Origin of the sequence: Pasteurella dagmatis, assembly GCF_900186835.1 — a bacterium.
In the GTDB taxonomy this organism is placed as follows: Bacteria; Pseudomonadota; Gammaproteobacteria; order Enterobacterales; family Pasteurellaceae; genus Pasteurella; species Pasteurella dagmatis.
Map to the genome: position 1 here is coordinate 1,866,542 of NZ_LT906448.1, position 57,671 is coordinate 1,924,212.

General features: G+C 38.7%; 48 protein-coding genes (2 of these 48 running past the window's edge). 21 read left to right on the top strand and 27 right to left on the bottom strand.

The features are described 5' to 3' along the window. Together tnaA and tnaC are read right to left on the bottom strand one after the other, a co-directional pair. Positions 1 to 1,028: the 5' portion of a tryptophanase gene (gene tnaA, locus CKV78_RS08480; RefSeq protein WP_005763873.1), read on the bottom strand. Its footprint begins 388 nt before the window's first position; only the first 1,028 of its 1,416 coding nucleotides appear in the window; its start codon is at positions 1,026 to 1,028; its stop codon lies off the left edge, out of view. A 109-nt stretch (positions 1,029 to 1,137) separates the two neighbouring features. Further along, positions 1,138 to 1,218, bottom strand: a complete 81-nt coding sequence (gene tnaC, locus CKV78_RS10720; protein WP_081442238.1) for a tryptophanase leader peptide — start codon at positions 1,216 to 1,218, stop codon at positions 1,138 to 1,140. A gap of 399 nt (positions 1,219 to 1,617) precedes the next feature. On the opposite strand from tnaC, the gene CKV78_RS08490 reads away from it, so the two are divergent. From CKV78_RS08490 to CKV78_RS08500, 3 genes are read left to right on the top strand one after another with little or no spacing between them, the layout of a single operon-like run. Further along, positions 1,618 to 1,869, top strand: coding sequence for an oxaloacetate decarboxylase subunit gamma (locus tag CKV78_RS08490; protein ID WP_005763874.1), 252 nt, complete (start codon positions 1,618 to 1,620; stop codon positions 1,867 to 1,869). Positions 1,870 to 1,887: 18 nt separating this feature from the next. Further along, a complete protein-coding gene (gene oadA, locus CKV78_RS08495) occupies positions 1,888 to 3,699 on the top strand; it encodes a sodium-extruding oxaloacetate decarboxylase subunit alpha (RefSeq protein WP_005763878.1) in 1,812 nt (603 codons plus the stop codon). Between the two features lie 11 nt (positions 3,700 to 3,710). Beyond that, positions 3,711 to 5,018, top strand: a complete 1,308-nt coding sequence (locus CKV78_RS08500; protein WP_005763881.1) for a sodium ion-translocating decarboxylase subunit beta — start codon at positions 3,711 to 3,713, stop codon at positions 5,016 to 5,018. Between the two features lie 401 nt (positions 5,019 to 5,419). Here CKV78_RS08500 and cysE read toward each other — a convergent pair whose 3' ends face one another. The 4 genes from cysE to CKV78_RS08520 all read right to left on the bottom strand — a co-directional run bounded on the left by cysE (position 5,420) and on the right by CKV78_RS08520 (position 8,337). After that, positions 5,420 to 6,220 carry a serine O-acetyltransferase gene (gene cysE, locus CKV78_RS08505; protein WP_005763883.1) on the bottom strand — a complete coding sequence of 267 codons (801 nt, stop codon included), beginning with the start codon at positions 6,218 to 6,220 and terminating at the stop codon, positions 5,420 to 5,422. 27 nt (positions 6,221 to 6,247) lie between these two features. Further along, positions 6,248 to 7,261, bottom strand: coding sequence for an NAD(P)H-dependent glycerol-3-phosphate dehydrogenase (gene gpsA / locus CKV78_RS08510; RefSeq protein ID WP_005763886.1), 1,014 nt, complete (start codon positions 7,259 to 7,261; stop codon positions 6,248 to 6,250). Between the two features lie 102 nt (positions 7,262 to 7,363). After that, a complete protein-coding gene (gene secB / locus CKV78_RS08515) occupies positions 7,364 to 7,879 on the bottom strand; it encodes a protein-export chaperone SecB (RefSeq protein WP_005763888.1) in 516 nt (171 codons plus the stop codon). Positions 7,880 to 7,896: 17 nt separating this feature from the next. Then, the gene (locus CKV78_RS08520) at positions 7,897 to 8,337 is read right to left on the bottom strand and encodes a rhodanese-like domain-containing protein (protein ID WP_005763891.1); all 441 of its coding nucleotides are present in this window, start codon (positions 8,335 to 8,337) and stop codon (positions 7,897 to 7,899) included. Positions 8,338 to 8,562: 225 nt separating this feature from the next. On the opposite strand from CKV78_RS08520, the gene CKV78_RS08525 reads away from it, so the two are divergent. Then, a complete protein-coding gene (locus CKV78_RS08525) occupies positions 8,563 to 9,876 on the top strand; it encodes an anaerobic C4-dicarboxylate transporter (protein WP_005763892.1) in 1,314 nt (437 codons plus the stop codon). 194 nt (positions 9,877 to 10,070) lie between these two features. On the opposite strand, the gene CKV78_RS08530 is transcribed toward CKV78_RS08525, so the two are convergent. Further along, complete coding sequence (locus CKV78_RS08530; protein ID WP_005763895.1) at positions 10,071 to 11,570, bottom strand: helicase HerA-like C-terminal domain-containing protein; 1,500 nt, start codon at positions 11,568 to 11,570, stop codon at positions 10,071 to 10,073. A 260-nt stretch (positions 11,571 to 11,830) separates the two neighbouring features. Between CKV78_RS08530 and gyrB the strand changes: the two genes are divergently transcribed. The 5 genes from gyrB (at position 11,831) to CKV78_RS08555 (ending at position 19,415) form a co-directional block, all read left to right on the top strand. Then, a complete protein-coding gene (gene gyrB / locus CKV78_RS08535; protein WP_005763899.1) occupies positions 11,831 to 14,251 on the top strand; it encodes a DNA topoisomerase (ATP-hydrolyzing) subunit B in 2,421 nt (806 codons plus the stop codon). Positions 14,252 to 14,325: 74 nt separating this feature from the next. Continuing rightward, positions 14,326 to 15,186, top strand: coding sequence for a DMT family transporter (locus CKV78_RS08540; protein WP_005763900.1), 861 nt, complete (start codon positions 14,326 to 14,328; stop codon positions 15,184 to 15,186). Between the two features lie 141 nt (positions 15,187 to 15,327). After that, the gene (locus tag CKV78_RS08545; RefSeq protein WP_005763901.1) at positions 15,328 to 17,091 is read left to right on the top strand and encodes an ABC transporter ATP-binding protein/permease; all 1,764 of its coding nucleotides are present in this window, start codon (positions 15,328 to 15,330) and stop codon (positions 17,089 to 17,091) included. Next, complete coding sequence (cydC, locus tag CKV78_RS08550; protein WP_005763903.1) at positions 17,084 to 18,742, top strand: thiol reductant ABC exporter subunit CydC; 1,659 nt, start codon at positions 17,084 to 17,086, stop codon at positions 18,740 to 18,742. Before CKV78_RS08545 ends, cydC begins: the two co-directional genes overlap by 8 nt. A 175-nt stretch (positions 18,743 to 18,917) precedes the next feature. Then, on the top strand, positions 18,918 to 19,415 hold the full coding sequence (locus CKV78_RS08555) for a YbhB/YbcL family Raf kinase inhibitor-like protein (protein WP_005763905.1): 498 nt from the start codon (positions 18,918 to 18,920) through the stop codon (positions 19,413 to 19,415). Positions 19,416 to 19,531: 116 nt separating this feature from the next. Here the strand turns inward: CKV78_RS08555 and CKV78_RS08560 are convergent, their stop codons facing one another. The 4 genes from CKV78_RS08560 to malK all read right to left on the bottom strand — a co-directional run bounded on the left by CKV78_RS08560 (position 19,532) and on the right by malK (position 24,933). Next, complete coding sequence (locus CKV78_RS08560; protein WP_050397011.1) at positions 19,532 to 21,274, bottom strand: DUF4153 domain-containing protein; 1,743 nt, start codon at positions 21,272 to 21,274, stop codon at positions 19,532 to 19,534. Positions 21,275 to 21,412: 138 nt separating this feature from the next. Further along, entirely contained in the window at positions 21,413 to 22,291 is an 879-nt protein-coding gene (gene malM / locus CKV78_RS08565) for a maltose operon protein MalM (RefSeq protein ID WP_005763909.1), read from the bottom strand. Positions 22,292 to 22,372: 81 nt separating this feature from the next. Continuing rightward, complete coding sequence (locus tag CKV78_RS08570) at positions 22,373 to 23,665, bottom strand: maltoporin (protein ID WP_005763911.1); 1,293 nt, start codon at positions 23,663 to 23,665, stop codon at positions 22,373 to 22,375. Between the two features lie 149 nt (positions 23,666 to 23,814). Continuing rightward, positions 23,815 to 24,933: a maltose/maltodextrin ABC transporter ATP-binding protein MalK gene (gene malK, locus CKV78_RS08575; protein WP_005763913.1), complete on the bottom strand. Its 1,119-nt coding sequence runs from the start codon at positions 24,931 to 24,933 to the stop codon at positions 23,815 to 23,817. A 391-nt stretch (positions 24,934 to 25,324) separates the two neighbouring features. Between malK and malE the strand changes: the two genes are divergently transcribed. From malE to CKV78_RS08595, 4 genes are all read left to right on the top strand, one after another. Continuing rightward, positions 25,325 to 26,515, top strand: coding sequence for a maltose/maltodextrin ABC transporter substrate-binding protein MalE (malE, locus tag CKV78_RS08580; protein ID WP_005763914.1), 1,191 nt, complete (start codon positions 25,325 to 25,327; stop codon positions 26,513 to 26,515). A 102-nt stretch (positions 26,516 to 26,617) separates the two neighbouring features. Beyond that, positions 26,618 to 28,159 carry a maltose ABC transporter permease MalF gene (gene malF / locus CKV78_RS08585; RefSeq protein ID WP_005763916.1) on the top strand — a complete coding sequence of 514 codons (1,542 nt, stop codon included), beginning with the start codon at positions 26,618 to 26,620 and terminating at the stop codon, positions 28,157 to 28,159. Between the two features lie 13 nt (positions 28,160 to 28,172). After that, positions 28,173 to 29,063: a maltose ABC transporter permease MalG gene (gene malG, locus CKV78_RS08590; RefSeq protein WP_005763917.1), complete on the top strand. Its 891-nt coding sequence runs from the start codon at positions 28,173 to 28,175 to the stop codon at positions 29,061 to 29,063. Positions 29,064 to 29,150: 87 nt separating this feature from the next. After that, positions 29,151 to 31,220 carry an alpha-amylase gene (locus CKV78_RS08595; RefSeq protein WP_005763918.1) on the top strand — a complete coding sequence of 690 codons (2,070 nt, stop codon included), beginning with the start codon at positions 29,151 to 29,153 and terminating at the stop codon, positions 31,218 to 31,220. Positions 31,221 to 31,325: 105 nt separating this feature from the next. Here CKV78_RS08595 and CKV78_RS08600 read toward each other — a convergent pair whose 3' ends face one another. The 5 genes from CKV78_RS08600 to CKV78_RS08620 form a co-directional block, all read right to left on the bottom strand. After that, positions 31,326 to 32,309 carry a peptide ABC transporter ATP-binding protein gene (locus tag CKV78_RS08600; RefSeq protein ID WP_005763920.1) on the bottom strand — a complete coding sequence of 328 codons (984 nt, stop codon included), beginning with the start codon at positions 32,307 to 32,309 and terminating at the stop codon, positions 31,326 to 31,328. Then, complete coding sequence (dppD, locus tag CKV78_RS08605; protein WP_005763922.1) at positions 32,309 to 33,319, bottom strand: dipeptide ABC transporter ATP-binding protein; 1,011 nt, start codon at positions 33,317 to 33,319, stop codon at positions 32,309 to 32,311. Before dppD ends, CKV78_RS08600 begins: the two co-directional genes overlap by 1 nt. Positions 33,320 to 33,328: 9 nt before the next feature. Further along, the gene (locus CKV78_RS08610; protein ID WP_005763923.1) at positions 33,329 to 34,222 is read right to left on the bottom strand and encodes an ABC transporter permease subunit; all 894 of its coding nucleotides are present in this window, start codon (positions 34,220 to 34,222) and stop codon (positions 33,329 to 33,331) included. A gap of 75 nt (positions 34,223 to 34,297) precedes the next feature. After that, complete coding sequence (locus CKV78_RS08615; protein WP_005763924.1) at positions 34,298 to 35,302, bottom strand: ABC transporter permease subunit; 1,005 nt, start codon at positions 35,300 to 35,302, stop codon at positions 34,298 to 34,300. 124 nt (positions 35,303 to 35,426) lie between these two features. Then, positions 35,427 to 37,022: an ABC transporter substrate-binding protein gene (locus CKV78_RS08620; protein ID WP_005763925.1), complete on the bottom strand. Its 1,596-nt coding sequence runs from the start codon at positions 37,020 to 37,022 to the stop codon at positions 35,427 to 35,429. 24 nt (positions 37,023 to 37,046) lie between these two features. On the opposite strand from CKV78_RS08620, the gene CKV78_RS08625 reads away from it, so the two are divergent. Next, a complete protein-coding gene (locus tag CKV78_RS08625; protein WP_005763927.1) occupies positions 37,047 to 37,262 on the top strand; it encodes a hypothetical protein in 216 nt (71 codons plus the stop codon). A 97-nt stretch (positions 37,263 to 37,359) separates the two neighbouring features. Here CKV78_RS08625 and CKV78_RS08630 read toward each other — a convergent pair whose 3' ends face one another. Genes CKV78_RS08630 through CKV78_RS08640 form a run of 3 tightly spaced genes read right to left on the bottom strand, consistent with a single transcriptional unit; the run spans position 37,360 to position 39,369 of the window. Further along, a complete protein-coding gene (locus CKV78_RS08630; protein ID WP_005763929.1) occupies positions 37,360 to 37,749 on the bottom strand; it encodes a RidA family protein in 390 nt (129 codons plus the stop codon). 60 nt (positions 37,750 to 37,809) lie between these two features. After that, positions 37,810 to 38,391 (bottom strand): aminotransferase class IV family protein, encoded by a 582-nt coding sequence (locus tag CKV78_RS08635; RefSeq protein WP_005763931.1) that lies wholly within the window; start codon positions 38,389 to 38,391, stop codon positions 37,810 to 37,812. 3 nt (positions 38,392 to 38,394) lie between these two features. Further along, the gene (locus tag CKV78_RS08640) at positions 38,395 to 39,369 is read right to left on the bottom strand and encodes an aminodeoxychorismate synthase component I (protein ID WP_005763933.1); all 975 of its coding nucleotides are present in this window, start codon (positions 39,367 to 39,369) and stop codon (positions 38,395 to 38,397) included. A 107-nt stretch (positions 39,370 to 39,476) separates the two neighbouring features. On the opposite strand from CKV78_RS08640, the gene CKV78_RS08645 reads away from it, so the two are divergent. The 3 genes from CKV78_RS08645 (at position 39,477) to CKV78_RS08655 (ending at position 43,053) form a co-directional block, all read left to right on the top strand. Further along, entirely contained in the window at positions 39,477 to 40,043 is a 567-nt protein-coding gene (locus CKV78_RS08645; RefSeq protein WP_032855510.1) for an anthranilate synthase component II, read from the top strand. 119 nt (positions 40,044 to 40,162) lie between these two features. Then, positions 40,163 to 40,702, top strand: a complete 540-nt coding sequence (locus CKV78_RS08650; protein ID WP_005763937.1) for a hypothetical protein — start codon at positions 40,163 to 40,165, stop codon at positions 40,700 to 40,702. An 89-nt stretch (positions 40,703 to 40,791) separates the two neighbouring features. Next, on the top strand, positions 40,792 to 43,053 hold the full coding sequence (locus tag CKV78_RS08655) for a calcium-binding protein (RefSeq protein ID WP_095075301.1): 2,262 nt from the start codon (positions 40,792 to 40,794) through the stop codon (positions 43,051 to 43,053). Between the two features lie 238 nt (positions 43,054 to 43,291). On the opposite strand, the gene CKV78_RS08660 is transcribed toward CKV78_RS08655, so the two are convergent. Together CKV78_RS08660 and adhE are read right to left on the bottom strand one after the other, a co-directional pair. Beyond that, positions 43,292 to 44,302 carry a YeiH family putative sulfate export transporter gene (locus tag CKV78_RS08660; RefSeq protein WP_005763943.1) on the bottom strand — a complete coding sequence of 337 codons (1,011 nt, stop codon included), beginning with the start codon at positions 44,300 to 44,302 and terminating at the stop codon, positions 43,292 to 43,294. A gap of 174 nt (positions 44,303 to 44,476) precedes the next feature. After that, the gene (adhE, locus tag CKV78_RS08665) at positions 44,477 to 47,101 is read right to left on the bottom strand and encodes a bifunctional acetaldehyde-CoA/alcohol dehydrogenase (protein WP_005763947.1); all 2,625 of its coding nucleotides are present in this window, start codon (positions 47,099 to 47,101) and stop codon (positions 44,477 to 44,479) included. A gap of 245 nt (positions 47,102 to 47,346) precedes the next feature. On the opposite strand from adhE, the gene CKV78_RS08670 reads away from it, so the two are divergent. Then, positions 47,347 to 47,913 (top strand): acetate uptake transporter, encoded by a 567-nt coding sequence (locus CKV78_RS08670; protein WP_005763949.1) that lies wholly within the window; start codon positions 47,347 to 47,349, stop codon positions 47,911 to 47,913. Between the two features lie 99 nt (positions 47,914 to 48,012). On the opposite strand, the gene greB is transcribed toward CKV78_RS08670, so the two are convergent. Continuing rightward, complete coding sequence (greB, locus tag CKV78_RS08675; RefSeq protein ID WP_032855450.1) at positions 48,013 to 48,492, bottom strand: transcription elongation factor GreB; 480 nt, start codon at positions 48,490 to 48,492, stop codon at positions 48,013 to 48,015. A gap of 150 nt (positions 48,493 to 48,642) precedes the next feature. On the opposite strand from greB, the gene CKV78_RS08680 reads away from it, so the two are divergent. From CKV78_RS08680 to yqfB, 3 genes are all read left to right on the top strand, one after another. Next, positions 48,643 to 49,203 (top strand): hypothetical protein, encoded by a 561-nt coding sequence (locus CKV78_RS08680; RefSeq protein ID WP_005763953.1) that lies wholly within the window; start codon positions 48,643 to 48,645, stop codon positions 49,201 to 49,203. Positions 49,204 to 49,268: 65 nt separating this feature from the next. After that, the gene (locus CKV78_RS08685) at positions 49,269 to 51,584 is read left to right on the top strand and encodes a Tex family protein (RefSeq protein WP_005763955.1); all 2,316 of its coding nucleotides are present in this window, start codon (positions 49,269 to 49,271) and stop codon (positions 51,582 to 51,584) included. Between the two features lie 10 nt (positions 51,585 to 51,594). After that, positions 51,595 to 51,909: a N(4)-acetylcytidine aminohydrolase gene (yqfB, locus tag CKV78_RS08690; RefSeq protein ID WP_005763957.1), complete on the top strand. Its 315-nt coding sequence runs from the start codon at positions 51,595 to 51,597 to the stop codon at positions 51,907 to 51,909. Between the two features lie 314 nt (positions 51,910 to 52,223). On the opposite strand, the gene CKV78_RS08695 is transcribed toward yqfB, so the two are convergent. The 5 genes from CKV78_RS08695 to glpK form a co-directional block, all read right to left on the bottom strand. Further along, on the bottom strand, positions 52,224 to 53,807 hold the full coding sequence (locus CKV78_RS08695) for an MFS transporter (RefSeq protein WP_005763958.1): 1,584 nt from the start codon (positions 53,805 to 53,807) through the stop codon (positions 52,224 to 52,226). An 83-nt stretch (positions 53,808 to 53,890) separates the two neighbouring features. Next, positions 53,891 to 55,786, bottom strand: a complete 1,896-nt coding sequence (locus CKV78_RS08700) for an amidohydrolase (RefSeq protein ID WP_005763960.1) — start codon at positions 55,784 to 55,786, stop codon at positions 53,891 to 53,893. Next, a complete protein-coding gene (locus CKV78_RS08705; RefSeq protein ID WP_032855451.1) occupies positions 55,767 to 56,048 on the bottom strand; it encodes a DUF1427 family protein in 282 nt (93 codons plus the stop codon). Before CKV78_RS08705 ends, CKV78_RS08700 begins: the two co-directional genes overlap by 20 nt. An 88-nt stretch (positions 56,049 to 56,136) precedes the next feature. Continuing rightward, positions 56,137 to 56,823, bottom strand: a complete 687-nt coding sequence (locus CKV78_RS08710; RefSeq protein WP_032855452.1) for a hydrolase — start codon at positions 56,821 to 56,823, stop codon at positions 56,137 to 56,139. Between the two features lie 332 nt (positions 56,824 to 57,155). Continuing rightward, positions 57,156 to 57,671: the 3' end of a glycerol kinase GlpK gene (gene glpK / locus CKV78_RS08715; protein WP_005763966.1), read on the bottom strand. It continues 993 nt past the right edge of the window; the window shows 516 of its 1,509 coding nt (coding positions 994-1,509); the start codon falls outside the window, past its right edge; its stop codon occupies positions 57,156 to 57,158.

The window sequence follows — 57,671 nt, forward strand, 5'->3', positions numbered from 1 at the left end:
TTAACAAGATATTCAATTTGGTTAATACGATAAGCTAACCAATCTTGACGCATACCATCACGTAAACCAACCGATAAACGTTCCATTGCGCCACCCTCTAAGCCACCGTATGTTGGGAAGCCTTCTTGTACAACACAAAGTGTACGACATTCGTTATAGACATCTTCCATGCGTTTATCTTTGAAGCACAATAAACCACCCATTGGAACCATTGCATCTTTTTTCGCAGACATTGCTAATGCATCTGCGTATTTATAGCTTTCATACGTGATTTGTTCTATTGTCCAGCTCTTATAAGCTGCTTCACGTTGTTGAATGAAATACGCATTTTCTGCAAAACGCGCAGAGTCCATTACCACAGGAATATCATATTTCTGTGCAATTTGGTACATTGCACGCATATTTGCAAGTGATACTGGCTGACCACCTGCTGAGTTACAAGTTATTGTACAAACGATATAAGGTACGTTATTCGGACCAACTTCAAGAATACCTTGCTCTAATTTTTCAATGTCAAAGTTACCTTTAAAATCTGCATTAACACCTGTATCAAATGCTTCTTTGGTGTAAACATTACGTACAGTTGCACCGTTGATTTGGCTGTGGCCTTGTGTTGTATCAAAGAAGTAGTTTGAGAATACAACCATTTTGCTACGATCTAACCCCTTCTCTTGCTCACGTTTTTTGATTAATACCGGGATATAGATTTGTTCAGCCCCACGACCTTGGTGAGTCGGAATGGTATATTCATAACCAAAAATGTCTTTCACTGCATTTGCTAATGCATAATAACTACGACTGCCACTGTACGCCTCATCGCCACGTAACATCGCAGCTTGCATTTCTTGTGTCACAGCACCTGTTCCACTATCAGTTAACAAATCAATAAATACATCTTCACTATCTAATAAAAATGGATTCATACCAGCTTTTAAAATCGCTTGATCACGATACTCTCTGGTTGTTCTTTTTACAGGCTCAATGACACGAATACGGAATGGCTCTGGTAAATGTTTGAAGTTTTCCATAATAAAATCCTTAATTTTAAATAGATTATTTGGACAGAATAAGTATTGGATTACTCTGATAAATAAATGATGAAAAGTAGATGTTTCTTAATAAAAACAGTGAAAGGGATTAACGAATTATGGGAAAAAAGAAAGTCAATTTTGGATCAACGATAATCCAAACTTGATTAGGTGATAAAATCGACATCATAAAATTATCCTTTTTCAAATTAAAAGATAACAACTTATATCGAGTAAGAATTCACTCTCATAAAAAGGTATCGTTCATTGTTCAATTTGTCACCATTATTTTTTCAGAGTTGTGAGTAGAATCACAAAAATCAGTAAGAAAACATCGAAAATATTTAACCGCACTCTAAAAGCTGATTAGAATCAGAAAATTAACTATTATCATAGGATATAAGGGGTTATACTTCTTATTCCATCTTATAGCAAACCTGCTATGTATGGTATGCAAACTAATATAATTGAAAAACGCACAAATAATTGCTTGAAAAATGAACTCTCTAATTTTGTGATTTAAGTCAATTTATTTATAGCGAGAAACAAGTATTATTTCACAACATCATTCTAAAAAAGGAGTGCGATAATGACAAACGCAGAACTTCTGCAAGAAGGTATTAACTTGATGTTTGCTGGCGTAGGATTTGTGATGATTTTCTTACTTATCCTGATTTACGCTATTGAACTGATGTCCGTCGTCATCAATAGATTCTTCCCTGAACCTGTTGTCATTCCACCGACAAAAACTACTCAACCTGAACAAAATGATTTAGATCGTTTACGACCTGTGATTGTTGCGGCAATTGCTCATCATCGTCGCCAACAAGGAATCAAATAATTCAAAAGGAAATACACAATGACTACTCAAACTAAAAAAATTGCTATTACTGATGTCGTTTTACGTGATGCTCATCAATCTTTATTTGCAACACGTTTGCGTCTTGATGATATGTTGCCAATTGCAAATGAACTTGATCAAATTGGGTATTGGTCCTTAGAGGCTTGGGGAGGGGCAACTTTCGATGCTTGCATTCGTTTCTTAGGTGAAGATCCTTGGGTACGTTTACGAGAATTAAAACAAGCAATACCAAACACACCATTGCAAATGTTATTACGTGGTCAGAATTTATTAGGCTATCGTCATTATGCAGATGATGTGGTTGACCGTTTCGTTGAGCGCTCAGTGAAAAATGGGATGTCAGTATTCCGTGTATTTGATGCAATGAACGACCCACGCAATATGAAACAAGCACTTCAAGCAGTTAAACGCAATGGTGGTCACGCACAAGGTACATTAAGTTACACCACCAGCCCAGCACACAACCTACAAACTTGGTTAGATACAACTGAACAGCTTCTTGAAATTGGCGTAGATTCTGTGGTGATTAAAGATATGTCCGGTATCTTAACCCCAGCTGAAGCTTATAAATTAGTAAGTGAAATCAAAAAACGCTATGACGTGCAATTACACTTACACTGCCACGCAACAACAGGTATGGCAGAAATGGCATTGTTAAAAGCAGTGGAAGCTGGCGTTGATGGTATCGATACTTCTATTTCTTCAATGAGTGGTACTTATGGCCACCCTGCAACTGAAGCTTTAGTTGCAACGTTACAAGGTACTCAATTCGACACAGGCTTAGATATTAATAAATTAGAACGTATCTCTGCTTACTTCCGTAACGTACGTAAAAAATATGCGAAATTTGAAGGTCAATTACGTGGTTCAGACAGCCGTATTCTTGTAGCACAAGTGCCAGGCGGTATGTTGACTAACCTTGAAAGCCAATTAAAACAACAAAATGCATCAGACAAATTAGATGAAGTATTAAAAGAAATTCCTCGTGTACGTGAAGACTTAGGTTTCATTCCATTAGTAACACCAACTTCACAAATCGTAGGTACTCAAGCAGTAATTAACGTATTAATGGGCGAACGTTATAAAACGATTGCAAAAGAAACTGCAGGTATTTTAAAAGGGGAATATGGTCGTACACCAGCACCAGTAAATGCTGAGTTACAGGCAAAAGTGTTAGATGGAGGGCAACCAATTACTGACCGCCCAGCTGATCACATTGCACCAGAGATGGACAAATTAGCAGCTGAAATTAAACAACAAGCGAAAGAAAAAGGCGTAAAACTTGCCGAAAATGAAATTGACGATGTGTTAATCGTGGCACTCTTCCCGCAAATTGGTTGGAAATTCCTTGAAAACCGTGGCAATCCAGATGCTTTCGAACCTGCGCCAACATTAGAACCGGCGAAAACTACAGAAAAACCGACCGCACCTGTAGCGAAAGCACCAGTATCAGGTCCTTCTGTTTATACTGTTGAGCTTGAAGGTAAAGCATTCGTAGTGAAAGTTAGCGAAGGTGGTGAAATTAGTGATATCGCACCAACGTCAGCACCGCAAGCAGCGCCTCAACCACAAGCTGTGCCAAAACCAGCAGCGGCAGGTACACCAGTGAGTGCACCAATGTCAGGTAACATTTGGAAAGTTGTTGCAACTGAAGGTCAAAAAGTGGCTGAAGGTGATGTATTGCTAATTCTTGAAGCAATGAAAATGGAAACTGAAATCCGTGCAAACCAAGCAGGTACGGTACAAGGTATTTGTGTGAAAGCAGGTGATACTGTTTCTGTTGGCGATACCTTAATGACATTGGCATAAGAGGTCATTCTATGGAAAGTATTTACGCATTATTGCGCGGAATGGGGATTATGCACCTCGAGTGGGGGCAAGCAATAATGATAGGCATTAGCCTATTGTTATTATGGCTCGCCATTGCACGCAAATTCGAACCGTTGCTGCTCTTGCCAATCGGCTTTGGTGGATTGTTATCCAACATTCCAGAAGCTGGCTTAGCAATGACAGCATTAGATAACCTTCTGCACCACGGTACTGCTGAGCAACTCGCAATTGTCGGTGCAAAATTAAATACTATTGCTGATCCAAATGCAATTAAAGCGGCTTTAAGTTCTACCTTACCTTCTGTTCAAAATGAATTAGAAGTGATGGCTGGTGATATGGGCTACACTGCCGGCGTGCTGGCATTATTCTATAAAGTGGCGATTGGCTACGGCGTTGCACCATTAGTTATCTTTATGGGAGTAGGTGCAATGACTGACTTTGGTCCATTGTTAGCTAACCCTCGTACTTTATTATTAGGTGCAGCAGCACAGTTTGGTATTTTCGCAACAATTATCGGTGCATTATTATTGAACTGGACAGGCATTATCAACTTTACCCTGCCACAAGCGGCAGCGATTGGAATCATTGGTGGTGCTGATGGTCCAACAGCGATTTATCTCGCAAGTAAACTTGCGCCTGAATTATTAGGTGCAATTGCAGTAGCTGCTTACTCTTATATGGCATTAGTGCCACTGATTCAACCACCAATTATGAAAGCACTCACTACAAAAGAAGAACGCAAAATTCGTATGGTGCAATTACGCAATGTTAGTAACCGTGAGAAAATTCTTTTCCCAATCGTATTAGTGACTTTAGTTGCGCTATTGCTTCCAGATGCGGCACCATTACTTGGTATGTTCTGCTTTGGTAACTTATTACGCGTGAGTGGCGTTGTAGAACGTTTAAATGATACTGCACAAAACGCCTTAATTAATATTGTCACTATTTTCCTTGGTTTGTCCGTCGGTTCCAAACTAGTGGCAGATAAATTCTTACACCCACAAACTTTAGGTATTCTTTTATTAGGTGTAGTTGCCTTTGGTATTGGTACTGCAAGTGGAGTATTAATGGCAAAATTAATGAACAAATTAAGCCGCCATAATAAAGTTAATCCACTTATTGGTGCCGCTGGTGTTTCTGCTGTACCAATGGCAGCACGTGTTGCGAATAAAGTTGGCTTGGAAGAAGATCATCAAAACTTCTTACTAATGCACGCAATGGGGCCAAACGTTGCAGGTGTAATTGGTTCAGCCATTGCTGCTGGTGTAATGTTAAAGTATGTTTCAGCGATGATGTAATCTAATCACATTAATAAAAGCGAGTACTGTTTGTGTGCTCGCTTTTTTATTTCAATGATATATGCCTTTTACTTAGGGTTAAATATGCCATCTCTACTATTATTACTAGTGTACATTAAAGGAAATGCCACAAAAGGCTATATGATCTAATAAATGTAGACATAGATGACGTAATGAACAGGATAATGTGGATTATAAAGCTTCATTAAATACCAATAAGTGATTAAATGAAAAAATCTATATCCACACTTCTTAGTCAGAACTCATAAAACAAATAGGCACATAATTTTGTATTAGAATTTAATTCTAGTATTCTAAATACAGCTTCTATAAAAACAAAAACCTGTTTGAGAATTCCCAAGCAGGTTTTTTATAAAACTTTCAAAAAAATGAGCGCACTTTTAGATATTTAATGAGAAATCTTCATTTTCATTAAAGTATTGGTTCATTTCAAAAGCTGGCTTTGCCTGTTTGTCTTGTCCGATCACTCGTGCTGGCACACCTGCGACAGTTGCATATTCTGGTACAGCTCGCAAGACAACAGAATTTGCACCAATTTTTGCATACTTGCCAACTTCAATATTACCTAAAATCTTGGCTCCCGCACCGATCATCACACCTTCACGTACTTTTGGATGGCGATCACCTGTTTCTTTACCGGTTCCACCCAATGTCACACCTTGCAAAATAGATACATCATCTTCAATAACAGAGGTTTCACCTACAACAATCCCAGTTGCATGATCGAACATAATACCACAACCAATTCTTGCAGCAGGATGAATATCTACATCAAATGCCACAGAGATTTCATTTTGTAAATAAATTGCTAATGCCTTGCGTTGTTGCTTCCATAAATAATGGGTAATACGATAACTCTGTAGTGCATGGTAGCCTTTTAAATATAAAAGGGGTGTTGTCCACAATTCAACTGCTGGATCACGATGACGCACTGCACGAATATCGCAAGCTGCACTAGCAATAATATTCGGTTCCGCTTGATATGCTTCTTCAATAATTTCACGCAATGCAATAGCTGGCATAATTGGGTTTGCCAATTTGTTGGCTAAAATATAGCTTAAAGCGCTACCAAAATCATTGTGTTTTAAAATAGTCGAATGGAAAAAACTCGCCAACATTGGCTCATTTTCCACTAATTCTTTTGCCTCTTGACGGACATGACCCCATACTTCTACTGGCATATCATTATTTCCTGAATTATCTGTCTATTACTCGCCTTTACGCTCACGCGCTAATAAGCTTGCTGCTACTTCTTGTGCATTTTTCCCACAGAATAATACTTGGTAAACCTGCTCTGTAATCGGCATTTCAACTCCTTGACGTTGTGCCAATAAATAAGCTTCTTTTGCATTATAAAAACCTTCAACCACTTGTCCAATATTATCCATCGCAGTTTGTGCTGAAAAGCCTTGCCCAAGCATAATTCCAAAGCGACGGTTTCGTGATTGGTCATCGGTACAAGTTAACACTAAATCACCTAAACCCGACATTCCCATAAAAGTATTGGGATTCGCCCCCAAAGATACTCCTAAACGACTAATTTCTGCGATACCACGTGTGATTAATGCAGTTCTTGCATTGGCGCCAAAACCCATTCCATCTGACATCCCTGCACTAATTGCGATTACATTTTTAATTGCACCACCTAATTGTACGCCAATCATATCTTGATTGATATACACGCGGAAGTGCTTACTACAATGAATGCGAGCCTGAAACTCAAGAGCAAATTGCTCATTATTTGAAGCTAGCGCAATTGCAGTTGGCAAACCGGCTGCTAGCTCTTTAGCAAAAGTTGGACCGGAAAGAACGGCTAGCGGATATTGTATACCTAATTTCTCCTCGATCACTTCTTGTAAAAGGCGACCTGTATTACGCTCTAACCCTTTAGTTGCCCACGCAATACGATGATCTGGGCGTAAGTGCGGTTGAATTTTTTCAAGAACCTCACCAAATACATGACTTGGTACAACAATCAGAATATCACGAGATTTATGCAATGCACTTGCTAAGTCAAATTCAATATGTAGTGCATCAGGGAAAGTAACATTAGGTAAAAAAGTATCGTTTTGACGCGATTCACTCAAACGTAACATATGTTCAGGATTATGTCCCCATAAATAGGTTGGAAAACCATTTCGAGAAAAGGCAATTGCCAACGCCGTACCATAAGAACCCGCACCAAGAACTGTAATAGGGGAGGTTGCAACAGTCGTATTCATTTTAGACTCCTGACAATAGTAAGATGATAAAAGAATGTGCTAAAAATATGATATGACAAAAATTTTCGCTCTCAAAATGAGAGCGAAAAGTGTAGCTGGCTGCTAGTGAATTTCTTTGTTTTCTTCAGGGCTTTTTTCTGCCTGTTCTGCTTGTTCTTGGCGTTGTAAATAATCCATAAACAATGCATCAAAATTCACTGGGGAAAGATTTAATGCTGGAAATGTACCACGATTAACTAAGCTTGCCACTAATTCACGAGCATAAGGGAAAAGCATATTTGGGCATTGTGAAGTTAGGCAGTGTGCCATTTGAATATCTTCTAAACCACTGATAGTAAATATGCCAGCTTGTTTTACTTCACAGATAAATGCAACATCACCAGAGTCTTCTAATGTAGTTTCAACAGAGATATTTAAGCAAACTTCATATAAATCATCACCAATTTGTTTTGCTTCAGTGCTTAAATCAAAACCTAATTTAGGTTTCCATTCTTGTTGGAAAATATGTGGAAGATTTGGTGCTTCAAATGATACGTCTTTCACATAAATACGTTGAATTTGTAATACTGGCTGAACTTCTTGTTCTTCAGTGACTACTTCTTTGTTTTCTTCAGACATTTTTTCATCCTTATGACTTATTTTTTAATTAAAGGTAAGTTTGCTGAACGCCAGCCTGCGATACCTTCTTTTAAAGTATATACACGGCTAAACCCTTGTTTTGATAACAATTCAGCTGAGGCATTTGATGTTAAGCCCGTCGCACAAACTACAATTACTGGGGTTTCTTTATGATGTTCAATTTTACCCACATTATTATTTTTAATTTCTGTTGGAAGCACATTTACACTATTAATAATATGTCCACGCTGGAATTCATCAATAGTACGTAAATCCACGATAATGGCATCTTCATTATTTATTAAGCTCGTTGCTTCCGCATTGCTTACTATTTTAACTTTTGTTGTCGCTGCTTTAATAAAGGAATAAATCACAGTAAAAAATACAGCAAACCAACATACCACCATTAACGTATGGTTTTGGGCAAATTCTTTTGCCATGGGAATAAATTCTTGCATTTTTTTCTCAAGGTAAAGTTTCAAAATAAGGCTTTAAGTATAACCGCACTTTGAATATCTTTCAAAGAAAGTATTTCATTTTAATTGATCTATATTATGGATAGGCTACCCAATTATTGTTATGATTATCCAGCAATCTGAAAGGCAAAGGACATCTATTTTCAGCTAAAACGGTATCCTCCACATCGGAGGATGTTCAATTTAATATAATCAAAAGGATATATTATGTTTCTTATTCAATTTGGCATAGTTTTACTCTGTATTCTAGTCGGTGCACGTATTGGTGGTATCGGACTTGGAGTTATGGGAGGTTTAGGTCTTGCTATTCTCTCTTTTGGGTTTGGTTTAAAACCAGCTGGCTTACCAATCGATGTTATGTTTATGATTATGGCGGTAGTGTCAGCTGCTGCTGCAATGCAAGCCTCTGGCGGTTTAGACTATATGATCAAAATCGCAACACGAATCTTGCGTAAAAATCCAAAACACATTACCTTTATGGCACCTGCAGTAACTTGGACATTCACTGTGTTAGCTGGTACAGGTCATGTAGCTTACTCCGTACTTCCCGTCATCGCTGAAGTAAGTCGTCATAATGGTATTCGCCCTGAACGCCCACTTTCAATGGCAGTAATCGCATCACAATTTGCAATTGTTGCAAGTCCAATCGCAGCTGCAGTTGTGGCAGTCGTAAACTATCTAGAACCACAAGGTATCACATTAGGTGACGTATTAGGTATTACAATTCCTGCCACTATTGCTGGTCTCTTCGTTGCTTGCTTATTTGTCAATAAAATGGGGAAAGAATTACACGAAGATCCAATCTATTTAGCTAAATTAAAAGATCCTGAATATGTGAAAGAAAGCCAAACACAATCGACTATCGGTGAGGGCGAGATTTCTAAAAACGCTAAAATTTCTGTAAGCATCTTCTTATTTGCTGCATTACTTGTTGTATTAATGGGTACATTCAAAGAATTACGCCCTGCCTTTGACGGCAAACCAATGGGCATGGCTCATACAATTGAAATCGTAATGTTATCTGCAGGTGCATTGATTATGCTTATCTGTAAACCTGATGGCACTGCAGTAACTAAAGGTTCTGTATTCCACGCAGGTATGCGTGCAGTTATCGCAATCTTCGGTATTGCGTGGTTAGGTGATACATTAATGCAAGCACACATTACTGAAGTAAAAGAATCAGTGAAATACCTTGTAGAAACAGCACCTTGGGCATTCGCATTCGCATTATTTGCACTTTCTGTATTAGTTAACAGCCAAGGGGCGACCGTTGCAACGTTATTCCCATTAGGTATCGCTTTAGGTATCCCTGCACCGATTCTTATTGGTACATTCGTTGCAGTGAATGGCTACTTCTTCATCCCTAACTATGGTCCAATCATTGCATCAATTGACTTTGATACCACCGGTACAACTCGCATTGGTAAATTTATTTTTAACCACAGCTTTATGTTACCGGGCTTATTAAGCATGGCATTCTGTTTAGCGTTCGGATTATTGTTCGCAAACCTTTTCCTATAAGCTTATCTTGTCTGGAATTCCCCTAAGTTTATATTCTCAAAACTTAGGGGATAAAGCTTAACTCATTGTCAATAAACTATATCGATTTGAATCCTAAAATTTACCAGTGATAAAATCAAAAAGCACATTTGTTTAGGTAAGGATTGAATCTAATAATAAAGGGCACTAAACAAAGTGCCCTTTTTATATTAGATTTATTTCTTCAATGCCCCTAAAATACCTCGCATAATTTGTTTGGTGACTTGGCTACGAATGCTTCGACCAACAGATTTTGCTACACCACTCACGATCTCCTCTGTTACAGTCAATTTCTCACCACGTTTTTTGCTACCGAAAATCATTCGGCTCAAACTACCCACTAAACCACTTTCTGCTTCTTGTTGTGCTTGTTCTGCTTGTTTTTGCGCAACAGCTGCTAAATCGGCTTGTTGGTTTAAAATCTCAAATGCAGATTCATTATCCACCAAATCACGATAGAAAGGATAAATGTCATCATCTTTTACCCAAGCATCACGATCTGCTGGAGAAATTGGTTTTAGCTGGCTTTTTGGTGGGAAAATATACGCAATTTCTACTGGTGACGGCATACCTTTTTCATCTAAGAATGACACCAAAGCTTGTCCCACACCGAGCGTTGTAATGGTTTCTGTCACATTGATTTTTGGATTGATTCGGAACGTTTCTGCTGCCGCTTTTACCGCTTTCTGATCACGTGGTGTAAATGCTCGCAAAGCATGTTGCACACGATTACCTAACTGACCTAACACTGTATCTGGTAAATCAAGCGGGTTTTGTGTCACAAAATACACGCCTACGCCTTTAGAACGAATTAAACGCACCACTTGTTCGACTTTGTCTACCAATACAGCTGGCGCACCGTCAAATAATAAATGGGCTTCATCAAAGAACATCACAAATTTTGGTTTTTCAGGATCACCCACTTCAGGCAAATTTTCAAATAACTCTGACATTAACCATAATAAAAACGCACTATACATTCTCGGAGAGTTAATTAATTTTTCAGAGTTTAATACGTTGATCACCCCTCGACCATCACGGGTCTGTAACCAATCTTCTAAATTTAATGCAGGCTCACCAAATAAATTTGCAGCCCCTTCATTTTCAAGAGTCAGTAATGCACGTTGGATTGCTCCTACACTTGCCGCCGATACGTTACCATATTCCACTTGGAACGTTTTGGCATTGTCTGCCACATATTTCAGCATTGCACGCAGATCTTTTAAATCGATAAGCAATAAGCCTTTATCATCAGCTACACGGAATACTAAATTTAACAAACCTTCTTGTGTAGCATTAAGATTTAATAAGCGTGAAAGCAGTAGTGGTCCCATTTCTGAAATAGTAGTACGTAATGGAATACCACTTTCACCAAACACATCCCAGAACGACACAGGATAGCCACCTAAATAACTTTCTCCACCTAAATTAAACTGATCAATGCGTTCAGCAATTTTGCCTTGATATTGCCCCGCTTGAACTAAACCTGATAGGTCGCCTTTCACATCCACTAAAAAAACAGGCACACCATCATCACTGAATGCCTCTGCCATTTTGCGTAATGTAACGGTTTTTCCTGTCCCTGTTGCCCCCGCAATTAAACCGTGACGGTTTGCCATTTTTGCGGTAATACCGAGCTGTTGCCCCTGCTCAGTTTGTGAAAGAAGATATTGCATAGCTGTTTATCCTTAAAGAAAAAATGATCGATTCATAATAAGAAAAAAAGTGAATAGGGTCAAAAGATACCTGATATCATCACGTCATTTTTCTGGCTCAAACGCTTCTTCAAAATGACAGCACAAAATTCAGATAAAAACCCGATTTTATCGCCTTCCACCATTGAAATTTCTAAAAAATCGACCGCACTTATTCTTAGCTAATTTGTCAAAAATTTGCTATAATCTCATCGATTTTTTACGGTTAAAAGAGAGAGACAATGTCAAATAATACCCCTGAAAATTATGGTGCGAATAGTATTAAGGTCTTAAAAGGACTAGATGCGGTACGTAAACGTCCTGGTATGTACATTGGTGATACAGATGACGGTACAGGCTTACATCATATGGTTTTTGAAGTGGTGGATAACTCCATTGACGAAGCTTTAGCAGGCTATGCAAAAGATATTACAGTAACCATTCATACTGATAATTCGGTTTCTGTACAAGATGATGGTCGTGGAATTCCAGTTGATATTCACCCTGAAGAAGGCATTTCTGCAGCAGAAGTCATTATGACTGTATTACACGCAGGCGGTAAATTTGATGATAACTCGTATAAAGTGTCTGGCGGTTTGCATGGTGTAGGTGTATCGGTTGTAAACGCATTATCTGACAAATTACAATTAACTATTCGCCGTCAAGGCAAAGTCCACGAACAAATTTATCATTTAGGTGAACCTGAAGCACCATTAGCAGCCATTGGTGAAACGGATCAAACAGGTACATCTGTTCGCTTCTGGCCGAGTCCAACGATTTTCAATAATATTGAATTTGAATATGATATTTTGGCAAAACGCTTGCGTGAATTGTCATTCTTAAATTCAGGTGTATCGATCAAACTATTTGATAAACGTAACGATAGACAAGATCATTTCCATTATGAAGGCGGTATTCAAGCTTTCGTAGAATATTTAAACCGTAATAAAAATCCGATTCATCAAAAACCGTTCTATTTTTCGACCGAGAAAGACGGCATTGGTGTGGAAGTGTCAATGCAATGGAATGACAGCTTTAATGAAAATGTATATTGCTTCACAAATAACATTCCACAACGTGATGGTGGTACACATTTAGCCGGTTTCCGTGGTGCATTAACTCGTAGTTTAAATAACTATATGGAAAATGAGGGTCACAATAAAAAATCAAAAGTGGCAACCTCCGGTGACGATGCTCGTGAAGGTTTAGTGGCCATTATTTCAGTGAAAGTGCCTGATCCAAAATTCTCTTCACAAACTAAAGATAAATTAGTGTCTTCCGAAGTGAAAAGTGCCGTTGAGTCAGTAATGAATGAATATTTACAACAATATTTATTAGAAAATCCATCTGATGCCAAAATTATCGTAGGAAAAATTATTGATGCGGCTCGTGCGCGTGAAGCGGCACGTAAAGCGCGTGAAATGACACGTCGTAAAGGTGCATTAGATTTAGGTGGTTTACCGGGCAAATTAGCTGACTGTCAAGAACGTGACCCAGCATTATCTGAATTGTATCTGGTGGAGGGTGACTCTGCAGGCGGTTCAGCAAAACAAGGGCGTAACCGTAAAAACCAAGCGATTTTGCCATTAAAAGGAAAAATTTTAAACGTAGAAAAAGCACGTTTCGACAAAATGTTATCGTCTGCAGAAGTTGGTACATTAATTACCGCACTTGGCTGTGGTATTGGTCGTGATGAATATAACCCGGAGAAATTGCGTTATCACAGTATTATTATTATGACCGATGCGGACGTGGATGGTGCACATATTCGTACTTTATTGTTGACATTCTTCTATCGCCAAATGCCAGAGTTGATTGAACGTGGGCATGTTTATATTGCACAACCACCTTTATATAAAGTGAAAAAAGGCAAACAAGAGCAATACATCAAAGACGATGAAGCAATGGTACAATATGAGGTGGCACTTGCGTTAGAAAATGCTGCACTTTATGTGAATGCAAATGCACCTGCGATGAATGGTTTAGCGTTGGAAAATTTAGTGTCTGAATATAATGCGGTACACAAAATGATTGGCCGATTGACCCGTCATTATCCTGAAACTGTATTAAAAGAGCTAATTTACCACCCAGAATTGACTACCGAATTAATGGCACAAGAAAGTGCGGTCGATATTTGGGCAAAATCGTTAGTTGAAAAATTAGTGGCGAAAGAAAGCAATGGTAATCATTATAGCTATCGCACAGTATTTAACAGCGAACGCCATTTATATGAAGCTGTATTAACTGTACGCACACACGGCATAGATACTGATTACTTCTTGAACTTCCAATTTGCGACAGGCAGCGAATATGGTCGTATAATGAAATTGGGCAAACAGCTTTTTGGCTTAATTGAGGAAGGCGCATACATTATGCGTGGCGAGCGTAAACTTGAGATTACATCATTTGAACAGGCCGTTGAATGGCTAGTGAAAGAGTCTCGTCGTGGCTTAATGGTACAGCGTTATAAAGGCTTAGGTGAAATGAACCCTGAGCAACTTTGGGAAACCACAATGGATCCAAACGCACGCCGTATGCTAAAAGTATCAATTAAAGATGCGGTCGCAGCAGATCAATTATTCACCACGTTAATGGGCGATGAAGTTGAACCTCGTCGTGAATTTATCGAAAGCAACGCATTACACGCAAATTTAGATATTTAATCTCAAAATCTGCTTTTCATTTCATCAAGTGCGGTTAAAATAAATGCAATATTAACCGCACTTTTTATAATCGAATGCTATACCAAATCATTGCTATCTTTATTTGGGCAAGTTCTTTCGTTGCCGGCAAATATGCCTTCACAATGCTTGATCCTGTTCTAACCGTTCAAACTCGTTTAATCATCATATCTTTTCTCATCTTTCCTTTATTTCTGCGTCATTGGAAAAAAGTGGACAAAACAGTTCGCCCACAATTATGGTGGCTTGGTTTTCTTAATTACCCTGCAATTTTCTTATTACAATTCATTGGGTTACATTACACTTCAGCAGCCAGTGCAGCAACTATTATCGGCTTAGAGCCTTTACTCATCGTCTTTATGGGGCATTTCTTCTTCAAAGATAAAGCAGCTTGGTATCATTGGTTTTTCGGTGCAATGGCGTTTGCTGGGGTTGCGATTTTAATCGCAGGCGGCCGTAGTGAAGGGGAAATCACGTTATTTGGTTGCACACTCATTTTATTAGCAGGGTTACTTTTCGCCAGCTGTTTGCGTTGGACAAAATCGATGATCAGGCAAATTACTGCCACCGCCTACACCGCCATTTCAGTGGTGTTAGGCACTATCACTTGCTTACCTTTTACGCTGATTTTCACACAAAATTGGGATATTCACTTCAACTGGCAAGGGTTGCTCGGTTTACTTTATCTTGCGATTTTTTGTAGCTGGATTGCCTACTGGCTCTGGAATAAAGGACTCAATTCCACCAACACCAATTTAAGTGGATTATTGACCGCACTTGAGCCAATTTTTGGCGTGGCTTTGGCAATCTTGTTACTTGGTGAGACTATTTCATTGCTATCTTGGTTCGGTATTTTGATCATCATTATAGCTACTGTGATTGCCAGTATGATGCCTAGATTTGTATCAAAAAAATAACCCTTTTGTTTATCTAAAAAATGACGGTGTATTCTATAAAATATACCGTTTTTTCTATTTATTTTTAATAAATCCCATTCTCATCTATGTTAAAATAGCGCATTTGAAATTCACCTAAGCTTTTTTAAGGACAAACCTTTTATGATGATCGATAAACGATTAATTAACACGGTATCCGACAGTAAAAAATGGGTCGCCAAAACAGTGTTATGGAACTGGGTTGCGCTAGTAGCGAGCATAGTAAGTGCGGTCATTTTTGCGCTGTGTTTAGAACAAGCATTTGAGCAAACATTAACACTTGGCACATTGTTTAGCTATGCAATTAACTTAGTTGTAGCCCTTGCAATACGCGCTTTTGCAGGCAAGATGTCAGTGAAAGCGTCTTATCAAGCCAGTACCAATGTTAAACATGAATTGCGTACGCTTATTTTCCAAAAATTAGCTGCAATGCCGTTAAATCAAGTCAACCAACAATCTACTTCATCAATTATCCAAGTGGCATCAGAAGGGGTGGAGCAACTAGAAATCTATTTTGGTCGCTATTTACCACAACTGTTTTACAGCCTGCTAGCACCATTAACCTTATTTATTTTCCTTGTTTGGTTTAATGCGCCAACTGCGTTAATTTTATTAGTTTGTGTCCCCTTAATTCCAATGTCGATCATCGCAGTAAATAAAATTGCGAAACGTTTATTACATAAATATTGGTCAATTTATGTGGGCTTAGGCAGCAGCTTCTTAGATAACTTGCAAGGTTTGATCACTTTAAAAATCTATCAAGATGATGACTACAAAGCGAAACAAATGGATATTGAAGCGGAAAAATTCCGTACCATTACAATGAAAGTACTCACCATGCAGCTCAACTCCGTATCCTTGATGGACTTATTGGCTTACGGTGGTGCGGCAATCGGTATTTTAACCGCACTTCTACAATTCCAATCAGATAATTTAGGCATTTTCGGTGTGATTTTATTTATCTTATTGGCTTCAGAATTCTTTATCCCATTGCGTTTGCTTGGCTCGTTCTTCCATGTAGCAATGAACGGCAAAGCTGCCTCAGACAAAATTTTCACGTTATTAGATACACCAGTAGAAACCAACGAAAGTGCGGTAGATTTTAGAGCAGAAAATCAAGTTCAAGTGGATATCCAAAATTTACACTTTGCCTATAACGCTGAAAAACAAGCGATTAATGGTTTAGATTTAACGATTCAACCAAAACAATTAACCGTTTTTGTGGGTAAAAGTGGCTGCGGTAAATCCACTTTAGTGTCCTTATTAATGGGCTTCCACAAAGCACAGCAAGGCAAGATTTTATTCAATGGACAAGAAATCCAAGACCTTGATCGCCACTCGTTCTATCGTCACGTGTCATTAGTCAGTCACAACTCTTATGTGTTCAAAGGCACCTTGCGTGAAAATATGTTAATGGCGAACTTAAACGCCACAGATGAACAAATTTACGATGTGTTAGAACAAGTTAACCTTGCCAACTTTGTGCGTGAAAATGGCGGTTTAGATATGGCATTGTTAAGCCGTGGCAGTAACTTATCTGGCGGACAAATTCAACGTTTAGCCCTTGCGCGCGCCTTATTACACAACGCAAATTTCTACATTTTCGATGAAGCCACCAGCAACATTGATGTGGAAAGCGAAGAAATTATTTTGAGTTTCATTCAACGTTTAAAAGCAGAAAAAACTATTGTGATGATTTCCCACCGTTTAGCAAATGCCGTCAAAGCGGATCAAATTTATGTATTACAACAAGGAGTATTAGCAGAGCAAGGCAACCACGAAAGTTTAATGGCGGCAAATGGCATTTATGCGGAAATGTTCAATCAACAACGCAACTTAGAGAATATCCGCGAAAATACTCGCAACGGAGGGCAACAATATGCGTAAAAATGGTTTTGCCATTATGTGGCAATTATTGAAGTTAGTGACACCATTAGCCCATATTATGAGCTTCACCATTATTATGGGAGTACTTGGTTTTTTAGCTGCTATCTTCATTATGGTGCTTGGTGCGATGGGCTTATCTAACTTATTGGATTTCCCAACGCATCTCAGTTTTTCGCAAATTTTGACCGCACTTATCGTCTTAGCGGTAGCACGCGGCATCTTACGCTACCTTGAACAAATGTCAGGGCATTACATTGCGTTCAAATTGTTAGCCTTATTACGTGATAAAGTGTTCACTGCCTTGCGTAAACTAGCATTTGTGAAATTACAGGGTAAGCAATCAGGGCAATTATTATCATTAGTGACCAATGACATTGAATTGTTAGAAGTGTTCTATGCACACACTATCGCCCCAATTATGATTGCATTCTTAACCTCAAGCTTTTTATTGGCAGTGTTTACGCACATTTCTTTGTGGTTTACGCTAATTGCATTTTTAGCCTATATCACCATTGGTTTAATTCTACCAATTATCACGACAAAAATGGCCCGTGAAGACGGGCGTATTTACCGTGAGCTCGTAGGTGAAATGAACGATTATTTTCTCGATAGCATTCGTGGAATGAAAGAATTGCAACTGTTTGGTAATGAAAAAGAGCGTTTGGCTGGCATTCACCAACGTAGTGAAAAAATCGACCAAGCCTTTTTAAAAATCAAACAACAAGAAGGTAAAGTGCGTTCTTATACAGAAATTGCGGTTTCTGCTTTCAATATCCTGATTTTAATCGCTGGCGTAGTGCTATATTTGAATCAACAAATCAACTTTGCAGGTTTATTAATCGCAGTGATTCTATTGATGTCCAGCTATGGGCCTGTGATTGCGTTAAGTAATTTGTCTAATAACTTATTGCAAACCCTAGCCAGTGGTGAGCGTGTACTGGGTTTATTAGCCGAAGAACCGCACTTAAAAGACGTGGTGAAAGGCGTTGATTTAACCGATGCGAACCAACTTGATGTTGAACATTTAAGTTTTGCTTATGATAACGAACAAATCCTTTCAAATGTGAATTTACGTTTAACTAAAGGCGAAATTTTAGGTATTCATGGACGTAGTGGCAGTGGCAAAAGTACTTTATTGAAATTGATTATGCGTTTTTACGACCCTCAATCAGGGACAATCCGCATCAATGGCAAAGATTTAAAAGAAATTAATACCCTCAGCTTGCGTGATAATATCGCTTACATCACCCAACAAACCTATATTTTCAATGAAACCATCTATGAAAATATTTTGATGGCTGATCGCCGTGCAAGCAAAGAACAAGTAATTGAAGCCGCGAAAAAAGCTTCAATTCACGACTTTATTATGAGCTTACCAGAAGGTTATGACACTAAAGTCACCGAGCTAGGCAGTAATTTATCGGACGGTGAAAAACAACGTATCGGCATTGCCCGTGCGTTCTTGCACAATGCGCCAATTATCTTACTGGATGAGCCAACCAGTAACTTAGACAGCTTAAACGAAGCGATTATTTTGCAGTCATTGCTCAATGTGAAATCGGAAAAACTAATTGTATTAGTCAGCCACCGTGCTTCAACAATGGCAATCTGCGATCAAGTGATTCATATTGAGAACGGACGAATGTCGTAAGCTCACGCTATTCTTTACTCTCAATCCCTGAACATTAAGTGCGGTCTGTTTTTTCAAAATTTCTAAAAAATCGACCGCACTTTTCTTTTCCTTAAATACAAATAATCTAGCGAAATTTTCATCAATTCCAGTTATAGTAGAAAGTGCCTGTTTAACTACAAACTAAGGAGAAATGATGAAAGTCACCAGTTCAGCCATTAAAAATGGGGCATTTGAAGACAAATACGGTAAGCGAGGTAGTCAATTTAGCCCAAATGGTATGCCAACTTATTCTATCCCGTTTGAAATTAGCGGTGCGCCTGAAGGGACAGAGTCTTTTGCAGCCGTGTTAGAAGATAAAGATGCGATTACGGCGAGTGGTTTCGTTTGGATTCATTGGTTAATCGCTAATTTAGAGCGTACTTCTGTGCAAGAAAATGAAAGTTTAACTGCGACTGATTATGTGCAAGGGGCAAACTCGTGGGCAAGCGTGTTAGGTAAATTTGATATTGCTGAAGCCTCTGTTTATGGTGGAATGGCACCGCCAAACTGCTTGCACCGTTACGAATTGATCGTCTATGCGCTTGATTGCAAATTAGACCTAAAAGCTGGTTTCCGTTTTAATGATCTGCACTTTGCAATGCAAGGGCATGTTTTAGATCAAGCGGTAGTAATGGGCACTTATGACGTGTAGCCTTTGCTCACAAAATTCATAAAAAATTGACCGCACTTTGAGTCACAATAAAAAAGACAGCATTATTTTCTCAAGCAATGCTGTCTTTTCGTTTCAGATCACGACATTTTCATTCATCATTTAGGGGACAAATAAAACTCAATATAACCGCCTTGATATACATAACCTTTGATATCACCGTGTGTTTCATACACAAAATCAATATCGCGGAAAATCAGCAAGCCACCATCTTCAGTTGGGACTTTCGTCAATTGAGGGGATAGCTGGCGTAATTCATCCTCGTCATATTTTTTATGGATATCAAACCCAGCTTGAGCGAACACATCCACAAAATAACTTTCATTGAAAGCATATTGATAGCCCGAATCTTCGTCAGTGAGTGCAAACTTACGATCAAATAAACTGGCTTTTTCTTCTTCAGAAAGTTCCTCTTTGCCTTCTAAGTTTGAAGCGCTGTACCCATTGATAATATAAAGTTTTTTATATTTTTGGATATCCAATGGCATTTTCTTCGCGTTTGTTTCTGAGCCACTGTAAGCATAGAAAGTCAGCCTTACACGCTCATCTTGGTTGTCATCAGCATAAATGACTCTTTCATAATAAATTTTTGCCAAATGCTCGAGGTCTTTTCTACCGTATTTGGCAATCGCCTCTGGGTTATTGAGAATATAAGGATAAATAATATCGTTCAGCTGTGAAAATTTACTTGCCTGTTCAGTTGTGACTTTTTTGCCGAAATGCTTTTCATACATTTTTTTATCCAGTTTGTTCGTCTCATCTAACAAATCAAGATCTTGTAATAACTGTTCAAAGCGTGCTAACTGGCTTTTATCGACAAATGTTTTTGGTGAACCAACAATAAAGGCAAAGAAAATCACAACGGCGGTCATCAGTGTAAACCAACGGTATTGATGCAATTTTTTACTTAATGAACATAAGATAAAAATCGACAACAATGTAGCAATAATCACCAATAAAAAACGTGCTTCAGTTAGCCCATAAGTGCTAACTCTGGCGTAAATACCTACCCACAATAAGCCCAACGGGGCAATCGCAAGATAGGTGAAATAGCGATAAAACGCTTGCCATTTTGGTTGCGTTAACATTGCGTGCAAGGCAATACACAACAAGCCTAAAGAAAGATAGAAAACAATAATGTACGCCAATCCACCTTGTGGCAGAGAGGACGTCAGCACAATTTTGCCAAGATAGATATATACGATTAGGGTATAAATCATCACCAATGGCGAAAGCACATAATTAATAATTAACTCAATTTCATAACGAAACTGGATTTTTTCATCAGTAGTGTTTCTGCTTTCAAACAATAAAAATAAGATCGGAGCAAAAAAGATCTGAGTAAAAATCGTAGTTTGCTTAGCAACATGATTGATGACTTCAATATTAAATAAATATTCCACGCTGGAATAAATCATTAACAATGCAAAATTAATCACTAATGCAATAAACACTGCAAAGCATAATTGCACTAATCTTGTCATTGCGAGATAAACAAAAGCTCGATTGTCTTTCAGCAGTGGATAAGTCAAAAACAACAAGAAGTGGATTGTAAGCAAGCCAAAATAGGCTGAGTTATCATAAATCGCAGTTGCACTAAATTTAAAAAATAAGGTGACGGCAATAGAGTAGGCAACAGCGATCCAAGAGCCATAAGGGAATTTTTTCAGTAAAAAAGCAGCAGAGAAATAAATTGGGAATAAAAACGTATAAATTGAAAGTATAGCAAAATTATGATTGTCTAACCATAAAGAGAAAATTGAGCTTACCCAAATAACCGCCATTTCTAATGGATAATATTGGTGTAATTGCCTGATTTTATCTAGAAAATGCCGCCACATATTCATTACTCCTTAAATTAATCAATAACGATTACATTCTAATCATTTTATGAAAAATAGAATAGTATCAATTTAGACAAAAAAAATGCCACAAGAAACAACACTGTGGCAAAAATTCATAATGAAAAAGACGTTAAACTATTTTGATGTAGAGGATACTTGTTTTAAGAAAATCTGACGCGGAGAGGTTAAACCTAATTTTTCAGCTTCATTCACTAAGTTTAACGCTTTATTAATATCATTTTGTTTTAAAGCTTTTTTCACCGCTTGGTTAAAGTAGGCTTCAGTATCTTTATCTACTGGCATATCAACTGCTTTTGCAGTCGGCATTGTCATTGTCGCTGTAGTTTGTTCAACTTTACCTACCTGTGTTGTTGCTTTTTTCTCAAATAATGTGGTTGGTAAACCAATAAATTGTGTGCCTTGTGAATTCGTCACTTTAACTTGCATTTCGCCATGACGGCTATGATTCACTTGAATATCAGGAATTGCCGGTGGCTGTTTACCCGTTGCTTTCGCAAAGGTTTTTGCTGGATGTGGCACCATTGTTGTTTTAGCTAAATCGTCTGCAGTGGTATAAATCAATAAATAAATATAATCTTGCCCCGCAACTGGAGTTAAATTTAATTCCGCTTCTAAACGATTTGGTTTTAAACCACGTTCTTCTTGAAATTTAAAGGTTGAGGACGGATAAGTCGCCGCAATATTAAATTTTGAATCAAAAATAACCGCACTTGGTACGAACAGATTTTTATCTAAAATTGGGCTGGTAACCTCAATCGTTAATGAACCTTGATTTGCAGGAATACGATATGCTGCAATCGGGCTTTCTGTTCCAGCAAAATGTGCTGTAAATGCTTGACTTTGCTGTTCAGAAAGTGATGTTTTCATTGTTTGTGAAAACGTGACATCTTGCCATTGTAATTGTGATAATGCTTTTGAATTAATATGCGCAGGATTTGCGAAACTCAAAGCCGATGTGAAGAAAAGTGCGGTTGCGAGTAATGTTTTTTTCATATTAACCTCAAAAACTCAGAAATTACGTCAAGGATAAATGGCACAGGTTGAAACCCGTGCCATATTGATTAAGCGAGTGGATTACCACCAAGCTTCGAATTGAACACCACCGATAAATTCGCCATCTTTCGCTTTATAACCTGCATCTGTACGATGAGATTGGTTGAATTTATCATTCCAGTGTGCATAAGTACCAAATACACGGATTGCTGGACGAGCCCAAATACTGCTACCTGCTTGCCATTGCTGTGCAAGAGTGACTTTGGTTAAATCATTTTTCTTACCAGTTGCTTGATCTTTAATGCGATCATAACCCAATTCAACTAATGTACTCATAGTGTTATTCCATTTGTACATTGGGCGTACGCCAGCAGAGAACCAAGTTTTACCAGCTTTATTATCTAAATCTGTTTTTTCGTAAATCAATGCGTACATTGTTTCAACTTTATCACTAAATTGAACAACACCATGATTTAACACACGTAACATATAACCACGATTTGTTGTTGATGCGCCTAAAGAGTGACCTACGCTCCAAGAAGTCATCGCATCTTTAGCATATTGCACCGCAAATTTATTAAAGCCACCAAAGAAGTTACCTTGTGTATGTTGAACAGTTAACATGAAACCATTTTTAGTCGCATCTTTATCTAATTTAGCTCGTTTTTGTTTGTGTGCCACACCGTAATCAAAACCAATTTCTAATGAACCATCTTTATTTGTTTCAATGCCAGCTAAACGAACATCAAATACATCATTAAAGACTTCTTTATTTTTATCTTGGGTCGATTTCCAAGTTTTAGTAGTGGCATCATATGTCCAACCATACGCACCGCCACCCTCAGTATTACGGGTAACAGCTACAGATAATTTACCAAAACCTAAATCAATGTTTTCAACCCCTGCACCAGGACCAGAAATATCCCAGTAGTAGAAGTCGTTCATATGTACGTCGTGACGTTGATAGAAACGTTTACCCGCCCATAATGTTGCACCCGGTAAGCTATCTGCAAAGTTTTTGAATTGAACATTAATCTCACGTAATGCAGGAGTAGTTGTTTCCCAATCACCTTGTTGATTAACACCGTAAGCCAAATTTGAGTCCAAATAGAATGATTTTTCACCATCTTTAAATAATTCTTGACCTAATTTAAACTCAGTATATGTGCTTGATTCATTACCTAAACGATATTTATGATCACCACCGTTCACAGTAATACCGTTAGCAATACCATTCGATGAATATTGCTGACCGCCTGAACCACTCCAACCAATTCCTGATCGTGCATAACCGTGGAAATCAACAGCCATTGCTTGGGTTGCAAATAATGCGCCTGTTACTGCTAGAGCAAGTAGTGTCTTTTTACTATTCATAATTGACCTCTGTCTAAATATCTATGATTTATATTCCAATACCATATCGATATGGAGAATGTAAATGGTGATTGAAATAAAGCGATCAACACCAAAATTTTATAGTCTGTTGGTTTCCACGCTCATCCCTGAGGCTGTGGAAGAAAAAACTAAACACCAATTTCTTTAAATAAACGTTGGCAAGCTGTGCCATCTTCTTTGAATAAGTGGCAACGCTCTGGGACGATACCAATATCCATTACTTGTTCTTCTTTCGCTAAGACAATGTCGTTTTGGCGATAAACCAACGTTGGTTGCTTAATTTCTGGGATTTCTAAGTGGATTTGTGTTTCGTTACCTAATAATTCCACTACTTGCACAATACCACGTAAAGTCACTTGTGCTTTATCCGATGGAATCAAATGTTCGGGACGAATACCTAAAGATAAATTGTCGCCCACTTTTACGCCTACACCAGATACTGGAATCCAGAAGTTATGATGATTTGCATCTGGTAATTCAATTTGAACACGCTCTTTTTCTACTGCTGTCACACGCACTGGTAAGAAGTTCATTTTTGGTGAACCAATAAAACCAGCCACGAAGCGGTTTGCTGGATAATGATAAAGTTCTAATGGTTTACCCACTTGGGCAATACCACCTGCTTTTAATACTACAATTTTATCCGCTAATGTCATCGCCTCAATTTGGTCATGCGTTACGTAAATCATTGTGCGATTTAATTTTTTATGTAATTTAGAAATTTCGACGCGCATTTGTACACGTAATGCCGCATCTAAGTTAGAAAGCGGTTCGTCTAATAAAAAAACATCAGGTTGGGATACAAGCGTACGTCCGATTGCAACACGTTGGCGTTGACCACCGGAAAGAGCTTTTGGTTTGCGATCTAATAAATGGGCTAACTGGAGGATTTCAGCCACTTGATTAACTTTTTGGTCACGTTCAGCTTTACTTACACCGGCTAATTTCAAACCAAAAGACATATTCTCAGCAACGCTTAAATGTGGGTAAAGTGCGTAAGATTGAAACACCATACCAATACCACGTTTCGCAGGAGGTACGTCGTTCATCAATTTTTCGCCAATGCGTAACTCACCAGATGTAATGTCTTCTAATCCAGCAATCATCCGAAGTAATGTAGATTTTCCACAACCTGATGGACCAACAAAAACTACAAACTCACCTTCATTAATTTCTAAATTAATGTCCTTGGATATGTGAATATCGCCATAAGATTTACAGACATTACGTAGTGATACATTTGACATAATTTATACCTCTTGTTATCTCATTAATCTGCGCTATTCACGCTATCCCCGATCGTGGCAATATAGTGAATAACTTAATATAAAAAAAAATCATCCTATCCCAATATTTTTAAGGATTAGCAAAAATTCAAAATTTATAGCAAATTCATTTTAACAAGGCATTTTTTTCCTATTTTTTTGTGATCTAGATCGCATTTACATCTCAAATTTATATGATCTCTATCACACTTTTTATTAAATTATTAATAAGATCACATTATTAAAGAGTGGGGAGTAGAAGGGGGGAGGATGAATAAAATAGGCTTTATATTCATTCTATGCTACACCTCAAAAGGCTTTTTTGCTTTTTAACTTACCACAATTATTTACTTCCAATTTCAGGAGCAATGCTATGAAAAATAATTTAATCAAATTCACCTTGACTGCAGTAGCCGGTTTAATCCTTTCTTCTTCGGTAGCAGCAAAAATGACAGAAGGTAAAATTGTTATTTGGATTAACGGCGATAAAGGCTATAACGGTCTTGCTGAAGTAGGTAAAAAATTCGAAGCTGATACCGGTGTTAAAGTATTAGTTGAGCATCCTGATAAATTAGAAGAAAAATATCCACAAGTGGCTTCAACAGGTGATGGTCCAGACATTATTTTCTGGGCACACGACCGTTTTGGAGGATATGCTCAATCTGGCTTATTAGCAGAATTACACCCAAGCAAGGAATTCAAACAAAAATTCGAAGATTTTGCATGGAATGCTGAAACTTATAATGGTAAAGTCATTGGTTATCCAGTGGCAATTGAGTCACTTTCTTTAATCTACAATAAAGATTTACTACCAAATCCACCAAAATCTTGGGAAGAAATTAAAGAGTTAGATAAGAAATTCAAAAAAGACGGTAAAAGTGCAATTATGTGGAACCTTTCTGAGCCATACTTCACTTGGCCAGTAGTTGCATCAAACGGCGGTTATGCATTCAAATTTGCAAATGGTAAATACGATGCAAACGACATTGGTGTAAATAACGAAGGTTCACAAAAAGGCTTACAATTCGTTGTTGATATGGTTAAAGCGAAAGAAATCAATCCAGATATGGACTACTCAATCGCAGAAGCAGCGTTTAACAAAGGTCAAACCGCATTAACAATTAATGGTCCTTGGTCTTGGGGGAACATTGAGAAAAGTGGTGTTAACTATGGTGTTGCTGAATTACCAACATTAAATGGCCAAGCATCTAAACCATTCGTAGGTGTATTAAGTGCAGGTATCAACGCAGCAAGTCCAAACAAAGACTTAGCTGTTGAATTCTTAGAAAACTATCTTCTAACTGATGAAGGTCTAGAGATGGTGAACAAAGATAAACCTTTAGGTGCTGTAGCATTAAAATCATACCAAGAAAAATTGGCTAAAGACCCACGTATCGCTGCAACAATGGCGAATGCAAAACACGGTGAAATTATGCCAAACATTCCACAAATGAGTGCATTCTGGTATGCAGAGCGTAGTGCAATCATTAATGCTGTGAATCAACGTCAAAGTGTGAAAGATGCATTAGATGATGCGCACAGTCGTATCCAAAAACAGCAGTAATTAAACAATCAGGCGCTAGCTCTCTAGCGCCTAACCTACTTCGAAATCCTATGATTTCAAATGCTTATCACTTATTCGGATAAATATTAAATAGGTGTTCTTATGGTAACCACTCAAGCGAAATCAAGCACACAATCGCAATGGCTCAAATGGTTCCTTGCAGGGGCTGTGTTGCTTATTGATTTATATTTAGTTGTATTAATGTATTCGCAAGGTGAATATTTGTTTGCCCTTTTAACCTTGGTAATTTTAACCTCTGGGGTGTATATCTTCACGAGTAAAAAAGTGTATGCGTGGCGATATGTTTACCCTGGAATGATGGGAATGGCGATTTTCATTTTATTCCCATTAATCGCAACTATTGCTATTGCATTTACCAATTACAGTGGCACCAACCAATTAGCGTATGAACGTGCTTTGAGTGTGTTATTAGAACAACGTTATTTTGCAGGTGATAAATTTGACTTTAAACTATATCCACAAGCTGATCGCTGGCAATTAGCATTGCATAATAAAAATACGGATCAGTATTTTATCTCTCAGCCAATTCAGTTTACGGATAAACAAGTAAATGTGACTGAAGGTATGGCACCAGAAGTAGCCTCTGCACCATTAAAAGTTATTACTCAAAATCGCACCGCACTTCAAGCAATCCAAGTGATATTGCCAGATAACCGTACCTTGACGATGAGTTCATTACGCCAGTTTTCTGAACAAAAAGCACGTTATACTTACAATGACAATAAACAAATTCTCACCAATAATGAAACAGGCAAAGTTTATCGTGCAAATCAAGACACTGGCTTCTTCCAAGAAGTTGATCAACAAGGCAACTGGTTATCAGAAACCTTAGAGCCAGGATTCACCGTTTCTACTGGTTTCCACAACTTCGTAAAAATCTTTACTGACGAAGGTATCCAAAAACCATTTATCCAAATCTTCATTTGGACGGTTATCTTCTCAGTATTAACCGTAATTTTCACTGTAATTTTAGGTATGGTTCTTGCTTGCGTAGTACAATGGGAAGCCTTAAAAGGCAAAGCCATTTACCGCTTATTATTGATTTTACCTTACGCAGTACCATCATTTATTTCAATTCTAGTATTTAAAGGTTTATTCAACCAAAGTTTCGGTGAAATTAACTTAATTTTGAACCAATTATTTGGAATTCGCCCAGAATGGTTTAACGACCCGTTCTTAGCAAAAACAATGATTCTAATTGTAAATACGTGGTTGGGTTATCCATATATGATGATCTTATGTATGGGTTTACTCAAAGCTATTCCACAAGATTTATATGAAGCTTCTGCAATGGATGGTGCTTCAACTTGGCAAAACTTCAGTAAAATTACGTTCCCATTATTATTGAAACCATTAACTCCATTAATGATTGCCTCCTTTGCATTTAACTTTAACAACTTCGTGTTGATTCAATTATTGACCAACGGTCGCCCTGATATGATTGGTACAACAACACCAGCAGGCTACACCGACTTATTAGTAAGTTATACCTACCGTATTGCCTTTGAAGGTAGTGGCACACAAGATTTCGGTCTAGCAGCGGCGATCGCTACCATCATCTTCTTATTGGTCGGTGGTTTAGCATTACTCAACTTGAAAGCAACCAAATTCAAATTAGATTAAGAGGGAATAAATTATGGCAATTGTTCAACCAAAATCTATGCGTTATCGTTTATTTGGCACGCATCTCTTGTTGATTATTTTTATCTCATTAATTATGTTCCCATTATTAATGGTTATTGGAATTTCATTACGCCCAGGTAACTTGGCGATTGGTGAAATTATTCCGAGTGAGATTTCTTTGGAGCATTGGAAGCTCGCACTTGGGTTTGATGTGGTACACGCTGATGGCAGTGTTACACCACCACCATTCCCAGTTCTCTTGTGGTTGTGGAACTCAATTAAAGTAGCAACAATTACCTCTATTGGTATTGTCACCCTTTCAACCACTTGTGCATATGCGTTTGCGCGTATGAAATTTAAAGGAAAGAAAACGATTTTACAGGGTATGTTAATTTTCCAAATGTTCCCTGCTGTACTATCGTTAGTGGCATTATATGCATTATTTGATCGTTTAGGACAATACGTACCTTTCTTAGGGCTAAACACGCACGCAGGTGTTGTATTCGCTTACTTAGGCGGAATTGCATTGCATGTTTGGACAATTAAAGGATATTTCGAGACGATCGATGGTTCATTGGAAGAAGCCGCATCCTTAGATGGTGCAACGCCATGGCAGGCTTTCCGTCTCATTTTATTACCGCTTTCTGTACCAATTCTTGCTGTTGTCTTTATTCTCTCCTTCATTGCAGCAATTACAGAAGTACCGGTAGCTTCACTATTGTTACGTGATGTGAATAGCTATACCCTTGCAGTCGGAATGCAACAATATCTCTACCCACAAAACTACCTCTGGGGTGATTTTGCTGCGGCAGCGGTATTATCAGCGATCCCAATTACGGTCGTGTTCTTGTTAGCACAGCGTTGGTTAGTCAATGGATTAACCGCAGGTGGTGTGAAAGGCTAATTCAACAAAATCTTTATGGCACAAGTTATCTTGTGCCATTTTTTTATCTCTTTTTTCTCACCTTTTTGTTTATTATGAGAAAGTACTATGAAAAAATCACTGTTATTTACCCTCTTATTCTCTGGTTCAGCACTGGCTTGGCAAACACCTCTTTTCCCAAAATTTATTGAAATTGAACCGCACTTATTCCAATCAAAAGCAGAACTTAATAAAGGCATTCAACCATTTCAATTTAAACATCAAAATCAATGCTTTCAACCTGAAAGTGCGGTCAAATTAAATCAAACTATTCAGCTTATTCCTTGCGGTGAAACAACAGGCCAATTGCGTTTATTTCGCCAAGGTAACTACATTGCTGAAATTGACCTACGTAGTGGAAAACCAGAATTTCGTTTAAGCCTTGAGCAATCTCAAACAAATGACAATGTACAAACCAAAACTTGCCCAACTTGGAATGGTGAGTTATTAGAAATTGATGTATCAGCCGTATTTAAAGAAGGTGATCTCATTCGTGATTTCTATTCAGGAAAAACACAAACAGTACAGCAAGGCAAAGTGCATTTTCAACCAGATGCACAATCTAATGGCTTATTGCTATTAGAAAAGCTATACCATAGTACGACCAAAAATTCTGAAATTTTCCATTGGGGCAATGCGACAGTTTACTTTGTGATTACCGACCGTTTTCATAACGGTGATCCAAACAATGATAATAGTTATGGACGTCAAAAAGACGGAATGGAAGAGATTGCTACTTTCCACGGTGGTGATCTCAAAGGCCTAAGTGAAAAACTCGATTATTTGCAAAGTCTCGGTGTTAATGCGTTATGGATAAGCTCCCCACTTGAACAAATGCACGGCTGGGTAGGCGGTGGTACAAAAGGTGATTTCCCACACTATGCTTATCACGGCTACTACCATCAAGATTGGACCAAAATCGATGCTAATATGGGGACTGAACAAGATCTCAAAAACTTGATTGAACAAGCACACAAACGAGGCATTCGTGTGATTTTTGATGTAGTAATGAACCATACTGGCTATGCCTCGTTAGCTGATATGCAAGAATTTGGCTTTGGTCAGTTTTATTTAAAAGGCGATGAACTTCCACAAATTTTAGGCGAAAAATGGACAAACTGGACACCGAAAACAGGACAAAATTGGCACAGTTTTAATGACTACATTAATTTTAGTGATAAAAAGGCTTGGTCAACTTGGTGGGGAAAAGATTGGGTGCGCTCCGATATTGGCGATTATGACAGCCCAAAATTTGATGACTTAAAAATGTCGCTAGCATCTTTACCTGATTTAAAAACTGAAGCCGAAAGTGCGGTGCAATTACCCGTATTTTTCCAACATAAAGACACCAATGCCAAAACATTAAATAACGCCAGAGTGCGAGATTATTTAATCACTTGGTTAACTGACTGGGTGAGAAAATATGGCGTTGATGGCTTCCGAGTTGATACAGCCAAACATGTCGAGCAAACCACTTGGCTACAACTCAAACAATCGGCACGACAGGCTCTACAAGAATGGCAACAAAAACATCCAAATCACTTTGCAGATGATTTTTGGATGACAGGTGAAGCTTGGGGGCACGGTGTACATAAAACAGCTTATTTTGAAAACGGCTTTGACTCAATGATTAACTTTGATTTCCAAGAACACGCTAAGAATGCACTGAATTGTTTCGCTGATATTGAACCTATTTATCAGGAAATGCGTACTAAAATGCAGGATTTTGATGTATTAAGTTATCTTTCTTCGCACGATACAAAACTGTTTTTCCATTCCGACAGCCAATCTGATTTTGATAAACAGCGTACAGCTGCTAGCTTACTAATGCTCTCTCCAAGTGCAGTACAAATTTTCTATGGTGATGAAAGCGGTCGCCCATTTGGTGCAACTGGCTCAGACCCAATGCAAGGCACCCGTTCAGATATGAACTGGACTGACTTAACACCAAACAGCCAGCAAAGCCAACTACTCCAACATTGGCAAAAGCTAGGTCAATTCCGCAAACAACATCTTGCTGTTGGTTTAGGTAAACATAACACATTAAAAAGCGATAAATACGTCGCTTTCACTCGTGAATATAAGAATGACAAAATTATGGTGATCTGGGCGGGAAATCCACAATTTAAAGTGAAGTAAGTAAAAGTGCGGTCAATTTTTAGAAAGTTTTCTAAAAAATACCGCACTATGATGATATAAAAAAATGGCGACCCCAAAGTCGCCAATTTATTGATTCGATTTTTATTATTCCACCATAAAACAAGCAATTCTTGTACCATCAGCATAAGTGTTTAGCTCGGGTTTACTTTCCCTACATTTGTCTGTGGCTTTATGGCAACGTGCGTGGAAAGCGCAACCAGCTGGTGGATTTAATGGACTTGGTAGCTCACCCGTTAATTTAATCCGTTCACGACGATGTTCTGACTCTAATCGTGGCGTTGCAGAAAGTAATGCTTGGGTATAAGGGTGGCGTGGATTGCCAAAAATAGTTTTAGTTTCCCCTTGTTCTACACAGCGCCCTAAATACATCACCATCACTTCATCTGCGATATGCTCCACCACCGACAGATCATGCGAAATGAACACATAAGATAACCCCATTTCATCTTGTAAATCCATCATTAGATTTAGCACTTGTGCACGTACAGATACGTCTAATGCAGATACCGGTTCATCTGCTACTACAATATCAGGGTGCAACATTAAGCCACGTGCAATAGCAATACGCTGGCGTTGCCCACCTGAAAACATATGTGGATAACGATCATAAAACTCTGGTTTTAAGCCCACTTTTGCCATCATTTCTAATACTTTCTCTTTGCGCTCTTTGGCAGAAAGATCAGTATTAATCAACAGAGGCTCTTCTAAAATCGTCCCAACTTTTTTGCGTGGATTTAATGATGCATACGGATTTTGGAAAACAATTTGGATTTTCTTACGACGTAAACGTTGCGTTTCTTTATCGTTCACTAAAAAGTTTTGACCTTTATAGAACAAATCCCCTTCCGTTGGACATTCAATCATTGTAAGCATTCGACCAAGTGTAGACTTACCACAGCCCGACTCACCTACGATTGCCAACGTTTTTCCACGTTCCAAAGTAAATGAAACACCATCAACGGCTTTCACTAATTTAGTTCCTGCAAATAACCCTTTTTTCACTGGATAATATTTTTTCAGTGCAATTGCATCAAGCAATGGGGGCTGCTTTTGTGTTTTTTCTGTCATTATTTTTCTCCCCCAAGTGTTGGAATAAATGCACAATTTGGTTTACCACTGGCATCTAAAGGTGTGTGGCATTTCACTTGACGCCCTTCAATTAAGTGAGTTTCTGGTTCTTTCGTGCGACATAAATCTGTTGCATATGGGCAACGTGGATTTAATAAACAGCCTTGTGGGCGGTCATATTTGCCCGGCACAACGCCCAGTAGAGATTGCAAACGAGATTTACCTTCTGCAAACTCCGGCAAAGCTTTCAATAACGCTTGGGTATAAGGATGCAAAGGTGCTTTGAAGATTTTCTCTGCCTGCCCTTCTTCCACTACTTGCCCAGCATACATCACAATTATGCGATGTGCAGACTCTGCGACTAAAGCCAAATCATGCGTAATCAAAATCAACGCCATATTTTCTTTGCGTTGTAATTCTAATAATAAATCGATGATTTGTGCCTGAATAGTCACATCAAGTGCAGTGGTTGGCTCATCAGCAATCAATAATTTTGGATTACAAGCAATCGCCATCGCAATCATCACACGTTGGCTCATCCCACCGGATAATTGGTGCGGATACACTTCTAAACGTGATTGTGGATCAGGAATGCCCACCATTGTGAGCAACTCAATTGCACGTGCGTAACGACAGGCTTTTGTGCCACCTTGATGCACTTTCAATGCTTCCATAATTTGATAACCTACCGTGAAACTTGGGTTCAAACTGGTCATCGCATCTTGGAAAATCATTGAAACATCTGCACCCACGATCTTCTGTTTCGCTTTTGGACTTAAACTCAGCAGGTTTGTACCGTTAAACTCCAAGGATTGTGCCTCCACACGTCCTGGATAATCAATTAAGCCCATAATCGCCAATGAACTCACTGATTTACCCGAACCAGACTCACCTACAATCCCTAATACTTCCCCTTCATTTACTGTGTAACTAATGCGATCCACTGCTTTAAAAGGAGCTTTTTTGTCACCAAAATGAACTGACAATTGATTCACATTTAATAACGCCATTTTCCCCTCCTATTGTTTTAATTTTGGATCAAGTGCATCACGTAAGCCGTCGCCCATCAGGTTGAAGGCAAGCACAAGGGAGAGAATAGCCAAGCCCGGAATCGTCACAAGCCAGTTTGCAGTTTGCATAAAACCCCGAGACTCCGCCAACATGGTGCCAAGTTCTGGCGTTGGTGGTTGGGCGCCAATACCTAAGAAACCAAGTGCAGCAAGTTCTAAAATCGCATTGGAAATCCCCATCGTCATTTGTACGATAAGAGGGGCTAAACAGTTAGGTAAAATCACGATAAACATTAAGCGTAACACGCCTGCACCCGCTACTCGAGAAGCAATGACATAATCGCGATTTTTCTCACTTAACACAGAAGCACGAGTTAAACGTACATAACTAGGAATAGAAACTACAGCAATGGCAATCGCTGCATTCATTAAAGAAGGACCGAGAATTGTCACCACACCAATAGTCAACAATAAACTGGGAATGGCGAGCATAATATCTACAAAACGCATAATGATAGTGTCCACCATCCCACCGTAATAGCCAGCGAGTAAACCTAAAATTACGCCCACTACGCAAGACAATACGACGATAATTAAACCAATGAAGACCGATAATCTCGCACCATAAATAATACGTGAAAGGATGTCTCGCCCAATGTCATCAGTACCTAATAAATATGCACTGTTACCGCCCTCAAACCAAGCTGGTGGCAATAATAATGCACTGCGGTTTTGCTCAATTGGGTCAAAAGGAGCAATAAAACTTGCGAAAACACTCGCAAAAAATACAATTGCAATAAAGGTTAAGCCAATCACCGCACCTCTGTTTTGGCAGAAATAATACCAAAACTCTTGTAATGGAGTCTTCGGTGTTGGGGAAGACACTTCTGTAGTTACAGACATATTCACTCCAGATAAACGTTATTCAAAGATGAGCAAAGCAGTACTCATAAAATTCGATAAAAATTGACCGCACTTTTAAGTATGGCGGATTCTTGGATTCACAACGCCGTAGATCAAATCCACGGTTAAGTTCACTAAAATAATCAGCGTTGCAATAATTAATACGGAACCTTGTAATACAGGATAGTCACGCGAATTAATCGCATCGATCACCCATTTTCCAATCCCTGGCCAAGAGAAGATATTCTCGGTTAATACCGCACCTGATAATAATTGACCAATAATTAAACCAACTACCGTAACAACAGGAATTAACGCATTACGTAATGCGTGAATCATCACCACACGCGTAGTATTTAATCCCTTCGCTTTCGCAGTACGAATATAATCTTCACCAAGCACTTCTAACATCGAAGATCGAGTCATACGGGTAATAATTGCCAATGGAATAGTGCCTAATACAATCGAAGGTAAAACTAACGATTTTATAGCAGCAAGAAATGCCCCCGGCTCATCAGAACGCCAAGTATCAATTAACATAAAACCAGTGTCGGCTTCGATCCAATATTCTGCGGGTAAACGTCCTGAAGCAGGTAAACCTAACGGTGCAGATAAATAAAGAATAAGGATTAACCCCCACCAGAAAATTGGCATTGAGTAACCAGTGAGAGAAAGAGAAGTGACGGTATGCGAAATCCACGAGTCTTTTTTTACAGCAGCAATCACGCCTAAAATAATACCGAATACTAACGACCAAGATAAGGCAAAAAACGCTAATTCAACTGTCGCTGGAAACAAAGTAAAAAACTCTTTCAAAACAGGCTCATTATTACGAAAAGAATTGCCAAGATCCCCTTGTAGTACGCCTTTAATGTAATTGAAGTATTGTTCTGGCAAAGGTTTATCCAACCCAAGTTGTGCCATCATTTGAGCGTGAATTTCAGGTGATAACCCACGTTCCCCCATACGAATCTCAATTGGATCGCCAGGTATTAAATGCACTAAAGCAAAAGTAATTAAAGTGATTGCAAAAAAAGTCGGAATCACCATTAAAATGCGTTTTAAAATAAACTGAAACATAATGAATCTCTATCTCTGTTTTGTATTATTCTATATGACAATCAATAGAGCAAAAAAAGAACTAATAAACGAATCTACACATCTATTGTGCAGATTCGTTCTATGCTATTTTCAAGATTTGCTGTTATTTAGCTAAATCTACACCATAGAAATTGTGAAGACCAAATGGATTAATCACGTAGCCTTGAACTTCTTTACGCACAGGGAAATAAGTGACAGAGTGTGCAATAGTAATCCAAGGTGCTTGCTCTTTAAATATCACTTGAGCATCTTTATATAACTTCACACGTTCTTCGTGATCGGTAACTTGCGATGCTTTTGCCACTAATTTCTCAAATGGCTCATAGCAGAAATTCGCATAGTTTGAACCTTGTTGAACCGCATTACAGCTTAATAATGTATTTAAGAAGTTATCAGGGTCACCGTTGTCCCCTGTCCAACCCATCATACCAGTTAAATGATCACCTGCACGCATACGTTTTAAATATTCACCCCATTCGTAGCTCACGATTTTCGCTTTCACACCCACTTTTTCCCAGTCTGCTTGGATAAGCTCCGCCATACGACGTGCATTCGGGTTATAAGGACGCGACACTGGCATTGCCCATAAATCAGTCTCAAAACCATTTTCAAAACCAGCTTCTTTTAACAATGCTTTCGCTTTTTCTGGGTTATATTCGTAGTCTTTTACATCATCATTGTAAGACCACATTGTTGGTGGGATTGGATTTTTAGCCACACTACCAGAACCTTGATACACCGAATCAATAATTGCTTGTTTATTTACAGCATGGCTTAATGCTTGACGCACTTTCACATTATCAAATGGTGCCTTTTGCACGTTGAAGTTTAAGTAACCCACGTTTAAGCCCGGTTTAGTTAATAATGTCACATTGCTGTCTTCTTTTAATTTCGCAATATCCGCTGGATTAGGATATGGCATTGCGTGACATTCTCCTTTCGCTAATTTTGCATAACGTACTGACGCATCAGGTGTAATTGAAAACACTAAACGGTCAACTTTAGCCTTGCCTTGCCAATAGTTTTCAAAAGCTTTAAAGCGCACAGCAGAATCTTTTTGATAAGACACAAATTCAAATGGACCAGTACCGATTGGGTTACTGTCAAATTTATCTTGTGTTTTCGCTTGTAGCATTTTATCTGCATATTCTGCTGACTGAATAGAAGCGAAATCCATTGCGATATTCGCAAGGAATGGAGCATTTGGCACTTTTAACGTGAATTTCACTGTATAATCATCCACTTTCTCAACATTTTCGATGATATTTTGCATATCCATACCAGTGAAGTACTCATAAGTCCCACCAGAAATTTTGTTGTATGGATGATTTGGATCTGATTGACGTTTGAATGAGAAAATTACATCATCTGCATTGAGATCTCGAGTTGGCTTAAAGAGTTTATTACTATGAAACTTAACGCCTTTACGAAGATAGAACGTATAAGTTTTACCATCTTCAGAAATATCCCATTTTTCCGCTAATCCCGGCACCACATTTGTCGAACCTGCTTCAAAGCTAGTTAAGCGATCAAACATAGGTTGACCTGATGCATCAATAGTCGCACCATCTGTCCCCAAAGCTGGGTTTAAATAAGAAGGTGAGGCTTCTGAACAGAAAACAAAAGTTTTTGGTGCAGCTAATGCCGAACCAGAAATTAAAGCTAAAGAAATTAGCGAAAGTTTCGTAAGTAATTTCATAGTTTTTCTCCAAGAGGATGTTGTGTGAAAAGAGATGCCGAGTGGCTTTTTTATTATATATTTTTTGAATATGTCAATTTTTTAAACAAAATTCAATATCTTTGCTTAAAATTTGTGAAAAAAATGTTAATAAGGTCGTCCCCAATTGGATTTTTTAATAAATCCGGACGAAAAAAGGATATAAATAAGGAAAATTTAGTGAAAGAAAAAACAGCTCAAGTAGAAAAATATCAAAAATAAAAAGGCAGTAGCAAACCATCAAAGAAATATGAAAATAACAGGGCAAGCACTTTCGGCTTGCCCCTCTAATTTTGATGTATCAATCAACGAAAATCAATTAACCACGCACAGCAATGGCTTCAATTTCAATACCAACATCTTTTGGTAAACGAGCCACTTCTACACAAGAACGAGCTGGGAAATTTGGATGATCGTTTTCTTTGAAGAAACGCTCATACTCAGCATTCACTGCTGCAAAATCATTTAAGTCCTTCACGAACACCGTAGTTTTCACAATATTTGCTACACTTAAACCTGCTTGTTCAACAATTGCTTTCACGTTTTCTAATGATTGACGTGCTTGCGCCACAATATCCGCTGGCACCTCGCCTGTTTGTGGATTCACTGGAATTTGTCCTGAAGTCAACACCATATTACCTAAATTTACCGCTTGCACATAAGGACCAATTGCTGCGGGTGCATTGTCAGTATGAATCACTTTAGTCATTTTTCATCTCCTTTTATATGATTAGAAAAGTGCTGTTATTGTACGCTCTTGAACGAAAATTTACAGTGGGTTTAACGCATTAATTAAACGAATTTCGTCAAAATTTGCCACATCTTCGAGTAAAATCGTACATTGTTGAATTTTATTCTCGGCTAACAATTTAGCCCGTTGCGTGCCAGCTAACAACGGTGTATCAGAAGTAAACCACTGTTCACCTTGGCGAAAAACCAAATTGCCAATGCTACAATCTGTCACCTTACCTTGCTTGATGATCATAATCTCATCGCAGTCGCCTTTTTGCTGTAATAATTGGTTCAAATCAGTCCGATCAGCATATTTCAATCCGTATTCAATCTCATCACAAATTACGGGCTGAAAAGTGCGGTAAGTTTTTCGTTGATAGGCAAAATACTGCACTTGGTAAGCTTGCTGATTATAATCTACTCGACAACGAATTATCGGTGAATACTGAGCTTGCTCAAGTGCGGTCGAAATTTGAATAATTCTAGCAAGATCGTGAACTTTCGCCACATTTTTGCCATAAAACTTCGCTAGGCTTGTCTCATAACGCTTCTGATGCCAAGCAAGCTGTTGAATCTCACCGTTCACAATGGCAATAGTTTCAAATAAAGGAAATGTCATCGATTATCCTACTGGCACATAGACTTTTTGAATCAACTCTTGGTACTCGTCTTCTAGATCACTGAGAATTGTAATACCACCACCACTGCGGAAGAGATATTTCTTGCCCACTTGCTCAATAAAACGAATTGCCACCGCACTTTGTAGCGACTCACCATCGAAAATGCCAAAAATCCCCGTGTAATAACCACGAGAATGTTGTTCAGCAGCTTGAATAATTTGTACCGTTTTCTCTTTTGGTGCGCCACTAATCGACCCTGCAGGCAATAATGTGGCTAAAATCGTGCCTATACGCGCCTGCCAATTCTCAGTAAGATCACCACGAATCTCTGAACTTGTCTGCAAAATCGCACCTTTTTGTGTATGAATTTTTTCCACATAACGAAAACGAGTCACTTCAACTTTCTCTGCGACTGTTGCCAAATCATTACGCATTAAATCTACAATAGTGTAATGTTCTTGGCGTTCTTTTTCAGAATCTAACAAGCGTTTTTCCGCCTCTGGCAACGCGACATCAATGGTGCCTTTCATCGGGTAAGTATAAATTTGATTATGATGAATATTGACAAAACACTCTGGCGAAAAACACACGAAATGATCACGATAATACAACTTATAAGGTGCGGTAGTTTGTTGAAAAATCTGTGCAAGACTAAAATTAATATGAATTTCAGTAGGATAGGTTAAATTCAACAAATAGGAATTGCCTTTTTGCAACTCTTTTTGCACCAAGTCAAAGCCACGCTGATAATCCACTTTTGCCATTGGAAATTTCTGCAACTCAAAAGGCTTGCAAGGTGTTTCCGCCTGCCAATTCACATTCTGCTGACCTCGAATTTCAAAAAACAACCCAAAGTCAGCCGCTTGCTCTAACGGGCAAATTATCGGTTGTTGCTGTTCAAAATCAATCAGGAAAAAAAACGGTTGGCGTTGTTTACCATATTGATTGGCTTGTTGAATAAAAGAATGAAAACACATAGATTTATCTGTGATTAAAAAATAAGTGGAAGTGTAACGGAAAATCAGACAAAAATCCGCTTTTTCCTTTATACTTTGCTTTCTTCTTAACAGGATATAGTATGGATATGAAACGGCTGCTTATTATTAATAATCAAGATTCTTTTACATATAACTTAGTAGATTTAATTCGTCGATTAACAGTGCCTTTTGAGGTGGTTAATGTGCAAGAATTGGACCTATCTAAGGTAGAGAATTATAGTCATATTCTGATTTCGCCTGGCCCTGACGTACCTCGTGCTTATCCTCAATTATTTGCAATGTTAGCCAAATATTATCAAACTAAGTCGATTTTAGGCGTGTGTTTAGGTCACCAAACCCTGTGTGAATTTTTTGGTGGCGAACTATATAATTTAGATAAAGTACGCCATGGGCGAATTCAGCGTTTGAAAGTGCGGTCAAATTCGCCTTTATTTGAAGGGCTTCCCTTAGAATTTCAAATTGGCTTATACCATTCTTGGGCGATTCGTGAGCAATCTTTCCCAGATTCTCTTACTATCACAGCCCATTGTTCCGAAGAGGTTGTTATGGCATTTCAACACAAATCTCTACCGATTTACGGTGTTCAATTCCACCCTGAATCCTTCATGACAGAATATGGTGAACAACTCTTACGAAATTGGTTAGAAAGCTAAAAAATTTCTCAAAAACAGACTACTCTTTTATAGGTGAATCATTGATTTTATTATTTTAATTTAGTATAAATATTGTTCAATAATGAACATAAATTTTATTTAATAATTAGGATTTAAAAATGAAAACATTTTTAAGTAGTTATTGTGAGTTAAAGTTTACTGAAAAATTTTATTATACCTCAGCTTTTTTTTGGGTCTTACCGATTTTTATTCTTGCTTTTACTTTACCTTCGTATCCAGATACACCATTTTACCTTTCATTAAATAAATATCTGGACCAATTTCTTTTTGGTGATATTTTTGTTCAGTCAAAAAAATTTCCGTTTTCTGCTAAAGTAATAGGAAATTATATGGGATTAACTATTCCTATTGCCAATGTTATTTATATATTATTTTATATTTTATTTGATAAACGGCATGTTGATTCTTTTTTTAAGTGTAATTTGAAAGGCATTTATGTTGTAACAGTATATTTAATACTTATGGCATTTTTTTTATATAACGTTTATGTTCCTCAAGGTGTTAGTTCAGGGTTGAGTGAAAGATATGATAGTTTTAGATTAGGATATGCGATAATTGCATCAGGTATTTATTGTATACTAATATGTTCACCATCTTTCTTTATAATACACTTAATAAATAAATTTGATATCAGTTAATTAGTGAGTTTTAACTTGTAATATAAAAAGATATTAGTTATATAAATAATATTTAATTTAAGATAGTGAATAAAAAATAAGAGTGGTTTATGAGTCATATAGAGCTAAATGAAATTACTTGTATTGCAGCAGATACTCCTAGTGGATGTTTAGATGATTTTGAAGATGCTGATCATGATGATGAAAATGCAAAAAATAATTCTCTAACTAATAGTTTTTCTTCACACAAAGAAACTTCTCAGAAAATAGTTCCAATAACTGATGAAGAGTTTTTAGATGTGTTTGAATATTCTAGTTTGACTTACGATATATTTTCTAATTTTTCTCATGACTCAGCAACTCATTTTGATCATGCTGCTAAAAAAATAGCAGAAGATATAAAAAAAATATCTTCTTTAACACCTGAAGAAGCAAGGAGAATCTTAGAAAGAAATAAGAAATCCATTTATCATAGACTTCAAAAAAAATATAATAACTATCTCGAAAAGGTTGTAGATAAACACAATCTATATGATTTGAATATGCGAAGGGCAACCATTTTAATAGAGATATCTAAATATTTTGGGTTAACGGAGAAAATAATTAGTGGGGGGCAACTCTTACATTATGTAGATATAGCGATCGAAAAAGATGATTGGAAACCACTAGAAGAGTTTCTTGAGCAACTTAGTGCAGGATTTTTAGCTGGTTGGACAGCAAATAGACTTCTGACAAGTTTCCTAACTGCACTTTCACTAACAACTTCTATGCCAATTATTTCGGCTGGAATAATTGCCATTACTGTAGGATATACCTCTTACTATTTTTCGGAAAGAGATAATATAAATTCGATAAAAGAAAAATTTAATGAATTTAAAAATAGCTTATTAAGATATTTTAATGGTGATGACGTTTTTATTTATGATTCAGAACAAAATATAATTACCAATTTATCAAAAACAATACAGTATAATGTTTCTGAAAATACATTATTAGTCAATAAAGATTTGGCTTTAGCAGATGAGTTACCGAATTCTGTAAGGTTAATGGATAAAGCCATTAAAGTTATTGGAAATAGTCAAGATAACTATCTTTATGGAAATGCCCATAATAATATTTTAGAAGGAAAAAATGGTAATGATCACTTATTTGGTGATTTAGGGGATGATCGACTTTTTGGGCAAGAAGGTAATGATTATATAAATGGAGGTATTGGAAATGATTTCCTATATGGCGAAGCTGGAAATGATATTTTAGAGGGTGCAGAAGGAAATGATAGACTGGAAGCTGGATATGGTAATGATCAATTATCTGGTGGTTCTGGTAATGATGTACTTTATGGACAGCAGGGCGACGATACTTTAAATGGTGGTGAAGGTGATGACTTTCTATATGGCGAAGCCGGAAATGATATTTTAGAGGGTGCAGAAGGAAATGATAGATTGGAAGCTGGATATGGTAATGATCAATTATCTGGTGGTTCTGGTAATGATGTACTTTATGGACAGCAGGGCGACGATACTTTAAATGGTGGTGAGGGTGATGACTTTCTATATGGCGAAGCTGGAAATGATATTTTAGAGGGCGCCGAAGGAAATGATAGACTGGAAGCTGGATATGGTAATGATCAATTATCTGGTGGTTCTGGTAATGATGTACTTTATGGACAGCAGGGCGACGATACTTTAAATGGTGGTGAAGGTGATGACTTTCTATATGGCGAAGCCGGAAATGATATTTTAGAGGGTGCAGAAGGAAATGATAGATTGGAAGCTGGATATGGTAATGATCAATTATCTGGTGGTTCTGGTAATGATGTACTTTATGGACAGCAGGGCGACGATACTTTAAATGGTGGTGAGGGTGATGACTTTCTATATGGCGAAGCTGGAAATGATATTTTAGAGGGTGCAGAAGGAAATGATAAGCTTGAAGCAGGGGAGGGGAATGATCAGTTATTTGGTGGTTTAGGTAACGATATGCTTTATGGCGCTACCGGGAATGACACTTATTATTTTAGTAATAACTTTGGTGAGGATGTAATTATTGATAATAATGGTAATGATAGAATCATTTTTGATGATAACATCGATATAAGAAAAATGCTATTAAGTTTAGAACAAGGGGATTTAAAAATTTCTTTCATCGATAAAAATGACAATATAACAGTTAAAGGATGGAAAAATAGATCATTTCAAATAGAAACTATTGAAGCCAGAGATGGCATGAAATTAAATAATCATCAGCTTGATCATTTGATTAATGAAATGGCTGTATTTTTCTCACAAAGTACATCTATTGATGCTCAGTCAGTAACTGAATCTAAACTTATAGAGCTATATTCTAATTTTGGTATCGTTCAAATACCATAGATACATGTACTTAGTGAGTGTCGTCATTATTTATTCTTACACATTAAATTAGGTAAAAGCGGTATATTTAATATTTTACAAAGCATACCGCTTTATTATTTTTTAAATAATTTATCCTATATTCGTGTATTCTTCTTAATTTAGATAATAGGCAATAAGATTATATGAATCGCTAGCCTTTCTAAATATAGTTTACTCAAAGTACAATAAAATAAATTATTCTTTAGTATGGCTGTGTTTACAACAGCTGACTTATTCCCATATTGACAAAAAATCCACCAATTACTAACCAGCATAGTACTAGTGTGCCTAAAATAAGCGGTTTGATACCTGCTTGTTTAATGGCACTAATGTGAGTGGTTAAACCTAGAGCCGTCATCGCCGCGATGAGTAATAGCCCGTCAATTTGTACAATCCACTTTACAATATGAGCAGGAATGAGTGAGAAAGAGTTAATAACTGCCATTAAAATAAATAGAAAGGCAAACCAAGGAATCGTGATTTTATTGCTTTGTGGATTATCACTTTGTTTCGTGAGTAACCAAGAAATAAAGAGTAAAAATGGTGCAAGCATCATTACACGGATCATTTTTGATATAACTGCTGTATCCGCAACGGCTGAACTGATGTTACCGCCTGCTGCATAAACTTGGGCAACTTCGTGTACACTCGAGCCAATATAAATACCAAATTGATGCTCACTTAACCAACTTGCAAGATAAGGATACATTGCTGGATATAAAAACATGGAGATCGTACCGAAAATGACAATTACAGCGACAGAAACTGACACTTGATGTGACTCTGCTTTTGTCACAGGTTGCATTGACATAATCGCGGCCGCACCACAAATACTACAGCCACCTGCAGTTAAATAAACAATTTGTTTATCCATGTTTAAATAACGAAGTCCAAGCCAAACAGTAAGAGCAAAAGTACTGATTAACATAATCGCATCTGTGGCGATAGCATTAACACCTACGGCGCTAATATCTTGAAAGGTTAGGCGGAAACCATACAAAATAATCCCTAAGCGCAATAAAGTGCCTTTTGCGAACATCACACCTTGTGAAGTATGTTGTGAAATTTTGGGGTAAAGCGTATTGCCTAAGAGGATACCAAGTAGAATAGCGATGGTAAGGGCACTGAGTTTTGCATTTATTGCAAATGCACTTTTGGCGAGCATATCAACAATAACAGTCAGTAATGCGACAAAAGCCAATCCAATATACATTGTTTTATTGTTCATTAGAATTTCCTTAGTGGATAAGGCTAGTTGAATAAATGTAATGCAAAAGGATAAAGCGATTTTTGGTGGATGTAAAATTGATTATATCGATATTTTAAGCAAAAATTTTGCAAAAAATAACCGCACTTCTACTGAACTAGCAAAAGTGCGGTTCATTTTTTTATTATTTAGGCATTAATACAACCCTTCCTCATAACCATTGTAAGCATTGGTTAAAATCACTTCCATATCAGCAACCACTGGTAAGCGAGGGTTAGCAGGTGAGCATTGGTCTTCAAATGCGAGTAATGCGATTTGACGACGTGCATCCATCCATTCTTTTTCATCAATGCCTTGCTCTTTGAAAGACATTTTGATACCCACACGTACGGCTAAGTCGTAGCACGCTTTCGCGAAAGATTTCACGCCTTCTTCTGGTGTTGAACAAGGTAAACCTAACATACGTGCGATGTCTTGGTATTTCACATCTGCTTTGTAGTAGTTATATTTCGGCCACGTTGCGGTTTTTTGTGGACGAGTACCGTTATAGCGAATCACATGCGGCATTAATACTGCATTGGTACGGCCGTGAGGTGTGTGGAAACGGCCACCAATTTTGTGGGCAAGTGAGTGATTCATACCTAAGAATGCGTTTGCAAATGCCATACCCGCCATTGTCGAAGCATTGTGCATTTTTTCACGCGACTCAGGATCTTTCTCTTTCACCGAGCGTTCTAAATGTTCAAACACTAATTTAATCGCTTGTAGGGCTAAGCCGTCTGTAAAGTCGTTAGCAAGTACTGACACATAAGCTTCGGTTGCGTGGGTTAATACGTCTAACCCCGTGTCTGCGGCAACGTGTGCAGGCACGCTCATTACGAATGCAGGATCAACAATTGCCACTGTTGGCGTTAATGAATAATCTGCGATTGGGTATTTTTTATCGCCTTCAGTGATTACCGCAAATGGAGTCACTTCAGAACCTGTACCCGATGTGGTTGGAATACCAACAAAGCGCGCTTTACGACCTAATTGTGGGAATTTGAACGCACGTTTACGGATATCCATAAATTTCTGTACTAAATCACGGAAGTCCACTTCTGGTTGTTCATAGAATAACCACATCACTTTTGCAGCATCCATTGCTGAACCACCACCTAATGCAATAATTGTATCTGGTTGGTAATTGCGGATTAACTCAGCACCACGACGAACAGTTTCGATTGATGGGTCTGGCTCAACATCAGCAAATAATTGGTAAGTAACGTGATTGCCACGAGCGGTAATTTGTTTTGCGATTTTTTCGACGAAACCTAAATCCACCATCGTGCGATCGGTCACAATAACCACGCGCTCCATACCTTTCATTGATTGTAAATATTGGATTGAGTCGCGTTCAAAATAGATTTTTGAAGGCACTTTGAACCATTGCATATTATTTCTCCGTCTTCCCACTCGTTTAATATTTAATAAATTGACCGCACTTACGTTATTGCCTACGGAGTTTTTACCGTAAGAACCACAACCAAGGGTGAGAGATGGAAGGAAAGAGTTATACACATCACCGATACCACCGAAAGTTGAAGGTGAATTCCAGATCACACGAATCGCTTTTACACGATCACCATACGCTTTCGCAATAGCTGCATCTTTAGTGTGAATTGCCGCAGAGTGACCTAAACCATGGAAATTCACCATTGCTTCTGAAAGTTCAAAGCCGTTTTCAGTTGAGGTAGATTTTAAAATCGCTAACACAGGTGATAATTTTTCACGTGTTAATGGCTCTTTTTCGCCCACTTCTTTACATTCTGCCGCAAGAATGTTGGTTTTTTCTGGCACTTTAAAGCCAGCTTGTTCAGCAATCCAAGTAGCGGGTTTACCTACTACATTGGCATTTAATTTTGCACCACCGCAGTTTGCACTATTCGCTTTTACGCCAAAAATGAATTCTTCTAACATCGCTTTTTCTTTTTTAGTAACAAAGTAAACACCGTAAGATTTCATTTCTGCCACAAATTCATCGTACACTTCCTGATCAACAATTGCAGCTTGTTCAGACGCACAAATCATCCCGTTATCAAAAGCTTTTGACATCACAATATCATGCGTTGCTTGTTTGATATCAGCCGTTTTTTCAACGTATGCAGGCACATTACCCGCCCCTACACCTAATGCAGGTTTTCCACAAGAATAGGCTGCTTCTACCATTGCATTACCACCTGTTGCAAGAATCGTTGCAATACCTGGGTGTTTCATTAATGCAGCAGTGCCTTCCATTGATGGGTTTTCAATCCATTGGATACAGTTTTTTGGCGCACCAGCCGCAACAGCCGCCTCATAAACAACACGAGCAGCATGAGCAGAACATTGTTGTGCAGAAGGGTGAAAAGCAAAGACGATTGGGTTACGAGTTTTGAGAGAAATGAGGGCTTTGAAAATGGCAGTGGAAGTTGGGTTAGTCGTTGGTGTTATACCGCAAACAACACCGACAGGATCAGCAATTTCAGTGATACCAGTGACATCATCTTCACTGATTACGCCTACTGTCTTCAGATTGCGCATATTATTGACGACATATTCACACGCAAACAGGTTTTTCGTTGCTTTGTCTTCAAACACACCACGACCTGTTTCTTCATAAGCGTGCATTGCTAACACACCGTGTTGATCTAGCGCAGCAACAGAGGCTTTCGCAACGATATAATCTACTTGTTGTTGATCGAGTTGACGAAATTCCTCTAATGCTACTAATCCCTTTTCAACTAGTGCATTCACTTCCGCTTGTGCAGGACTGATATTATTTTCAGCAGTATGACTCATAATAATTTCTCCTAATATTTATAAAAATTAAATTTTTAAACTGAAAAAATTATAGTCATTTATCTACTTAAAAAGTAGTACAATCGAGAAAATCAAGCCTATTTGTGACTTAGATCAACTTTTTTTGAAGTGTATATTTTATATACAATATTTTTGCTTTGCCCTCTTTATTTCTACGCCAAGATAGTGGATACTATCGCACCTTTTCAAAAGGTGATTTTATTAACTCTAAAGGAAACTTTTTTATGTCATCATCAAAAGATAAATACGCAAATCCAGGTCCATTAGGCTTATGTGGTTTTGCTTTAACAACATGGTTACTATGCTTAATTAATGGCGGATTCTTTGATACTGAAAGTCTTGGTATCGTGCTTGGTATGGCATTTGCTTTCGGTGGTACCGCACAAATGGTTGCTGGTATGTTTGAATTCAAAAAAGGTAATACTTTTGGTTTCACTGCATTCATCAGCTATGGTGCATTTTGGTGGTCCTGGGCCTTATTTGTAGTCTTCTTCAAAGGCAACACACCGGCAGCATTCGTTGGTTGGTATTTAGCGGTTTGGGGAACTTTCACATTAATGATGTTCTTAGCATCATTCAGTAAACCACGCGCATTACAAGCAATTTTCTTCTTCTTAACCTTAACGTTCTACGCATTAGCGATCGGTGATGCAACTGGCAACCACAGCATCGTAAACATAGGTGGATACTTAGGTTTAATCACTGCACTGTGTGCATTCTATTTAGCTGCAGCGGAAATGCTAATCGACTCTTATGGTCGTGAAATTTTACCAATCGGGGCTAAAAAATAATTTTCTATACTGGAAAACAAAAGACCGAGCTTCTGGCTTGGTCTTTTTTATAAAAAACTTATCGAAAGAACCATACTCTTTATACTAAAGCAAAAATTGCTACCCTTTTTCATACCAAATTCGATTGACATAAAATATCACAACCCCTGATGGCGTATTGACTTTTATTTCATCATCAACGGCTTTACCAATTAATGCTCGCGCCACAGGTGAATCAATAGAAATCCAGTTCTTAGCTGGATCAAATTCATCACAACCGACAATACGATATTGCTTTTCCTCACCTTCTTCATTTTCTAATGCGACCCACGCCCCAAAAAAGACTTTTCCCTCTTGTTTTGGGTTGTAATCCACAATCTGTAGAACTTCCAAACGCTTCATTAAAAAACGCACACGGCGATCAATCTCACGCAAACGACGTTTACCATAAATATATTCTGCATTTTCACTGCGATCCCCTAATGCTGCCGCATCAGATACTGCTTGAGTCACTTTTGGGCGTTCATCTTTCCATAAAAATTTAAGCTCTTGATCAAGCGCATTCCAACCTGTACGAGTGATGTAATTTGACTTTACCATAATGTCCACCAGCATAAAAAATGATTGTTGTTATTGTACCTCATTACGTACCATCGGGCTAAAAAGTGCTAACTATTTTTTATTTTGTCCATTTATGTATAATGCATATTTCGTGACTGATAAAAATTCAATACACAACAAGGAACTTAAATGAAAAAAATTATTACCTTAACTGCGATATTAGCATTATCGATAACAGCAATTAGTGAGGCAAAAGGCGGTCGTGGTGGCCGTTCATTAGGCCCATCTCGCCCAGTGGCAACTAAGCCTGCGCCAGTGAAACAAACTCAACAACAGCAGCAACAAAATGCCCAACAACCTGATGCGACTTTTAACCAACAAGCAATTAATGCAGCAGCGGCAAAAGCACCAGCAGCGAACCAAGGAAATCGCTTAGCAAGTTTTGCAACCGGTGCAGCAGCAGGTTATTTATTAAGTGAAGTGTTAACCCCAACAGAAGCACACGCACAAACCCCAGCGCAAGCAGATGCAGGCAAAAATTTACAACCATTAACTGCACCAGCAGGTAGCCCTGTAGCAACAACGTTCAAAGCATTTGATATAAACAATCCAGCTCTTGTTGGAATAGTTGGCGAACAAAGCCTATTCTGTTTAAGCGGTGTACTTTATTTAGCAAACAAAAACAGCAACCAAATCTTCGCAGTAACCGATAATCAAGCAAAACCTATCGCTTGTAATGTGGTACATTAATTCCTTATAAAAGCGGGCTTAGCTCGCTTTTATTGTCTTTATATTCTTCTCAGTTTTAAAAAATTATGCTTAATCAACAAATTAGCCAAATTATTGCAACAGAACTTAGCGTTCAACCACAACAAATTCTCGCCGCAATTCAACTTTTAGACAATGGTAACACCATTCCATTTATTGCGCGTTATCGTAAAGAAGTCACTGGTGGCCTAGATGACACCCAACTACGCCACTTTGAAACCCGTTTAATTTATTTGCGTGAGCTTGAAGATCGTCGTCAAACCATTTTGAAATCCATTGAAGAGCAAGGCAAATTAACCGAAGAACTACATAACCAAATTCAGCAAGTCCAAAGCAAAACGGAATTAGAAGATTTATATCTCCCTTACAAACCAAAACGCCGCACTAAAGGGCAAGTTGCGATTGAAGCAGGGCTTGAGCCATTGGCGGATTTACTTTGGAACAGTCCAGAAAATGATCCAGAAACGACCGCTCTTTCTTTCGTTGATAGTGAAAAAGGTGTAGCAGATAGCAAAGCGGCATTAGACGGAGCAAGATACATTTTAATGGAGCGTTTTGCCGAAGATGCGACACTTTTAGCGCAAGTTCGCCGCTATTTACAACAAAGTGCGGTATTAGTTTCAAAAGTTTTAGAAGGCAAAGAGGCTGAGGGTGCAAAATTTCAAGACTATTTTGATCATCAAGAACTCTTTAAAAATGTACCTTCACACCGTGCACTGGCGATGTTCCGTGGACGCAATGAAGGTTTCTTACAATTAAGTTTAAATGCTGATCCTGAACAAGAAGAAAGCGTACGTCAAAGTTACTGTGAAGAAATTATCCGCCAACATTTAGGTGTACGTTTTACAGGACAGCCCGCAGATAAATGGCGTGAACAAGTGATTGCTTGGACGTGGAAAATCAAGGTCGCATTGCACTTAGAAACAGAATTAATGGGCAGCTTGCGCGAAAAAGCGGAAGAAGAAGCCATCGATGTTTTTGCCAGAAATTTAACCGCACTTTTAATGGCTGCACCGGCTGGGGCAAAAAATACAATGGGCTTAGACCCGGGTTTACGTACTGGGGTGAAAGTGGCTGTTGTGGATAATACTGGTAAATTACTGGCAACGGATACGGTTTATCCACATACGGGACAAGTAGAACGCGCTGCGCTGGCGATTTATCAGCTGGGTAAAAAACATAATGTAGAGCTGATTGCGATTGGTAACGGTACGGCTTCTCGTGAAACAGAACGCTTTGCCAAGGACATTATGAAACAATTCACTGACTGGCAAGCGCAAACAGTGGTGGTAAGCGAAGCGGGTGCATCTGTTTATTCCGCCTCTGAATTAGCAGCAGCAGAATTCCCAGAATTAGATGTGTCCTTGCGTGGTGCGGTGTCAATTGCTCGTCGTTTACAAGACCCATTAGCCGAGTTAGTTAAAATCGAACCAAAAGCGATTGGTGTAGGACAATATCAACACGATGTAAACCAAAGCCAATTAGCTCGTAAATTAGATGCTGTGGTAGAAGACTGCGTGAATGCGGTGGGCGTGAATTTAAACACCGCCTCTGTGCCATTATTGGCGCGAGTCGCGGGAATGACCAAAACCCTCGCACAAAATATTGTTGCCTATCGTGATGAAAACGGGCGTTTCGACACGCGTGAGCAACTGAAAAAAGTGCCTCGTTTAGGACCGAAAGCGTTCGAGCAATGTGCAGGGTTTATGCGTATCGCAGAAGGTAAAAACCCACTTGATGCTTCAGGCGTGCATCCAGAAGCCTACCCTGTGGTGGAAAAAATTCTACAAGCCACAGAACAATCTATTCAAGATTTAATGGGCAATGCCAGTGCTGTTCGTCAACTTGATGCGAAAAAATTTATTGATGACCAATTCGGTTTACCAACCGTACAGGATATTTTCAAAGAGCTTGAAAAACCGGGTCGTGACCCGCGTGGTGAATTTAAAACTGCGACCTTTATGGACGGCGTGGAAGAAATCAGCGACTTGAAAGCGGGTATGGTTTTAGAGGGCACCGTGACCAACGTGACTAACTTTGGTGCTTTTGTGGATATCGGTGTACATCAAGACGGTTTAGTGCATATCTCGTCACTTTCTGATAAGTTCGTGGAAGATCCGCACCAAGTGGTGAAAACTGGCGACATTGTGAAAGTGAAAGTGCTTGAAGTGGACGTGCCTCGTAAACGTATTGCCCTAACTATGCGTTTAGAGGAAAGTGCAGTGAAAAACTCCGACAAAACAGACCGCACTTTATCGACAAAATCACGTAGCAACCCTTCCACAAAAGGTCGTGATCGCTCAGCTGGCAACAATGCAATGGGCAATGCTTTTGCTGATGCATTGAAGAATTGGAAGAAGTAAGGAAAATAATATGGATATGAACAAAATCACATTCTTTACTCGCTTTGAACAAGATATTCTAGCCAGTTGTAAAACGATTACCATCCGTGATAAATCAGAATCGTATTTTCAGCCAAATCAAGTGTTGGCGGTTTACACTAACGAGACTGATCGCTTTTTTGCCAACATCAAAGTGCTATCGGTGACACCAATTCATTTTGATAATTTGTCAGAACAACATGCGCAGCAAGAAAACATGACATTATCAGAGTTGCGTCAGGTGATTAAAGATATTTATCCGCAAGATGAGCAGTTTTGGGTGATTGAATTTGAGTTAGTGAAGTAATATCAGATATGAATAAAGTGCGGTCAGAATGTTTAACATTTCTCAGCATTATGTAGCTGTTGCAAAAGACTTATAGCACTAAAAATCTACAATCCTTGTGAGTTTAACGACTGACAAGGATTTTTTATAAGTATAAAACCTTAGTATTATTTGTCAGTTAAACGAAAAATCAAAGAGAGTAAAAATGAGCGATTCGTTGGCAAGGTGACACATAAAATATGTGGATGCCGTCTTATAAATACAGTATGGGGGGGTATTATGGAATAAAAATAGAGCAAGTGACTCAAAGCCTTTGCTCTATTTAATAGTTGTGATTAATGCGTTTTCTGCGCACCGACAAAATGCTTCACTTTCGGTTTATCGCCTTGGTGGAAAGCATTGACTTCTGCTTGTAAATCAGCATCTGCTTGAGAAACTCGATGGTGCTGGCGTAAATGCTCAGCCCAACTTTCCACAAAGAACCATTCGATAAAATGATTTGGTTTTTCCACATCTTCCAATACGCCCCACGCATAAGCGCCATCTTTACGGCGTTGTTCAGCAAATTGGTGTAACTTGCTTAAGAAAGCCGATTGGTTTTCTGGGTTGATTTGGTATTCCACCTGAATCATGACTGGTGAGCGATCAAGTGCCACATCGGAATGGGTATGCGGTTGCTCCCAATGGTTCGACGGGTTGAGATCATCTTCGCCCTGTGGCAATTTTTTGCGGTATGCCAACGCATTAGCAATGACTAAGGCAACACCCGCTACCACTAAGGTGCTTGGTAAGCCGATGTATTGTGCCACCGCTCCCCAGCTTAAACTACCCAACGTCATTGCACCATTGAAGACGGTTAAATAAATCGCTAAAGAGCGACCACGTACCCAGTTAGGTAAAATGGATTGTGCAACACTGTTTAACGTGGTGAGGGCAGTAATCCAGGCGAAACCAAGTAAGCAAAGAGCAGGAATTGCTGTCCATTTTGGTGGTGAGAGTGCTAAAAAGCCCATCACAATGGCACTGAGAATAGCTGCACTGAGTAAAAGTTGGTCGGAATTTAGGCGTCTTCTTAAACGTGGTAATAAAACTGCGCCGATAATCGCTCCCACGCCAACAGCAGCTAATAAAATGCCGTAAAAACCTGCAGTGCCTTCTAATAATTGGCGAGCGACTAAAGGCAATAACGCCCATACCGCACTGGCAAATAGGAAGAAGAAAATCGCTCTAAATAAGATGATATGCAATGCTTTGCTTGAATGGGCGTAACGCAAGCCTGCACGAAATGCCCCTGTGAAATTCTCTGCCAGTTCGTCCGTTTCTTTTTTCGCACGTTTCCACCAGATCAAGGCAGCAATCACGAAAGCGTAGCTGATTACATCAATACCATAGGCAAACGAAGCACCAAGTTGGGCTAAGACGACACCGCCAATAGCTGGCCCGATGGCACGAGAAATGTTGATGCCTAATGAATTGAGTGCAACGGCATTTTTTAAATCAGCACGAGAAACCAATTCCGGCACAATGGCTTGCCAAGTAGGTGCCATTAAGGCAGCACCAACGCCACCGATAAAGGTGAATAACACTAAGGTAGTGACGGATTGCAAACCTGTGGCAGAAAGGAACATTAAGCTTGCGCTACTAAATGCGAGGATAAATTGAATGCCAATAAGGAATTTGCGTCTATCTAAAATATCCGCCATCACGCCCGCAGGAATGGCGAGTAGAAAAATCGGTAAGGTGGTCGCTGCTTGAATAAGGGAAACTGCAGCAGGTGATGCAGAAAGATCGGTAATTAACCAGCCACTTGCTACATCTCGAATAAAGCTCCCCACATTACCCAAGACGGTGGCAATCCATAACACTAAGAAGAGCTTTTGTTTTAGCGGTGCAAAACCGCTTTGTTCTGATACGCTCATTTTATCTCCAAAACAAGCGGTCGGAATTGGGGGAGAATTTGCACGCTGTATTTAAAATTCCCCCAAAACCGACCGCACTTAACTTATACCATCCAACAAGAACAGCCTAATGCACCGAAGAAACTTTTTAAGTCTGAACTTGGAATAGATGATCCCCAAGCTTTTGCGTGATCATGTCCATGTAATCCGCAAGAGCTTGCACAACCACAGCTAGCAATGGCTTGTTGGCGAATTGGTGAAAGTGAGTTTTTACCTGCACCTTCAGGATCGCCCCAAGCCGCAAAGCCTTTAAATTTGCGAGTTGGTGACCAATCTGGCATCGCTGGCGGAAGTGGATTGTCGTCTAAAGAAGCAAAGTCGCCATCACCAAACACAATACGTCCACCCACAACGGTTAAATGTGAGGTTAAGAAAGAAATCTCATCTTCTGGAACAGTGAAGTAATCTTTACTTGGTACGATGAAATCAGCAAATTGCCCCACTTCAATACGTCCACGTTTGCCTTCTTCATTGGAGAACCAAGCGACGTTTTCCGTCCACATACGCAGAGCGGTTTCACGATCAAGTAAGTTGCGTTGTGGATATAAACGAGTGCCACCCACGGTTTTACCTGTAGTAAGCCAAGAGAGTGATACCCAAGGGTTATAGGAAGCTACACGTGTTGCATCTGTCCCTGCTGATGTTTTCACACCGCTTTCCAAAATGCGTTTGACTGGTGGTGTTGCTTCTGCGGCAACCGCGCCATAACGCTCCACAAAATATTCCCCTTGATATGCCATACGATGTTGTACGGCAACGCCACCGCCTAATTCAGCAATACGGTCAATGGATTTTTGTGAAATGGTTTCCGCATGGTCAAAGAACCAGTTAATCCCTTGCAGTGGAATATCCTTATTCACTTTCTCAAACACATCTAAGGCACGAGAAATGGTTTCATCGTAAGTGGCATGTAAACGCCAAGGCCATTTGTTTTCGGCAAGAATACGCACCACTTCTTCCAAATCGCCTTCCATTTCAGGCGGCATATCTGGGCGTGGTTGACGGAAGTCTTCAAAGTCTGCCGCTGAGAACACCAACATTTCCCCCGCACCATTGTGACGGAAATAGTCTGTACCTTGCTTATATTTCACCGAAGATGTCCAACGTAAGAAGTCTTCTTTCTCTTCTTTTGGCTTTTGCGTAAATAAGTTATAGGCAATACGCACCGTGAGCTGATTTTCATCCGATAATTTTTGAATGACTTCATAATCATCAGGATAGTTTTGGAAACCACCGCCCGCATCAATCACGCCCGTTACGCCCAAGCGGTTAAGTTCACGCATAAAATGGCGAGTAGAATTAAGCTGATACTCAAACGGTAATTTTGGTCCTTTAGCAAGGGTTGAATATAAAATCATCGCATTCGGTTTAGCCAATAATAAGCCCGTTGGATTGCCCTTGCTATCACGCAGAATTTCACCGCCCACAGGATTTGGCGTATCTTTGGTATAACCCACCGCTCTTAATGCTGCACCATTTAATAGTGCACGATCATAAAGGTGCAAAATAAAGACTGGCGTATCTGGTGCAATAGCGTTGATTTCTTGAATAGTTGGCAGGCGTTTTTCTACGAATTGATGTTCCGTAAAACCACCGACCACACGCACCCATTGCGGAGCAGGCGTAATATCCACTTGCGCTTTGAGCATTGCCATTGCATCAGCAAGGCTACGCACGCCGTCCCAACGTAATTCTAAGTTGTAATTCAAACCACCACGAATAATGTGGGTATGGTTATCAAATAAGCCTGGCAGAACACCCTTGCCTTTCAGGTCGATACAACGTGTTTTTTCAGTGGCAAGTGGCATCACTTCCGCATCGCTACCCACTGCTAAAAATTTGCCGTCTTTGATCGCAACCGCTTGAGCAACAGGTTGTGCACGATTAAGCGTAGTGATTTTTCCGTTATAGAAAATGAGATCAGGAATTTGTGCTGTCATTCTTTTCTCCTTTTATGTGTAATGAATGTTTACCCGGTAATTGACCCAGAACATGCTCCGTTGTTTGAGTAGCGTGGCAGGCATTCACGAAATCATTGCCTTTAAAAAGCTGTTTTGCGACGGGGATCATTTGCTCGCCGAGTAAAATTCCGAGCAGCCCGACTAATGCCACGATGGGTGGTGCAGGAGAGCGAACATCTAAAGCATAATAGATGACGCCAACTAAGACACCCACACCAAATGTGAGAAGATAAAGTTTCATTCGATCACCTATAAAACAAGCGGCGTGATTTTGACAAATTTTTGCAAAATCACACCGCACTTTATTAAGCGTTAAATTTTAAGCGATATTATTTCGCAGGGTTTGGACCGATACGCTCACCATGTTCAACACGCTCAGGTGCTTTGTGAACCATTGTATAAGCATAGTCAACACCCATACCGTAAGCACCTGAATGCTCTTTCACGATATCAAGCACTGCATCATAGGTATCTTTCTTAGCCCAGTCACGTTGCCACTCAAGTAACACTTGTTGCCAAGTTACAGGAATAATGCCTGCTTGAGTCATGCGATCCATCGCATATTTGTGTGCTTCTACTGAAGTACCACCTGATGCATCTGCAACCATATAGATTTCATAGTCGCCTTCTAAAGCTGCACATAAAGCGAAACTTAAGTTACACACTTCTGTCCATAAACCCGCAACGATTACTTTTTTACGGCCATTTGCGGCTAACGCATCACGCACGTTTTGATCATCCCAAGAGTTCATTGAAGTACGCTCAAGGATTTTGTGATCAGGGAATACCGCTAATAATTCTGGGTAAGTGTGACCAGAGAAACCTTCAGTTTCAACAGTAGTAATTGTTGTTGGAATATTAAATACTTTTGCTGATTTTGCTAATGCAACCACATTATTTTTTAAAGTTTGGCGGTCGATTGATTGAACACCAAATGCCATTTGTGGTTGGTGATCAATAAAAATAAGTTGGCTGTTTTCTGGGGTTAAAACTTCAAGAAATTTACGATTTGACATAGTCATTCTCCATTAAAAATAAAAATACTTTATCTGTAACAAATCGGCCGACTTGTTGGAAACAATTATAATTATTACTGAATGATGAATAAATATATATTTTATTGATTATTTATTTAATATTAAGAAATAATTTAAAGGCCATCCTGTTAAATTATCTTTATTTTTTACCGATTAAGTAGTTGAAACCAATCAAAATAAGTACCCTTAACCTTACTTTTTTCAGGATTAAGGGTATCAATATTTTACTATGGCGAAGATGGTATTTCGGTCTTTATAATTACCACATAATACTGAAATATCAACCGCTCTTTTTACTTATTTAATCAGAGTTAATCTTCATCTTTCTCCCATTCTAATGCTCGTTTAACTGCTTTTTTCCATCCTTTATAACGACGATTACGTTTTACTTCATCAACATCTGGAATAAAGGTTTTCTCAATAGCTGCCTTATCACGTAATTCGTCAAGATCTTTCCAGAACCCCGTCGCTAGCCCTGCAAGATAAGCTGCACCTAATGCTGTCACCTCTTTAATTTTTGGTCTTTCTACTTTAGTTGCTAAAATATCTGCTTGGAATTGCATCAAGAAGTTATTTGCTGTCGCGCCACCATCAACACGTAATGTACTTAATGTTTCACCTGAATCAGATTGCATTGCTTCTAATACATCACGAGTCTGATAGGCAATGGATTCTAATGTTGCCCTCACAATATGGTTGCGATTTGCTCCTCGAGAAAGCCCTAAAATAGCACCTCGTGCATAAGGATCCCAATATGGTGCACCCAATCCAGTAAAGGCTGGCACGACATAAACACCATTACAATCTGGCACTTTAGTCGCAAAATA

What these genes read in the sequence shown, in the direction of transcription:
- malE (WP_005763914.1), top strand. Translation starts at nt 25,325, where the DNA reads ATGAAAAATAATTTAATCAAATTCACCTTGACTGCAGTAGCCGGTTTA.
- CKV78_RS08610 (WP_005763923.1), bottom strand. Translation starts at nt 34,222, where the DNA reads ATGTCTGTAACTACAGAAGTGTCTTCCCCAACACCGAAGACTCCATTA.
- CKV78_RS08680 (WP_005763953.1), top strand. Translation starts at nt 48,643, where the DNA reads ATGAAAAAAATTATTACCTTAACTGCGATATTAGCATTATCGATAACA.
- CKV78_RS08630 (WP_005763929.1), bottom strand. Translation starts at nt 37,749, where the DNA reads ATGACTAAAGTGATTCATACTGACAATGCACCCGCAGCAATTGGTCCT.
- greB (WP_032855450.1), bottom strand. Translation starts at nt 48,492, where the DNA reads ATGGTAAAGTCAAATTACATCACTCGTACAGGTTGGAATGCGCTTGAT.
- CKV78_RS08655 (WP_095075301.1), top strand. Translation starts at nt 40,792, where the DNA reads ATGAGTCATATAGAGCTAAATGAAATTACTTGTATTGCAGCAGATACT.
- CKV78_RS08555 (WP_005763905.1), top strand. Translation starts at nt 18,918, where the DNA reads ATGAAAGTCACCAGTTCAGCCATTAAAAATGGGGCATTTGAAGACAAA.
- secB (WP_005763888.1), bottom strand. Translation starts at nt 7,879, where the DNA reads ATGTCTGAAGAAAACAAAGAAGTAGTCACTGAAGAACAAGAAGTTCAG.
- CKV78_RS08650 (WP_005763937.1), top strand. Translation starts at nt 40,163, where the DNA reads ATGAAAACATTTTTAAGTAGTTATTGTGAGTTAAAGTTTACTGAAAAA.
- yqfB (WP_005763957.1), top strand. Translation starts at nt 51,595, where the DNA reads ATGGATATGAACAAAATCACATTCTTTACTCGCTTTGAACAAGATATT.
- CKV78_RS08570 (WP_005763911.1), bottom strand. Translation starts at nt 23,665, where the DNA reads ATGAATAGTAAAAAGACACTACTTGCTCTAGCAGTAACAGGCGCATTA.
- malM (WP_005763909.1), bottom strand. Translation starts at nt 22,291, where the DNA reads ATGAAAAAAACATTACTCGCAACCGCACTTTTCTTCACATCGGCTTTG.
- oadA (WP_005763878.1), top strand. Translation starts at nt 1,888, where the DNA reads ATGACTACTCAAACTAAAAAAATTGCTATTACTGATGTCGTTTTACGT.
- CKV78_RS08685 (WP_005763955.1), top strand. Translation starts at nt 49,269, where the DNA reads ATGCTTAATCAACAAATTAGCCAAATTATTGCAACAGAACTTAGCGTT.
- CKV78_RS08635 (WP_005763931.1), bottom strand. Translation starts at nt 38,391, where the DNA reads ATGACATTTCCTTTATTTGAAACTATTGCCATTGTGAACGGTGAGATT.
- CKV78_RS08640 (WP_005763933.1), bottom strand. Translation starts at nt 39,369, where the DNA reads ATGTGTTTTCATTCTTTTATTCAACAAGCCAATCAATATGGTAAACAA.
- CKV78_RS08710 (WP_032855452.1), bottom strand. Translation starts at nt 56,823, where the DNA reads ATGTCAAATCGTAAATTTCTTGAAGTTTTAACCCCAGAAAACAGCCAA.
- CKV78_RS08600 (WP_005763920.1), bottom strand. Translation starts at nt 32,309, where the DNA reads ATGACAGAAAAAACACAAAAGCAGCCCCCATTGCTTGATGCAATTGCA.
- CKV78_RS08695 (WP_005763958.1), bottom strand. Translation starts at nt 53,807, where the DNA reads ATGAGCGTATCAGAACAAAGCGGTTTTGCACCGCTAAAACAAAAGCTC.
- CKV78_RS08645 (WP_032855510.1), top strand. Translation starts at nt 39,477, where the DNA reads ATGAAACGGCTGCTTATTATTAATAATCAAGATTCTTTTACATATAAC.
- cysE (WP_005763883.1), bottom strand. Translation starts at nt 6,220, where the DNA reads ATGCCAGTAGAAGTATGGGGTCATGTCCGTCAAGAGGCAAAAGAATTA.
- CKV78_RS08540 (WP_005763900.1), top strand. Translation starts at nt 14,326, where the DNA reads ATGCTATACCAAATCATTGCTATCTTTATTTGGGCAAGTTCTTTCGTT.
- tnaC (WP_081442238.1), bottom strand. Translation starts at nt 1,218, where the DNA reads ATGATGTCGATTTTATCACCTAATCAAGTTTGGATTATCGTTGATCCA.
- adhE (WP_005763947.1), bottom strand. Translation starts at nt 47,101, where the DNA reads ATGAGTCATACTGCTGAAAATAATATCAGTCCTGCACAAGCGGAAGTG.
- malG (WP_005763917.1), top strand. Translation starts at nt 28,173, where the DNA reads ATGGCAATTGTTCAACCAAAATCTATGCGTTATCGTTTATTTGGCACG.
- CKV78_RS08520 (WP_005763891.1), bottom strand. Translation starts at nt 8,337, where the DNA reads ATGCAAGAATTTATTCCCATGGCAAAAGAATTTGCCCAAAACCATACG.
- CKV78_RS08705 (WP_032855451.1), bottom strand. Translation starts at nt 56,048, where the DNA reads ATGAAACTTTATCTTCTCACATTTGGTGTGGGTGTCTTAGTTGGCGTC.
- CKV78_RS08615 (WP_005763924.1), bottom strand. Translation starts at nt 35,302, where the DNA reads ATGTTTCAGTTTATTTTAAAACGCATTTTAATGGTGATTCCGACTTTT.
- CKV78_RS08660 (WP_005763943.1), bottom strand. Translation starts at nt 44,302, where the DNA reads ATGAACAATAAAACAATGTATATTGGATTGGCTTTTGTCGCATTACTG.
- gpsA (WP_005763886.1), bottom strand. Translation starts at nt 7,261, where the DNA reads ATGAATACGACTGTTGCAACCTCCCCTATTACAGTTCTTGGTGCGGGT.
- dppD (WP_005763922.1), bottom strand. Translation starts at nt 33,319, where the DNA reads ATGGCGTTATTAAATGTGAATCAATTGTCAGTTCATTTTGGTGACAAA.
- CKV78_RS08700 (WP_005763960.1), bottom strand. Translation starts at nt 55,786, where the DNA reads ATGACAGCACAAATTCCTGATCTCATTTTCTATAACGGAAAAATCACT.
- CKV78_RS08545 (WP_005763901.1), top strand. Translation starts at nt 15,328, where the DNA reads ATGATGATCGATAAACGATTAATTAACACGGTATCCGACAGTAAAAAA.
- malF (WP_005763916.1), top strand. Translation starts at nt 26,618, where the DNA reads ATGGTAACCACTCAAGCGAAATCAAGCACACAATCGCAATGGCTCAAA.
- CKV78_RS08500 (WP_005763881.1), top strand. Translation starts at nt 3,711, where the DNA reads ATGGAAAGTATTTACGCATTATTGCGCGGAATGGGGATTATGCACCTC.
- malK (WP_005763913.1), bottom strand. Translation starts at nt 24,933, where the DNA reads ATGTCAAATGTATCACTACGTAATGTCTGTAAATCTTATGGCGATATT.
- gyrB (WP_005763899.1), top strand. Translation starts at nt 11,831, where the DNA reads ATGTCAAATAATACCCCTGAAAATTATGGTGCGAATAGTATTAAGGTC.
- CKV78_RS08490 (WP_005763874.1), top strand. Translation starts at nt 1,618, where the DNA reads ATGACAAACGCAGAACTTCTGCAAGAAGGTATTAACTTGATGTTTGCT.
- CKV78_RS08530 (WP_005763895.1), bottom strand. Translation starts at nt 11,570, where the DNA reads ATGCAATATCTTCTTTCACAAACTGAGCAGGGGCAACAGCTCGGTATT.
- cydC (WP_005763903.1), top strand. Translation starts at nt 17,084, where the DNA reads ATGCGTAAAAATGGTTTTGCCATTATGTGGCAATTATTGAAGTTAGTG.
- CKV78_RS08525 (WP_005763892.1), top strand. Translation starts at nt 8,563, where the DNA reads ATGTTTCTTATTCAATTTGGCATAGTTTTACTCTGTATTCTAGTCGGT.
- CKV78_RS08560 (WP_050397011.1), bottom strand. Translation starts at nt 21,274, where the DNA reads ATGTGGCGGCATTTTCTAGATAAAATCAGGCAATTACACCAATATTAT.
- CKV78_RS08670 (WP_005763949.1), top strand. Translation starts at nt 47,347, where the DNA reads ATGTCATCATCAAAAGATAAATACGCAAATCCAGGTCCATTAGGCTTA.
- CKV78_RS08595 (WP_005763918.1), top strand. Translation starts at nt 29,151, where the DNA reads ATGAAAAAATCACTGTTATTTACCCTCTTATTCTCTGGTTCAGCACTG.
- CKV78_RS08620 (WP_005763925.1), bottom strand. Translation starts at nt 37,022, where the DNA reads ATGAAATTACTTACGAAACTTTCGCTAATTTCTTTAGCTTTAATTTCT.